Genomic DNA, 55,944 nt, shown 5'->3' on the forward strand with positions numbered 1-55,944 from the left:
GAGTTGCCTACGCGTCACGACAACAGTCCTACCGGACTCCACCCCGCGAACGGGGCAGAACCCAACAGTTGATCACGACATCACACAGGCCCTAGGTTCCGTGGGGAGATTTCGGCCCCGGGCCGGACAGCCGTACGCTTCTGCCGTACCTCTCCACCCCGCCCGCTACAAGAGCACAGGGAGTCCCCACCGTGGCCAAGCTCACGCTCGCGCAACTCGAGCGCCATCTTTTCGCGGCGGCGGACATTCTGCGTGGCACCATGGATGCCGCCGAATACAAGGACTACATCTTTGTCCTGCTGTTTCTGAAGCGGGTCAACGACGAGTTCGAAGCCACTCGCGAGCAGATCATCTCGACGGAGATCGACAAGGGAAAGACGCAGGCTGACGCCGAGAAGGAGGGCGTGAACCCGGACAAGTACGAAGTCCGGAGAGTCCTGTATGTCCCTCCGGCGGCGCGCTGGGACGTGCTGAAAAACGCGGTCGCCGATGTCGCCACACAAGCCCTTCAACCCGCTCTCGACGCGCTGGAAGCACACGAGAGCAATGGCCTGACCGGCCTCTTCCAGCACGTCAATTTCAACCGAATCGGCGGCGGCTCGGGCAGTGGCGAAGCCTCGGTAAAGCTCGCGGACCAGCGCCTGTCCGCACTGATCCAGCACTTCGACACACTGCGCCTGCGCGGGGGCGACTTCGAATTCCCCGACATGATCGGCGCCGCATACGAATACCTGATCAAGGAATTCGCGGACTCGGCAGGCAGCAAGGGCGGGGAGTTCTACACCCCCCGAGCCGTAGTGCGGATGATGGTCGAACTCGCCCGCCCGCAGGCCCCATTGAAGGTGTACGACCCATGCGTGGGATCCGGCGGCATGCTGATCCACGCCAAGGAGTACATCGAAGAGCACGGCGGCGACTCCGAGGACCTGTTCCTGGCGGGCCAGGACGCGAACAGCGGGTCATGGGTCATGGCCACGATGAACATGCTCTTCCACGGCGCGAACGACCCCGAACTGCACACCGGCGACACCCTCAGCAATCCGCTGCACACGCGACGTGACTTCGATCTGGTCCTGAGCAACCCGCCGTTCTCGATGGACTACAGCAAGGCTGCCATCGAGGACATCGAGGAGCGGATGCCGTACGGGGAGACCTCGGAGCGCGGCAAGGCCGATCTGATGTTCCTCCAGCACATGCTGTCGATGGTGCAGGGCTCCCGGCACGGCTCCGTGTTCACGGTGATGCCGCACGGCGTCCTCTTCCGCGGCAGTTCGGAGCGGGACATCCGGGCGGCGCTGATCGAGGCAGACCTGATCGAGGCCGTCATCGGCCTCGCGCCCAACCTCTTCTACGGGACAGGCATCCCTGCATGCGTACTGGTGCTTCGCACGGCAGGCACGAAGCGGGCCGACCGGGCGGGCCATGTCCTCTTCATCAACGCGGACCGGGAGTACCACTCGGAGCGCGCACAGAATGTGCTCCTGCCCGAACACGTAGAGAAGATCGTGTCCACGTTCCACGCGTCGGAGCACAAGGACGCGGCGTTCGCCCGCCTGGTCCCGAGCTCGGAGCTCGCCGAGAACGACTACAACCTCAACATTCGCCGATACGTGGACAATACGCCACCCCCGGAGCCCCAGGATGTGCGGGCCCATCTGAGCGGCGGGGTGCCGCGCGCCGAGATCGTGGCGAAGAGCGGGCTGCTCAATGCCTACGGAATCTCGGTCACCGACCTGTTCGCGGAGCGGGACGGCGATACGGCGTACGTCGACTTCCTGCCGGAGGGCGAGCGGCCGGATGCGGCGCGCCTCGGGGAGTTGGCGGCCGGGCGGGAGGCGGCACTGCGGACGGCGTTCGACGAGTGGTGGACAACGGAATCAGATCTGATTGCCGACCTGACGCCGCCACACGACGGCGACGACCGGACGGAGGGCGAGCGACGTGCGCAACTCGCCCGCCTGCGCGCCGACCTGCTCAGCTCCTTCACCAGCCGCCTCGGCAAGGTCGAGCTGCTCGACCGGTATGCCCTTGACGGTGCCGTCGCGGGCTGGTGGCACGCGGCGAAGTACGAGCTGATGGCGCTGGCCGGCAACGGCTTCGGCGGCGTGATCGACGGCTGGGTCGAGACGGTCGAGACGATGCTCGAGCCGGACCGGGATCCGCGGACGGGCGGCGCGCGCAAGCGGTCGGGGGCTGAGCGCCGGCAGGCGTACGACCACAAGGTGGTGGCGGCGATCGCCCCCGAGTTCCTGGAGAAGCTGGCGGCGGCGGACGCGCTCAAGGCGGAACTGGACGGCAAGTGGAAGGCCCACCAGGACGCGGAGGCGGCAGCGAAGTCGGCCGACGCCTCCGGCTCGGACTCCGGCGAGGACGACGCGGAGTCCGAGTCATCGCCTGCGGAGCAACTGCTCAGCGCGGACGAGGTGGCCGCGCTCAAGAAGAGCCGCACGAAGGCGAACGCGGCGGTGAAGAAGCTGGAGGACGGCTTCTGGCCGCTGGAGTCTGCGCGGCGGCCGTCGAAGCCGGTACGGGCGGCTGCCGAAGTGGAGCCAACTCCGTTGCAGGCCACGCTCCTTGACGTTCCGGTCCCGGAGGCGAGTACCGAGAAGAAGAAGCCGGAGCCTGGCCTAACCCAGGCCCGCAAGGCCGTGGCCACGGAGGCGGATGCGCGCGAGGTGGTACTCGGCATCCTGCGGGCGGATCTGGCGGCGACGCTGGAGGGGCATGTGGTGCGCCGACGACGTGAGTTGGTGTCGGCGTATCGCATGTGGGAGGACAAGTACGGGGTGTCTTTGCGGGACATTGAGGCGGCGCGGGCCGAAGCCTCGACGAAGCTGGAGAACTTCCTGAGGGAGCTTGGTTATGGAGCGTAAGCGCTGGAAGGAAGTTCCGCTCCACTCGCTCCTGGAAGGAGGCATTCGGAACGGTTTCTCACCTCTGGAGAGCCAAGATTGGACTGGCGTACAGATGCTGGGGCTCGGCTGCCTGACTGCAGACGGGTTTCAGCCGCGCCAACTGAAGAACGCTCCGAGCTCTGTATCTCCCCAGCACCCCGCGATCCTCCGCGATGGAGATCTGCTAATTAGCCGGGCCAACACCCGAAATCTCGTAGGGCTTGCAGGTATCTATCGCGATACAGGCACACCCTGCATCTACCCAGACTTGATGATGCGCCTTCGCCCATCAGGCGCATGCATTCCTGAATACTTGGAGGCCGTTCTCCGCTCGCCGACGCTTCGCCAGCAAATTACAGGTCGAGCTCAGGGTACTTCAGAAAGCATGGTTAAGATCTCTGCCGAGATGATCCGATCACTCCCAGTTCCGTTGCCATCTCTTGCTCAGCAGCAGTACATCGTCGATGCGCTTAGCGCTGTTGATGAGCACATCTCTATCGAATCACTGGCGATGCTCAAAGAGATCGCTATTTGGGATGCAGTCGCCAATGACCAGGTAGGCGATCACGCACGGCGCTTTGGGACTGTGCGCCTAAAGGATGTTTGCGAACGAGGTGGCGAGTACGGCAGCAACTCTCCAGCTGTCCCAGCAAGCGACCAGCTACCGCGGTATGTCCGCATCACCGATATTGACCAGAACGGAAATTTGTCCAAGGACTTGTCCTCCGCTGTCAGCGTGCCGTGGGAGCAAGCAAGACCCTACATTCTCCAAGATGGCGACTTGCTGATCGCACGTACCGGCTACACAACAGGAAAGTCCTACCTGTATCGGGAAGCCGACGGCCTCTGCGCCTTTGCTGGATATCTGGTGCGCTACCGACTGGACCAGTCGCGAATTCTCCCTGCCTACGCCTTCATGTGGACACGAGCCAACGCCTTCAAACAATGGGTTTCCCAGAATGTACGAGAGGTCGGCCAGCGCAACATCAGCGCTCGCGAATACAACCAACATCGCTTGGCTGTACCGCCGCTTGAGGTGCAACATGAACTGGTCAGTGCCTGGCAGGAGGCCCGAGCTGCGTTCCAACTCCGTCAGCAACAAATCGACCGGCTGCTGACGTTGAAGCAGGCTCTCGCTGACGACCTACTGCGAGGTGCAGCCCGATAGTTCGGGTAAATCGTCCCGGGAACCGATCGTCGCTCCGCACTCGACTACGCCCCGCCCGGGCGTAGCGTGGTCGAAAGACATTCTTGCGCGGGGGTGGCCATGCAGTTCCATGAAGAACCCAGCATCGGGGACCGAATTGCCCGGCTGCGGCTGCGACGGAAGCTGACGCAGGAGGGGCTCGCCGAGCGGGCAGGGCTCTCCGTTGATGTCGTACGCAAGCTAGAACAAGGTGTACGGCAGACGGCCCGGCTCACCGCGATCAACGCACTGGCCCAGGCCTTGGACGTGGAGCCGTCCATGCTGGTCGGGCAGCCCGTGACGTTCGAGGTGCGTAGCGAGGAGGACCAGCCGTCCGTCCTGGCTCTGCGGCAGGCTATCTCTCCTATTTCCGATTTGCTCGGCGAGGACCCGGACCCCGAGGATCCACCTCGCCTCACTGAGCTCCAGGATTCGTTGCGGTCCACAGAGCGGATCCGGCGAGAGGGGCGTATGGGCACGATCGGAGTCCTGCTACCTCAGTTGATCTGCGACGCCAAGGCCGTAACACGGGACCGCGATGGCCTTGTCGCTGCCGCAGCCCAGTCCGTTCTCGCCGAGGCCTACCAAGTCGCTGCGACGATGCTGGCTGCGCTCGACAAGGAGGACGCAGCTTTCACCGCTCTGGAGCGGTGAATGGACGCCGCCAAAAAGGGAGATGATCCTCGCCTGGAGATCGTCGGCATCTCAAGCCTCGCCTGGATCTTCACTAGGCATGGACGGCTCACAGAGGCTTTGCGCGCTGCCCGCGCCGTCCCGGACCTGGAGTCGCTGCCCCCTACCTGGCGCGCCCGGTTCCATGTCGACCGTACCCTCGCCCACGCGGAGTTGAACAAGGACGACCACGCACTCCAGGCACTGCTCGTCGACGAGAGAGCCGCACCGGAGTGGATGCGCTACCACGCGACGAGCCGTCACCTCGTCGCCGATCTCAGAGGGCGGGAGCGGCGCCGCACATCGCCCCTCGCAGAACTCGCCAACCGGCTCGACCTCGACAGCTAGGACACCCCGTCCTAGCTGCTCCGTACAGTGGTACGACTTGTCACTGTGCGTGCAAGGTGGCGCCCCTTAGCGTTACAGCCCCGCCAGGCACGGCGGACCCCGCAACCGCGTCCAGGCGGCCCGGGGGACATGGCCCACCTGAGGAAAGCAGGCAGACATGCCGCACTTTATCGCCCGCCTCATCGAGCCGTTGCTCAGACTCCTGCTGCCCGCCCAGGGACAGCACCGGCCCATCGCGTCGCCGCCTCGCACCGACCCCAGCTCTGCCTGGCACCAGGCCCACGTCACGGGGCTGGCCGCGCACGGGCTCCTCCGCGGCGAGGACAGCCTCCTCGTACGCCCCTACCTCCTCGCCCACGAGGCCGCCGAACAACTACTTCGGCGTCAGCCTCGCCGGGCGCTGTGGCTCGCCACCCACGGGATCGGCATCGGGCCCCGCTGAATCCACGGGACGGAGGTGGTCGCGTAATGGCGCGGCACATCGCCCCCACCCGGCTCCTGCCCTGGACCGGACCCGAGGGCAAGCCCTGCTATCTGCTCACCGACGAGGTCGGCGGCGGATACGTCTCCCGGATCGCCGACAACATCGAGGCCGTGCAACTCGGGATGGGCACCGAACTCCTCAGCCACGCAGGGGAGTTGCTCGGCGAGCCCAAGGTGGGGCCCGGAGAGTTCCACTACCTCTCCGCCCGTCTGACCGAAGCCCTCCACGACGTCCTCCGCGTCGCCGAGAGCCGCGGCGACCGGCTGTCCGCATTCGACGACCGCGACGCGGACGACAACGAGGGCGCCGAGGACGACCGGGACGAACTGGGCGCAGGCAACCTAGACGGAGACTGAACCCGGCCCCGAAGCCCCGGCCGCCACCAGCGGCTTTGGCCCGATCATGCCCATCCGCGCCACACCCGTCGCACAATGGTCGAACGAGGGGCGGTCGAGTCGGGTGAGGGGTACGGGGCGTGGCGCGGAGAGAGACCGAACTGGTCGAGGTAGAGCGGCCGTTCGTTCAGCAACTGGAGTCGATGGGCTGGACGCATGTCCGGGGTTCCGAGCTCGCCGAGAGTGATGGCCGCTCGTACACCGAGGTGATCCTGAAGAAGCGCCTCGCCCGCGCTCTGCGCCGCGTGAACCGGCTGCCCGGCAGCGATGCCGAGTGGGTCGAGGACGAGCACGCCGAGCGGGCGATCGAGAAGCTGGCGCGGGTGTCCGTCGGGCCCGGCGGCAGGGATCTGCTCGCCGCCAACTTCAAGGCCACCGAGCTGCTTCTGCACGGGGCGGGCGTGCGCGGGCATGAGGTTCACCACAAGTCGCGCGAGGACACCCCGGTCCAGTTCATCGACTGGGCCATCGAGGACGAGGAGCGGATCAAGGAGCGGAATGAGTTCCTCGTGGTCTCGCAGCTGCGCGTCCGCACCGCGAGCGGGCATGCCGGGCATGAGGAGGTGCCCGACCTCGTCCTGTTCGTGAACGGCATCCCTGTCGCCGTCGTCGAGTGCAAGAGCCCCGACCTCCAGGACCCGATCGGACTGGCCATCCGCGACCTGCGGGCGTACACAGGCAATCCGATCGAGTACGACACCAAGGAGCGAGACCAGCAGGCGATGCCGCGCGGCATTCCCGAGCTCTTCAAGACCACGCAGCTGCTCATCGCCGCCGCCGGCGAGACCGCGCACCTGGGCACCATCTCCTCGCGCGAGCGTGACTATGCGCCGTGGCGCAGCGTCGAGCCCGACTACGACCGACCTGCGGACCTGCGGGCCGTCTTGCGTGAAGTAGACGTAAAACCAAGGCTTTTGGAGGCCGGGGAGGACCCCTCAGAGCAGCAGCAGCTCATCGCCGCCGTCCTCAAGCCGGTGAATCTCCTCAACATCCTGAGGCATTACGTCTTCGGGCTGCCCGTCAAGCAGAAGAAGCGGGCTGGGGGCAGCGGACGGGCTCCGGCGCGGCACGCCGAGGAGCTACCGAAGGTCAAAGCCGTCTGCCGGCATCAGCAGTACAGGGCTGTCGAGAAGATCGTCGAGAAGCTGCGCACCGGCCGCACGCCCCTCTCCCCCGGCACCACCCACGACGAGCGCGGCGGCGTCATCTGGCACACCCAGGGGTCAGGCAAGAGCCTGACCATGGCGTTTCTGGCCCGCCGACTGCACATGAGCCAGGACCCGGCGCTGAACGCCTTCACCGTCCTCGTCGTCACCGACCGCACTCAGCTGCAAGATCAGCTGGCGGCGGCGCTGCGGACCGGGGAGCGGTCGGTGAAGGTCGCCAAGAGCCAGACCGATGTCGAGGGCATGCTGCGCGAAGGCGGTCGCCATGTCGTCTTCACGACGATCCAGAAGTACGGGATCGCGGGGCTCGGGTCCGGCGGGGACGGGGACGACCGGTCCGACGCCGACGCCTACAACGGCGTACGACGGCGGATCGAGGCCGGTGAGGATCCGGCCGAAGCCTCCGATCCCACGGACGGGAGAGCCCCTCGCTTCGCCTTGTGCACGAAGTCGGAGAAGGTCCTCGTCCTGGTCGATGAGGCGCACCGCTCGCACACCTCGCTCCTGCACGCCTGCCTGCGCGACGCCGCCCCCAATGCCGTGCGCATCGGCTTCACGGGTACGCCGATCATGCAGGGCAAACTGAACGACACCGAGCGGATCTTCGGGGACTTCATCGACAAGTACCGGATGGCGGAGGCAGAGGCCGACAAGGTCGTCGTGCCGATCCGGTACGAGGGGAGAACCGGGCCCGCCGACGTACGAGACGGGGAGGACCTCGACGCCCGGTTCGAGAACCTGATCGCTTCCCGGACCGAGGAGCAGAAGAAGGCTCTTCGCAAGAAATACAGCCAGCCCAGCGAGCGCGATGTCGTCGAGTCGGTGACGATGATCCGGGCCAAGGCGAAGGACATGCTGGAGCATTATGTTCAGCATGTCCTCACCGGGGGATTCAAGGCCCAAGTGGCCGTGGTCAGCCGCCAGTCCGCAGTCGAGTACCGGCACGCGCTGCGGGATGTGCGGGCCGAGCTCTTGGAGCGCGTAGCCGATTTCGCACCCAACGGACGCCTGCCCGAGCGGCTGAGGGGCAGAGAGGTCAAAGACTTCCAGAGCGACGACCTGCTTCTGTACTGGGCCTGGAAGTACCAGGCCGTCATCCGGCGCATGGAGTTCGTACCGGTCATCTCGGCCGGTGGCGAGAAGAAGGACGGGCTCTGGCGCGAGTGGACCGACGAGGCGCGGCAGAAGAAACACATCGAGCGGTTCCTCGACGAGTTGCCCGAGCTGCCCAGGGACAATCCGTGGGCGGTCACCCAGGTCCCCGAGCCGAATCCGCCGCGGATGGGCATGATCGCCCTGCAGCCGTGGAGCACTCCCGCGCCCACAGTCGCCAAGACCGTGGCGGATGAGGCTCCCGTCACCTTCCTCATCGTGAAGTCGATGCTGCTGACCGGCTTCGACGCCCCGGGTGAGCAAGTACTGTACCTGGACCGCCCGATCCGGGACGCCGAGCTGCTCCAGGCGGTGGCCCGTGTCAACCGTCCTGCGCCGGGCAAGGAAGGCGGCCTGGTCGTCGACTACTACGGCGTACTGGCGCCGCTCAGCGACGCACTGTCGGGGTACGGGAAGGAGGCGCCCGCCGTACGTGCCAGCCTGCGGGACGTCGAATCGGCCGTGGAGGACACCCGGGGCGCAGCCGGGCGCGTCGACGAGTTCCTGGCGAGCAAGGGCATCACCGATCTGGACACCCGTGGCGGTCGAGCCCGCGCCATGCTCACCCTGAGCGATGAGGACGACCGTGCGCTCTTCGACAAGAGGCTCGGCGAGTTCCTCGGCTCGCTGGAACGTGTGCTGCCCCACGAGAAGGCCCTCGGATTCGTCGGCGACGCCAGGCGCTGGGCGCTCCTCCAGCAGCGTGTGCGCCGGCACTACCGGGATGCTCCAGGCGGTCAGTTCAGCCTACGCGGTTACGGGCGCAAGGTGCGGGCCCTGATCGCCGAGCATCTGGAGGCTCCGGAGATCACCCAGGTCATCCCGCCCGTCTCGATCCTCTCGCCTGCCTTCGACACCGACGTACGCAGCATCGAGGACCCTCGCGAGGCGGCAGCCGAGATGGAGCACGCTCTCCGCTTCCATCTGGAGGAGCGTGTTCGCAGGGAGGACGAGGAGAAGTACAAGCAGCTGTCGAAAGCACTCGAAGAGGTGCTGAAATCCATCGATGAGCGATGGAAGCTGGACCAACTCGCCGATCTCATCGACACAGCCCGACAGGAACAGGACGACGACCCCCTGCTGGCCGGGCTCGGTCCGATGGAACGGCGGGTGCACACATGGCTGCGAAGTGGCCTCAGCATCTCGGACGCCTTCGACCTACCGGAGCCGGAGGAACTGCTGAGACTTTCCACTGGGGTGTACGAGGTCGTACGGGACCAGGTGTGCCGGGTCTCCTACCGCGGTGAGTCCCGGCACATGTCGCGGCTGACGTCGCATGTGGTCGAGCGACTGCGTGAGGACGGACTGGCAGCGAGGTCGGGGGACGTCGAAGACGTGCGGGACGTCGCCCGGCATCTGGTGAGCCTCGTCCAGGAGAACCTTCAGGGATTCCGGACCGAACGGTAGGCACAATTGCCTCTGTGACCGACGCCCCGACCGCTCTCGTGGACGGACAGCTCCTCAACGTGGGGGAGCTGCCGCTGCGCGTGCGGGTCAGCTCCCGCCGCACCCGGCTCGGTCTAACCGTCGAGCGTAACGGTACGATCACCCTTCGGGTGCCCGAGGAGTGCTCTGCCGGGCGCGCGGAGGAGTTCGTACGCGCGCACCGGTCCTGGATCGAGGAGAAGTCCCGGGTTCGGGACCGCTTCCGTCCGGCGCACCCGTCCCGGGCGCTCGTCGACGGGGCCGTCTTCCGCTATCTAGGACGCGAATACCGGCTCCTTCTGGACGACTCGGGCGGTGGGCCGGTGCGCTTGGCCGCAGGGCGGCTGAGGCTGGACCGGACGCTCGCGGCCAACGGGGCGGCGGGCCGGGACGCGATCATCGAGTGGTACCGGAACGCCGGAATGACATGGGCCGCAGGGCGGCTGCAACCGTGGGCTGCCCGGATGGCCGTACCCGAACCAGCAGTCGACGTACGAGGCCTGGGACAGCGGTGGGGTGTCTATACACCGAGTGAGGCAGGCACAGAGGGACGGATGTCCCTGCACTGGGCCGTTTTCCAGCTTCCGATACGTCTCGTGGACTACGTGATCGCTCATGAGCTGGCGCACCTGCGGGTTGCCGGGCACGGTCCCGACTACTGGCGTCTGCTGCGTCGGGCGCTCCCTGAGTGCGAGCGGCTGAAGGCGGAACTGGACGACATGGGGCGCAGGGTGTGGCTCGGCGACGGAACGGAGCTCCAAGGCTGACAAGACCCCGGCCTCCCGGGATCAGACCACGGACGAGATCCGTGTCGCATATGAGCGGGCGGGTCGAGGTCCGGGCGGATTCGGGAGTGTGAGGGAGCGCGCGGATTGGGCGGTGCGAAGGGGCGGGCGGCCTGCGCTCACGGGCGGGGGGTCTGCTCCGCCCCACCCGTCAGCCGCCCGAACGCCTCCAGGTTCCGCGTGGACTCGCCCCGCGACACCCGCCACGCGTACTCGCGCTTGATGGCGGAGGCGAACCCCAGCTCAAGCAGGGTGTTGAAGGCGCCGTCCGCCTCCTCAAGGACGACCCCGAGCAGCCGGTCGAGCTCGTCCGGGGTCACGGAGGCCAGCGGTAGCTTGCCCGCCAGGTACACGTCCCCGAGCTGGTCGACCGCGTAACCCACCCCGTACAGGCGGAGGTTGCGTTCGAGGAGCCAGCGGTGGACGGCCGGTTCGTTCTCGTCGGGGTGGCGCACCACGAAGGCGTTCACGGAGAGGGAGTGGCGACCGACCCGCAGCGAGCAGGTGGTGGAGAGCTTGCGCGTGCCCGGCAGGGTCACGACGTACGCTCCGGGCTCCGGGGACTCCCACGAGAGCTCCGCGTCCTTGAGGGTCGCCTCGATGACCTGCCGCACGTCAGCCATGACGCGAGCCTACGCGAAGCCCCCCGGCCCGGCCGGAGCCGCCTCAGCCGTGCGAGCGCACCCGCCGCCGGTGCTCCTGCACCGCCGCCGTGTACACGTCCGCCGTCGCCGCGGCGGCCGTCCCCCAGCCGAAGGACTGGGCGTGCCGGGCGGCCGCGTCGCCCATGCGCCGCACCAGCGCGGGGTCCGCCACGAAGCGGTGCAGCGCGGTCGCGTAGTCCTTGGGGTCGTGGCCCCGCACCAGGAAGCCGGTCGAGCCGTCCCGTACCGCCACCGGCAAGCCGCCGACCGACGCCGCGACCACCGGGGTTCCGGCCGCCTGCGCCTCGATGGCGACCAGCCCGAACGACTCGCTGTACGACGGCATGACCAGGACGGACGCCGCCCGGAACCAGTCCGCGAGCCGGTCCTGGCCGACGGGCGGCTTGAACCGTACGACGTCGCAGATGCCGAGCTTGGCCGCCAGCTTCTGCAACCCCTCGGGCTTGGCCAGGCCGCTCCCGGACGGCCCGCCCACGATCGGCACGATCATCCGCGTACGCAGCGAGGGGTCGCGCTCCAGGAGTTCGGCCGCCGCGCGCAGCAGGATGTCCGGCGCCTTCAGCGGCTGTATGCGGCCCGCGAAGAGCGGGATGAACGCGTCGCGGGGCAGCCCGAGCCGGTCCCGGGCGGCGGCCCTGCCGTCCGCCGGGCGGAAGCGGTCGAGGTTCACGCCGGGGTGGACGACGGCGACCTTGCCGGGGTCCGCGTCGTAGAAGCGGACGAGTTCGTCGGCCTCCTCGGCGGTGTTGGCGATCAGCCGGTCCGCCGCGTTCACGATCTGCGTCTCGCCGATGACCCGCGCGCTCGGCTCGGGGGTGTCGCCCTCGGCGAGCGCCGCGTTCTTGACCTTGGCCATGGTGTGCATGGCGTGGACGAGCGGCACCCCCCAGCGTTCGGCGGCGAGCCAGCCCACGTGGCCCGAGAGCCAGTAGTGGGAGTGGACCAGGTCGTAGTAGCCGGGCCGGTGGTGGGCCCAGGCCTGCATGACGCCGTGGGTGAAGGCACAGAGCTGGGCGGGCAGCTCCTCCTTGGCGAGCCCTTCGTAGGGCCCCGCGTCGACGTGCCGGACCAGCACCCCGGGCGCCATCTCCACGGCCGGCGCGAGGCCGCCCGTGGTGGCCCGGGTGAAGATCTCGACCTCGATGTTGATCGCGGCCAGTCGCTTGGCGAGCTCGACGATGTACACGTTCATGCCGCCCGCGTCGCCCGTCCCCGGCTGGTGCAGCGGAGACGTGTGCACGCTGAGCATGGCGACCCGGCGCGGCTTGCGGTGACCGCCGGGCAGCCGGAGCCGGGGCGGCCCCGCCAGGGTGCCGGCGAACCGGGACACGTACTGGCTCACGTCGAGGCCCTCCTCGGCTCGGGGCACTGCCTTCGGACGTGGAGCGGGCACGCGGACACACGGACACGCCCCTCCAAAGCCCCGAACACCGGAATCCGCCCTTTCATTTCCACTTTGCCAAAATGTTGCCGGATCCTTCGGCCGGGCCCTTCGCGGCGGCGCTCGTCGCCGAGGGGCGGAACGCGGCGGCGAGGCGTCGTCGCAGGCGGGCGGGGCGGGGCGGCGGGGCGTCGTCGCAGGCGGGCGGGGCGGGGCGGCCGCCCCGGCGCCTACCCTCGTCCCATGGCTCCACCCGCCCCGTCCGCGAAGCGCCCCGTCGGCACCGTCACCCGCGGCACCACCAACCCGAACCGGCTGCGCCGCATGGACCGCTGGATCGCCGACGCGCACGGGGCCGCGCTGCGCCGGGTGCCCGCCCCGGTCGCCGTCGACCTCGGGTACGGGGCCGCCCCCTGGACCGCGGTGGAGCTGCTCCAGCGCCTGCGCACCGCGGCCCCCGCCGTCTCGGTGGTCGGCATCGAGATCGAGCCGGCCCGGGTCGCCGCCGCCCGGCCGTACGAGCGCGAGGGCCTCAGCTTCCGCCACGGCGGCTTCGAGGTGCCGCTGGCCGAGCCGCCGATGCTGATCCGCGCGGCCAACGTGCTGCGCCAGTACGACGAGGCCGAGGTGGCCGCCGTCTGGGCCCGGCTGTGCGCGCGGCTCGCGCCGGGCGGGCTGCTGGTCGAGGGCACCTGCGACGAGATCGGGCGCCGCCACGTATGGGTCGCGCTCGACCGCTCGGGCCCCCGCACGGTGACCTTCGCGACCCGGCTCGGCTCCCTGGAGCGCCCCTCCGACCTGGCCGAGCGGCTGCCGAAGGCGCTGATCCACCGCAATGTGCCGGGCGAGCCGGTGCACGCCTTCCTGCGCGACTTCGACCGGGCGTGGGCGGCGGCCGCCCCGTACGCCTCGCTCGGCGCGCGACAGCGGTGGATCAGGTCCGTGCGGGATCTCTCGGCGGACTGGCCGGTGGTGGACGGCGTACGGCGCTGGCGCCAGGGCGAGATCACGCTGAACTGGGCCGCGCTCGCGCCCCGTTGACGCTCTTCTCGCGCTCTGTCGAGTCGGCTCGCATGCCCCGGTCCCCGTTCCGACCGGCGCCGGGACGGACGTTGTTCGCGTCGTCGTACGAGTGAACTGCCGTGGCTGGTGGAACGCGTGGAGCTCCGCGTTCGTCACACGAGAGGGATGCGCGGAGGAACGCGCAGGGGGATGTGCCCGCTTAGGTGCCCTTGCGCCTCTGTCGTTTTGACGGAGGCCGTGGCAGCATCGCGGACACGGTGTGATGTTACTGACGGTAAATCACATCCAGACTGACCGGTGTTCCGGTGTGGGGCCGGGGTTGGCTGGAGGGGGAGTTGACAGTGCTGAAGAAACGCCGGTTGGCGGCCGCGATCGCCTTGGTGTGCGCCTTGACGGCGCTGGCCGCGCCGGGCACGGCGTTCGCCGACCCGACGCCGAACCCGTCGGCCACGGCGCCCGCGCAGCCGCGGACGCTGGACGAGGTGGGCAAGGAGATCGACGACCTGTACCGCCAGGCGGCCGCGGCCACCGACGCGTACAACCTCGCCGAGGAGCAGACCAAGCAGCAGTCCGCGCAGATCGTCCAGCTGGCCCAGGAGATCGTGAAGGGCCAGGAGAAGATCAAGCGCCTGAAGGACCAGGCGGGCGCGACCGCGCGGATGCAGTACCGCAACGGCGGTCTGCCGCCCGGCGCGCAGATGATGCTCAGCGGCGACCCCGAGACCTTTTTCGACGGGGCCGACGCGCTGCGCCAGGGCCAGCAGGCGGCCCAGGGTCTGCTGGGCGGGCTGAACCGCACCCAGGCCGACCTGGCGGCGTACAGCAAGGACGCCACCGCCCAGTGGAAGAACCTGGAGGACAACCGGGTCAAGAAGGAAGCCGCGAAGAAGGACATCACCGAGAAGATCGCGGCGGCCGAGAAGCTCCAGTCCCAGCTCAAGGAGCAGGAGAAGCAGCGCCTGGCCGAGCTGGAGCGGAAGAAGGAGTCCGACTCCCAGACGGCCTGGCTGAGCACGGGGATACTGAAGGAGATCAACACCGGCGCGAGCGACCAGGGCAAGAAGGCCGTCAAGTTCGCGACCGACCAGATCGGCAAGGCGTACGTCTGGGGAGCCGCAGGTCCCGACACCTTCGACTGCTCGGGGCTCACCTCGCAGGCCTGGCTCGCGGCCGGGCATCCGATCCCGCGGACCTCGCAGGAACAGTGGGCGCAGCTGCCGCACGTCTCGATCAAGGACATGCGCCCCGGCGACCTCATCATCTACTTCGCGGACGCGACCCACGTCGGGATGTACATCGGCGACGGGGCGATCGTGCACTCCCCCCGGCCCGGCCGGAACGTGACGATCACGGGAGCGGGCACCATGCCGATCCTCGGCGTCGTACGCCCCGACAAGTAGGCGCCCCATAGCGGGGTGATCCGGGCGCCCGCGTCCCCGTGCAGGCCGCCACCGCTCCCCGCGCGGGCCGCTCCCGCCCGGGCCCCGCGCCGTCGGCCGGTCCGTCCGGCGCGTTCGGGCGGGCAGTTCCGGGGCGACCGGGCGGGCAGTTCCGTACCGGTGGTACGGGCAGCCCGCAACTTCCTGGGGCCCTGACAAATAAGGCATGAGGCATATGCCAACCGGCCTCCGCCGATCACGTGTCGAACGCCATTCCGTCCCGCCCCCGGATGACGCTAGGGTCCCGGCTGGTGGGGCGCCGACCGGCGCTCCCCGCGCCCTCGGGGGGAGGGAAGGATTCCGGAACCGACGATGCCCGCATCCCAGCACGTACCCGTACCGCACCAGCGAGCCGCACCGGAGGCCCCCACGAGCAGCGCGGTCGACGCCTCGCTCAACCTGCTGGTCATCGAGGACGACCCGACGGGCACCTTCACCGTGCACGAGCTCCTCGACTCGGCGGGCACCCGGGTCCGCATCCGCACCGCCCGCAACCTCACCGAGGCCGAGCGGCTGCTCACCGACGACATCCACTGCATCCTGCTCGACCTGGCGCTGCCCGGCCGCGACCCCGACGACGAGCTCGCCGCCCTGCGCCATCTGCTCCTCCTCGCCCCGCGCCACGCCGTGCTGGCCCTCACCCCGTCCACCCACGCGGAACGGGCGGCGGAGGCGGTCCGGGTCGGGGCGCAGGACTACCTGTTCCGCGACGAGCTGGACGGCAGGCTGCTCAGCCGCGCCATCCGGTACGCGGTGGAGCGCAAGCGCGCGGACACCGCCCAGTACAAGCTGGCCGAGTCGCGGCTGCGCGCCCAGGAGAACGCCCGCCTGGAGCGCGGGCTGCTCCCCACCCCGCTGCTCGACGGCTCGGACCTGCGCTTCGCGGCCCGCTATCGCCCCGGACGCTCCCGGGCGCTGCTCGGCGGCGACTTCTACGACACGGTGCGCACGCCCGACGGAACCGTCCACGCGATGATCGGCGACGTCTGCGGCCACGGCCCCGACGAGGCGGCGCTCGGTGTCGAACTGCGCATCGCCTGGCGGGCGTTGACGCTCGCGGGCCTGTGCGGCGACGAGCTGCTCTCGACGCTTCAGGAGGTCCTGGAGCACGAGCGCGACAGCGAGGAGATATTCGCGACGCTGTGCACCGTCGACATCGCCCCCGACGGCCGCAGCGCGGGCCTGTGCCTGGCCGGGCACCCCTCGCCGCTGATCGCGCTCGACGGCCGGGCACAGCTGCTCCCGTACGAGAACGGCGGCCCGGCCCTCGGTCTGCTGCCGCGCGCCCGCTGGCCGCGCCGCCAGGTCGAACTCGGCCGGGAATGGGGCCTGTTGATGTACACGGACGGCCTCATCGAGGGCCGCACCGGCGAGGGCAGCCAACGGCTGGGGCAGGACGGCATGCTGGAGATGATCAACGGCCAGCTGGCGTCCGGGCTGCGCGGCGAGTCACTGCTCGAAGCGGCGGTGACCCGGGCCCGCGAGCTCAACGGCGGCGAGCTGACGGACGACGTGGCGGTGGTCCTGCTGGAGCGCAAGCGCGCCGACCGGGCCGGGCGCCGCGCCTGAGCGGCTAGCGCCCGCCGTTGTAGGGCCCGTACGGACCGTCGCTGCTGGAGCCGCCACCGCGCCGGCCGCCCCGGCCACCGCCGGAGACCTGCCGGAGCGCGGGCCGCACGTCGACCATGAACACGATCGACGCGACGAGCCCGGCGAGCTGCAGGAACAGCACCGGCACGACCAGGTTCACCACGACCGTGATGCCGAGGATGATCAGCCAGAACGGCTTGGTCTGCTTGTCGGCCGCGCGGTACGCGTCCTCACGGGCCACGACGGCGAAGACCAGCGCCACCACGGCGATGACGAGCATCGCGAGATAGAGCAGCGAGGTGAGAAGGCTGAATCCCGTGAGCAACATGCCGTGCACCGCCTAGTGAGTCCTGAAGGTCCTGAAGGGCCTGATGAGGGCGGAGAGCGCCTCGCGGCCAAGGTACTAGTCCAACGAGGCGGCCACCTTGAAGGTGCCCGCCTCGCGACATGGTGGGAAAGCCGGGGTGCGAAGCGCGCTACTCCGCGGACTTGGCGGCGGTCTTCTTCGCCGGGGCCCTGCGCGGGGCGACCTTCTTCGCGGCGGGCTTGTCCGCGGCGTCGGCGTCGGCCGCGGCGGGCTCGCCCTGAGCGGGCGCGTCCGACTTGTCCTCGCCCTTGGGCTCCACGGCACCGGCGATCTCGACGATCTCGTCGGCGGCCTCGCCGCGCCACTGCTTGACGACCTCCTGGCCGTGCTCGGCGACCGAGTCGTAGCCCTCGCGCGCCTTGACGGCGTACTCCGCGAGCACGCCCACGCCGCGCAGCGCCAGGTCCTGGGCGCCCTCGCCCAGCTTCTTGAAGTCGCCGTCGAGGGCGGCGAACAGGTCGTTCGCGCGGGTGGTGACGGCGGCCTGGACCTCCTTGACGCGGGCGGTGGCCTTCTCCTGCACGGCCTTGGGGTCGGTGCGGCGCACGGCCTCGATGCGCTCGGGCGCCTCGGTCTGGATCTTCTCGATCAGCGCCGGAACCTTCTTGGCCTGCTGCCCTGCGTAGTCCGCCGTGCCGGCGAGGAAGTAGAGGGGGGTGGGGTCGGTGAGGGTCTTGCGCAGGTCATCGGTGATGGCCATGACTGTCCTCCCGGATCAGTGCTCAGTTGCTCGCTTGAGGGTGGTCGGCATCACTGCCGTCGGCGGCGCTGTCAGTGTCCGTGCCGGCGTCGAGCCCGTTCTCCTTGCGGAAGGACTCGTAGATCTGGAGCAGAACCTGCTTCTGGCGCTCGCTGAGCGAGGGGTCGGCCAGAATGACGCTCCGCGTGCCGGCGGCCTCGGGGGACCGCTCGTCGAGAATCCCGGCCTGCACGTACAGCGTCTCGGCGGAGATCCGCAGCGCCTTCGCGAGCTGCTGCAGAATGTCCGCGCTCGGCTTGCGCAGCCCGCGCTCGATCTGACTCAGATACGGATTGGACACCCCGGCGGCATCGGCGAGCTGCCGCAGCGACAGCTGCGCGTTGCGCCGCTGCTCACGCAGATACTCGCCGAGATTGCCGACGTTGAGCGATGCCATACCCCGATGGTGCACCCATCCTGCTAACTATTGCAAGCAGACGCTTGCAAAAGTGCGCTGCGCCACGTCGGCGACCGCCCCGCCACCGGGACGCGAACCATTCCGGCGCGCACCCCCGGCACCGCCCTCCTTCCCCCGACCCCCTCGCTAATCCCCCTGGTTCACCCCGTACGCCCCCGCCCTGGCGGCCGCGGCGGCGGCCAGGGCCGCGCGGGTCGCCGAGGTGTCGTCCAGGGGGTCGCCGCTCACCAGGAAGCGGTAGTAGAGCGGGGCCGAGACCGAGCGGATCACTTCCGCCGGGTCGGTGCCGGGCGGGAGTTCGCCGCGGTCGGCGGCCCGGGTCACACAGGGCGCCCACTCCTCGATGCGGGTGGCGTAGAAGCGGCGCAGGGCGCGGGCCGCGCGCTCGTCGCAGGTGGCCGCGGCGATGACCGCCCTGAACAGGGCGCCCTGCCGGGGGTCGGTCAGCGTGCCGACGACGAGGCGGGCGTTCGCCAGCAGGTCGCCGTCGAGCGAGCCGGTGTCCGCCCGGGGCGAGGACCGCTCGGCCATGTCGTCCAGGAGGTCGGCGACCAGGCCCGCGGGGGTGGACCACCGGCGGTAGACGGTCGTCTTGCCGACCTCCGCCCGGCGCGCGACGTCGGCCAGGTCGAGGCGGTCGAAGCCGTGCTCCACCAGTGCGTCCCCGGCCGCCCGGAGCACGGCCGCCCGCACCCGCGCGGTCCGCCCGCCCGGCCGCACCGTCCCCGGTTCCACGCCCGCCACCGCGACTCCTGTTCCTCGCCCGATCCGCCGCCCTCACCCTAAGGGAATCCCGGCACCGTTAGTGCGGCCCGCGCGAGATCACCCTTGACCTCAAGTCCGGTCGAGGTTGAAGACTCGCCGTACGGACCGCGCACCGGCGCGGACAACGGGTGGGAGTGGTCGACATGCGGGTGGCACAGGTCAGGGAGTTCGGCGGGCCCGAGGTACTGGTCGCCGTGGAGGTGCCGGATCCGGTCGCCGGGGCGAGCGAGGTGGTCGTGGAGGTCGACCACGTCGACACCCTCTTCGTGCAGACCCAGATCCGCGCGGGCGACTTCGGCCAGTACTTCGACGTCACCCCGCCCTATGTGCCCTCCGGCGGCGTGTCCGGCACCGTCACCGCCACCGGTCCCGGCGCGGACCCGGCCTGGCTGGGCCGCCGGGTGGCCGTGTCCGGCCGGGCCGACAGCTACGCCGAGCTCCTGGCGGTCCCCGCCGACCACCTCTCCCCCGTCCCGGACGGCGTAGGAGCGCGCGAGGCGGCCGCCCTCGTCCACGACGGGGTGACCGCCCTCGCGCTGCTCGACCTCACCGCGCTCAAGCCGGGCGAGACCGTCCTGATCACCGGCGCGTCCGGCGGCATGGGCACCCTGCTCGTCCAGTTCGCCCGCGCGCTGGGCGCCCGGGTGGTGGGGGTGGCACGCGGGCCCGAAAAGACCGCGCTGGTAAGGGAGTTGGGCGCCGACGAGGTCATCGACGCGGCGGACCCGGAGTGGGGGCAGCGCGCCAGGGCCGCACTGGGCGAGGGCGGCGCCGATCTCGTGCTGGACGGCGTGGGGGGCCGACTCGGCCTGACCGCCTTCTCGTTGACCGCCGACGGCGGCCGCTTCTCCGCGCACGGCGCCCCCACCGGAACGGGCTTCGCGGCCGCGGACCCGGACGAGGCCCGGCGGCGCGGCGTCACCCTGCTCGGCATCCGCGACGTACAGCTGACGCCCCGGCGCCGTACCGAACTGCTCGGCCGGGTGCTGGCGGACGCGGCGGCCGGGCGGCTGCGGCCGGTGATCGGCGCGGTGTTCCCGCTGGAGCGCGCGGCCGAGGCGCACGCCGCGATCGAAGGGCGCGGCCTGGTCGGAAAGGTGCTGCTCAAGCCCTGACCCGGGAGTTCAAGCCCTGACCCGGGGGTTCAAGCCCCGACCCGGGGGTTCAAGCCCTGAACCGGGGGCGGGGCCTGCTCACGTCGGCCCCGCCGGGCGGCCCCGGGCTCAGAAGGTCGCGCGGATCTCCCCGACCTCGGCGGCCCCGCCGAACAGCGGCGCCCGGCCGATCCGGGTCACCACCGGGCCGTCCACGCCCAGGAGTTGGAGCGCGCGGGCCAGGATCGGGCCGAGCGAACGGGTCGCGCCGTCGTCGACCTTGAAGGCGAGCGCGCGGCCGTCGGCGAGCGCCACCGCCTGCACGGCCTCCGCGCCCATCTTCGACAGGGTCCCGGGCACCTCGCGCATCAGCCAGGTGTCGGGCCGCCGGGTGCCGGCCACGTACTCGGGGTGCGTGCGCATCGCCTCGGCGACCCGGCCCTCGACCGAGTCGGCCTCAGCCGTCGCGAAGGTACGGAAGGCGCGCGCGAGGCCGGTCAGGCTGATCGCCATGAGCGGCGCCCCGCAGCCGTCGGTGCCGACCGAGGCGACCCGTTCGCCGGCGGCCGCCTCCACGGACTCCAGGACCAGCTGCTGGAGCGGGTGCGCCGGGTCGAGGTAGCCGCGCGCGTCCCAGCCGTTCAGCTTGCAGGCCGCGAGCATGGCCGCGTGCTTGCCCGAGCAGTTCATGGTGAGCCGCTCGCGCACGTGGCCCGCCGCCAGGTACGTCTCGGCCTCGGCCGGGTCCAGCGGCAGGTCGGGCGGCGTCTGGAGGTCGTCCGGGGTCAGGCCGTGCTCGGCCAGCATCTTGCGTACGAGATCGAGGTGGAAGCCCTCGCCCGAGTGGCTGGCGGCGGCGATGGCCAGGCGCTCGCCGGACAGCTCCAGGCCCGCCCGCAGCACGGCGGCCGCCTGCATCGGCTTGTTGGACGAGCGCGGGAAGACGGGCGCGGACGGGTCGCCGAGCGCGAACTCGACACTGCCGTCGGCCGCCAGCACCACCAGCGAGCCCCGATGATGGCCCTCGACGAATCCGGAACGGACGACTTCGGCGAGGACCGGGGGTATCGGGGACGTCGGGGACACGGCGGTCATGGGGGTGCGGCCTTCCGGACAGGTGACCTGCCCCGGAGGGGTCGCTTCCGATGCGGGCGGGTCAGGTGAGCAGATCGTCTACTTGCGCTTCACCATCACGGTACCTGCGGGCGATCTCGGCACTGCAATCGTCGGCGGTGCGCTGGAGCTGCTGACGGCGCCGCGAGACCTGCTGCTCGTAGCGGATCAGGCGCCCGGTGGCGGTGTGCAGCTCTTCGTCCGTACGGGCGGCGAGATCGGACAGCTCGACCTCGGCGTCCATCTCCGCCGCCAGCATGCGGTACTCCTCGCTGCGCGGCGCGGACAGCGTGACGTGCCGGGCCGAGGCGCGGTGCGAGGACGGGGCGTCGGTGAGGATCTCGGCGAGCCGCTCCACCACCGGCGCCTGCGGCCCGGTGCGCCGGGCCAGCTCGGCCCGCAGGATGTCGATCCGGCCGTGCAGCAGCCGCCGCACATAGCTGAGGTCGGCCTCGTCGCGCTGCGACTGCCGTCGCAGGGTGCGCAGCTCGGCGAGCCGGAGCGAGGCCAGGTCGTGGTCGCGCTGGGGCGGCAGGCTGCCACCGGCCCGCTGCACGGGCGGTCGCACGGCGGTACGCGGGTTGGTCCGGGTCAGCGATACGGGACCGGGCGACTGCCCGGCGCCTGGTGTGGTCATGCGTCTTTCCGTCCCCTCGACCGGTGCATGGGGTCTCCCCGGGCCCGAAGGGCCGAGGGGAAGCACCGCCTGTACGCATCGTGCCACTCCGGGTACGGCACGTGCAGGTGCACTGCACCCGTTCAGCCGCTCGGAAATCGGACGGGGCCGTGTCATAGGTTGGGGCGCATGCGAGCGGTGGTGCAGAGGGTCGACGGCGCGAAGGTCGTCGTGGACGGTGAGACGGTCGGCGAGATCGCGGGCGAGGGGCTGTGTGTCCTGGTCGGAGTCACCCACGGGGACAATCCGGACAAGGCGGCGCAGCTCGCCCGCAAGCTGTGGTCGGTTCGCATCCTTGAGGGCGAGAAGTCCTGCTCGGACGTGAATGCGCCCTTGCTGGTGATTTCGCAGTTCACTCTCTACGGGGACGCCCGCAAGGGCCGCCGCCCCACCTGGAACGCGGCGGCCCCCGGCGAGGTGGCCGAGCCCCTGGTCGACGAGGTCGTGGCCCGGCTGCGGGCGCTGGGGGCGCGCGTGGAGACGGGCCGCTTCGGCGCGGACATGCGGGTGTCCCTCACCAACCACGGCCCGTTCACGATCGTCGTCGACGTCTGAGCCCTACGGCTCGACCACGACCTCCTGGGCCGCCGCCGTGTTGCCCGCGAGCAGCTCCGCGTCCACCGGGACGTTCCGCTTGACCAGGGCCAGCGCGATCGGGCCCAGCTCGTGGTGGCGGGCCGAGGTCGTGATGAAGCCGAGCTGGCGGCCCTCGGGTCCGTCGGCCGCGAGCCGGACCGGCGTGCCGGACCCGGGCAGGAGCACCTCGCTGCCGTCCAGGTGCAGGAAGACCAGGCGGCGCGGGGGCTTGCCCAGGTTGTGGACGCGCGCGACGGTCTCCTGGCCCCGGTAGCAGCCCTTCTGGAGGTGGACGGCCGAGCCGATCCAGCCCACCTCGTGCGGGATCGTCCGGTGGTCGGTCTCGAAGCCGAGCCGGGGCCGGTGCGCCTCCACCCGGAGCGCCTCGTACGCCAGGATCCCGACCAGGGGGCCCGCCTCGGCGGCGTACTTCTCCAGGTCGGCGCGGGGCAGGAACAGATCGCGGCCGTACGCCGTCTCGCGCACGACCACCCCGTCCGGCACCTCGGCGATGGACCCGGCGGGCAGGTGGACGACCGCGAACTCCCCGGTGCGGTCGGCTACTTCGACCCGGTAGAAGAACTTCATCGACTCCAGGTAGGCGATCAGCTCGCCCTCGGTGCCGGGCTCGACGTGGATCCACACCGTGCCGCCGTCGTCGACGAGGTACAGGGCGTGCTCGACGTGGCCGTGCGCGGACAGCACGAGCGCTTCGGTGGCCTGCCCGGCGGGCAGCTCGCTGACGTGCTGGGTGAGCAGCAGGTGCAACCAGCTCAGCCGGTCGTCGCCGGTGACGGTGACGACACCGCGGTGCGAGAGGTCGACGAGACCGGTGCCGCCGGCGAGCGCGCGCTGCTCGCGGAACAGGTCGCCGTAGTGCGCCGCGACTCCTTCGTCGCGCCCTTCGGCGGGGACGGCGCCGGGCTGGGACAGCAGGGGGCTCTTCATGCGGGCAAGCCTACGACTCGGTGGTCGAAGCCTTCCGGGCGCAGCTGTCGCAGCGCCCGAAAATCGCGAAGTGCTTCATGTCCGTCTCGAAGCCGAAGTCGCGCCTGAGCTTCGCGGTGAAGTCGGCGGCCACCTCGACGTCGGCCTCGATCACCCCGGTGCAGTCGCGGCACACCAGGTGGAGGTGGTGGTGGCGGTCGGCCAGGTGGTACGTCGGGGCGCCGTGCCCGAGGTGGGCGTGCGAGACCAGGCCCAGCTCCTCCAGGAGCTCCAGCGTCCGGTACACGGTGGAGATGTTCACGCCGCCCGCCGTCTTGCGCACCTCGGTGAGGATGTCGTCGGGCGTGGCGTGTTCGAGCACGTCGACGGCCTCCAGGACGAGCTGTCGCTGGGGGGTCAGGCGGTACCCGCGCCTGCGGAGGTCGCTCTGCCAGTCGGTGGTCACCACGCTCCCAGTGTAGGAGCGAACGCGCCGGGCGGGAGGGCGAGTGCGCCGGGTGCGCGCCGGTGGGGGCGGCCGCGCCCCTCGGGGCGCGGCACCGCACCGGCTCACCCGGCCGGGACCTCGGCCTACTTGAAGAAGGCGATGCCGTCGTCCGGCAGGTCGCCCAGGCCCCGCGCCATCTCCGCGACCTCTTCCGGCGTGACGACCTTCTTCAGGTGCGCCGACATGTAGGGGCGGAGCTCGACGTCGGGGGTCGCCTTCTCGCCGACCCACATCAGGTCGCTCTTGACGTAGCCGTACAGGCGCTTGCCGCCGGTGTACGGGCCGGAGGCCGCGGTGCGGGCGACGGCGTCGGTGACCAGGTCGATCTGCGGCTTCTGGTGGGCGAGCTCGCCGTACCAGACCTCGACGATGCCCTGGTCGCGGACCATGACGACCTCGACCTTGCGGTCCTTGTCGATGCGCCAGTAGCCCGACTCGGACTCCAGCGGCTTCACCTTGTTGCCCTCGGCGTCCAGGATCCAGGAGTGCGAGACGTACTCCAGGAAGTCACGGCCGTCGTGGGAGAAGGTCACGGACTGCCCGAAGTTCGCCTTCTCGGCGCCCGGGAAGTCGGTCACGCCGGCGCCCTCCCACGTACCGAGGAGGAAGACGAGGGGCACGAGGTCGGGGTGCAGGTCGGACGGAATCTCGATCATGAGGGCTGCGATCTCTTCGTTGCGGTCGAGGCGAGCGTCGGGGTCAGCGCTGGCCCTGGTAGAGCTTCTTGACGGTCAGCCCGGCGAACGCGAGGACGCCGACGCAGACCAGGACAAGGAGGGTGGAGAAAACAGCCTCAAGCACGGGGGCTCCTCGCATGAGCGGGTGTAGGGGCGGACAGGGCCGACCCCCAGCCTAATGGGTGGGGGCCCGGCCCTCTCTGTGAGGTACGCCGCCGGTGGCGCGCCCCGTCGAACGGCGCGGCTCCTCGGCCGAGCCGCGCGGATCAGCCGAGGAGCTGCTCCTGGAGGACCGTGGTCTGGTGGAAGGGGACCGCGGCGGTGGAGCCCTTCCTCGACTGGACGACCAGCGCCACGATGTCACCGGCCGCGATGTAGGCGTGCCGGACCTGCACGGGCCCGCTCGGCGCCGCCTCGACGTACACGTCGTGCCGCACGTGCGGGATGCCGTTGCCGGAGATGTAGCCCTCGTCGAGCGAGGACTCGCCCTCGACGTCCTTCAGGAGCCGCGGGGCGCTGCCCACGTTGGAGAAGTACAGCGTGGTGAACGCGTTCTGGTACCCGGAGCTGTGGAAGCGCACCAGGTAGACGCGGGTGGCGGTGCCGTCGGGCATGGTCCAGCCGCGGGCCGCGATCTGCCGCAGCCCGCCCTGGGCGAGGTCCTGGCGCATGCTCGACACCCGGTTGTCGGCGCCGAACTCCTGGAGGAACCGGTCGGCGGTGATCCGGCTCCGGTCGCCCTTGAGCGTGGGATCGGGGGTGGACCCGGCCGGAGCGGGCAGCAGCAGCTGCTCCAGGTCGGCGTAGTGGATCATGCCGGGGTTGTCGGCGGCGTACGGCAGCGCGGCGCCCGCCGGAAGCGCGGGCTTCACCAGCTTCGGGAAGTCCCAGCGTCCGTCGTCCTTGGTGGAGAGCCCCGGCACGTCGGTGCGCTCCTGCGCCGCGATGCCGTACGCGACGCCGCTGCCGAGCACCCCGAACACGGCCACGGCCGCGGTCCAGCGCGCCACCGCGCGCAGCACCCGGCGCTCCTTGCGCGCGGCGGGCACGGGCGGGGCCTCGGCGGGGCTCTGTCCGGCGGGGGCCGTCGGGTCGGTCAGGTCGCTCACACGGACTCCCCGGGGGACTTGATGAGGTCGAGCTGCTTGCGCAGCAGCCCGGCCGCGGCGCCGGTGTTCAGCGGGGCGGGGGCGTAGGTGTAGGTGCTGACCATGACGTCGCCCTCGTAGGCGTTGCAGAACATCGCGTCGAGCCCCAGCTTGTCGTCCTTGGGCAACAGGAAGCACACGGCGTTGGCGTGCCCGTCGATCTTCGGGCCCGCGCGGAGCGCCTTGAGGGCGCGGGAGAGCTCGCCCTGGAAGGCGTTCAGCTTCTTGATCGCCTCGGTGTTCTCCATCCGGGAGAGCCGCGTCTCGGTGACGAAGGTGCCGTCGGTGTAGCTGCGCAGGGCGACGCCCTGGACCTTCAGGCCGTCGACCGCCTTGTCGTTCTTCTCGCGCTCGTCGGCGGGCAGCCCGCGGGCGCCCTCCTTCAGGAGCGCGGCGGCCTGCTGGGCACCGAGAACCGCGTCGTTGCCGAACTCGCCGATGTCCGGGCCGAGTCGGTAGCCGGGCGGCAGCGGAAGCAGCTTGCCGCCGAGCCCGGCGCGCGCGGCGGCCCCGGCCTTGGGCGTGGCCGCGGGCGATCCGCTGGGCTCCGCCCAGACGACGGTCGGTGAGCTGCGGTCCGCGTCCGCCAGCGCCCCGAGCCCCCAGACGGCGCCCCCGGCCACGGCGAGGAGCGCCACGGCGCCGAGGACGAGGGGGACGACACGGCGGCCGCGGCCGGACGGGGCTCCGGCCGCCGCCGCCTCGGGCTCGGCCACGCCGACCGGGGCCTGGGCGGCCTGCGCGTCGGCGGGTTCCACGGGCTCGTTCACAGGCGCTCCAACTGCTGCTTGGCCAGGGCCTGGAGGGCCGCTTCCGAGACCGGGCCCGAGTTGTCGTTGTACTGGATCTCCATGAAGATCCCGTTGCGCCAGGCCAGCGCCCGGCCCTCGTAGAGCGGCTCGTACCCGGCCTCGGTGTGCGGCTTGTCGAACACGTAGGTGCGCCCGTTGTCGCTGCCCGGGATCGGCTTGCCGTAGTTGCCCGCGAACGCCTCCTCGGGCAGGTACTTCTGCTGCTGCCGGGCGAAGTCCTTGGACTTGACCGCGGTGTCGTCGCGGAACTGGGTCAGTATCACGTTGACGTAGACCTTGCCGTCCTGCGACCAGGTGGTCGTCGCGCTGCGCCGGAACCCGTCGTCCAGGAAGTGGGCGAAGGCGCCGTCGGGATGGTCGTAGTCGGCCGACGCGCGCAGCAGGTCCTGCCAGGCGGGCTTCGTCTCGGTCTTCGCCGCGTCCGGCTTGGCGAGGAGGAGGCGGCGCAGATCGCCGTCGGACTTCTCGTCCCAGCGGTTGACCGAGACGCTGCGGGCCGTCGTGTTCCGGTCCGCCGGGGCGGTTCGCGACTCCGCGAGTCCCTGCTGCGCGAGCGGGCCGAGCGGGGTCGGCCCGCGCTGGTACTGGACGGCGTACCCGGCGACCGTCCCCGCCAGCACCCCGAGCACGGCCGCGCCCGCGACGATCAGGGCAGTGCGGTGGCGGGGGCGTACGGGGACGGAGGGTTCGAAGGCCGGGTTCCCGGCCTCCGGCACGGGATCGACCGGAGCCGGCGGGCCCTGCGCGACCGGCGATTCGGGGCCGGGCCCGGACGTGCCGGGCGGCTCTGTCGTTGAACTCACGTGTCCCCCCACAGGACTTGAAGCGCGGATTCCGTCATCCGCGGCACACAGCAGACCCACAGGGGCGGGGGGAGGTTGTGGCGCGGCGGATTACAGTTCGGCATATGCCGAACAAGAAGCTCGTGATCAAGGTGACCGCCGGTGCCGACGCGCCCGAGCGGTGCTCGCAGGCGTTCACCGTCGCGGCCGTGGCGGCGGCCAGCGGGGTGGAGGTCTCTCTGTGGCTGACGGGCGAATCGTCCTGGTTCGCCCTGCCGGGCCGGGCGGCCGAGTTCTCGCTCCCGCACGCCGCGCCGCTGCCCGACCTCATCGAGTCGATCCAGGCGGCCGGACGGATCACGCTGTGCACGCAGTGCGCGACCCGCCGGGAGATCACGGAGAGGGACGTGCTGGACGGCGTACGGATCGCGGGCGCGCAGGTCTTCGTGCAGGAGGTCATGGCCGACGGCGTACAGGCGCTCGTCTACTAGCCGCGTACGAGTCCGGCGGAACCGGGCGGGGACGCTCCCCGCCCCCCCCCCGGCGAGGTTCAGTGGCTCAGGGGCGGCGCTTCTTGCCGTCCAGCTCGTCCCACCACTCGTCCGACTTCGGGTCGCCCGAGGGGTCGTCCCACCAGCGGTCGTCGGGGCCGCGCCGGTTGGCGACCATCGCGGCGACGGGCGGGATCACCATGGCGACCACGCACATGCCCACCGCCACCGGGACCGACCACAGGCGCACGAAACCCCAGGCGGACACGAAGAGCAGGATGCAGCCGCCCATCATCCAGAAGTAGCCACGCCGACGCCGGGCCAACATAGATCCAGCGTACGACCGCCGGGCCGACCCGGAAACGGTACGAGGCCGAGCGGGCGGGACGTTTTGCCCCCCCCGCGGACGGCGCGGAGGGCCGCACCCCATTCCAAGGCGTCCAACCCCCGGGGTGCGGCCCTCCGGCCGGTCCTGCGTGCCGCCGTCGGTCAGACGGCGATGGCGACCTCGGCGAGACCACCGGTCTGGGCGACGACCGTACGGTCCGCGCTGCCGCCCGGCACCAGGGCGCGCACGGTCCACGTGCCCTCGGCCGCGTAGAAGCGGAACTGTCCGGTGGCCGAGGTCGGGACCTCGGCGGTGAACTCGCCGGTCGAGTCGAGCAGGCGCACGTAACCGGTGACGGGCTCGCCGTCGCGGGTCACCTGGCCCTGGATGGTGGTCTCACCGGGCTTGATCGTCGAGGCGTCGGGGCCGCCGGCCTTCGCTCCACACATGGGCTCTTCCTTACGGTCTACGGTCGGGTACGGCTGGGGGCTGTGCGGATTACTTGTTGGCGCCGAGCTCGATCGGCACGCCGACGAGGGAGCCGTACTCGGTCCACGAACCGTCGTAGTTCTTGACGTTGGTCTGGCCGAGCAGCTCGTGCAGCACGAACCAGGTCAGGGCCGAGCGCTCACCGATGCGGCAGTACGCGATGGTGTCCTTCGCGAGGTCGACCTGCTCGGCCTCGTAGAGGGCCTTGAGCTCCTCGTCCGACTTGAAGGTGCCGTCGTCGTTGGCGTTCTTCGACCACGGGATGTTGCGGGCGGACGGGACGTGGCCCGGGCGCTGCGACTGCTCCTGCGGGAGGTGGGCCGGGGCGAGCAGCTTGCCGGAGAACTCGTCGGGCGAGCGCACGTCGACGAGGTTCTTGGTGCCGATCGCGTTCACGACGTCGTCGCGGAAGGCGCGGATGGAGGCGTCCTGCGGCTTGGCCTTGTACTGGGTGGCCGGGCGGCTGGGAACCTGGTCGCCGTCCACGAGGTCGCGGGAGTCGAGCTCCCACTTCTTGCGGCCGCCGTCGAGGAGCTTCACGTCCTGGTGGCCGTAGAGCTTGAAGTACCAGAAGGCGTACGAGGCGAACCAGTTGTTGTTGCCGCCGTAGAGGACGACGGTGGTGTCGTTGGCGATGCCCTTGGCCGAGAGGAGCTTCTCGAAGCCCTCCTGGTCGATGAAGTCGCGGCGGACCGGGTCCTGGAGGTCCTTGGTCCAGTCGATCCGGATCGCGTTCTTGATGTGGTTCTTCTCGTAGGCCGAGGTGTCCTCGTCGACCTCGACGATGGCGACCTTCGGGTCGTCGATGTGGGCCTCGACCCAGTCGGCGTCTACCAGGACGTCGCTGCGGCTCATGTTCTTCTCCTCCGGGGCAGTCTGCGGGGGCGGTGCAGGTGTGCAGGTACGCGGCTGCGGCGCGCGTACGCGGCACGGGGTGGGCCTGGGCGGCCTGAGGGTGGCCAAGTGGCCCGGGGAATGCGGGAGTTGAGCGTCCCGCTCAGAAGGGGCGACAGAGCATGGCGGCGACGCGGCACAGGTCTACTGCCCGCCGCTTCGTGAGGTCCGCCTGTCGCTTCATGCGTCCGATCGTAGGGACGCATACCGGGGCGTGTCACCGGTGTGTCGCATGCTGAGACTCGATCATCCGCATGCTGGTACGCGGGCGTTCTCCGGGCCCCGCGGGCCCCTCCGGGTCCCCGCCCCCCGGGCCCGGCCTCCTGCCCTGCGGACACCCGCGTCTCACTATGCGGCTCCCCCACCCCCGGCACGAGACCGCACCCCCTTGCGCGCAGTTCCCCCCGCCCCTGAACCCCCTTCGGCCTGCGGACCGTGCCCGCTTGCTCGCGCAGTTCCCCGCGCCCCTGGGTGGTCTTCGGGCTGCGGACCGTGCGTGGTTGCTCGCGCAGTTCACCGCGCCCCTGGGTATGTCGGGCCTCGTGGAGTGCCGAGGCGCGCTCCCCGGACCCTTCGGTCTGCGGACCGTGCTCGCTTCTCGCGCAGTTCCCCGCGCCCCTAGCAGGGGCGTGCTGGTCGGGATGGGCATCTTTAGCCCGTCCGGCGATTGAGGACGAGCGCCGTTCAGGCGCGAACGGGGGTCTGGGGGCGGAGCCCCCAGGGTCCTTCAACCCCCGGAGGGTCTCGGGAAGGGGCGGGGTGGGGGAAAGCTCAGCCCGCCAGGCGGACCTCCGTGCCCTCTCCCGAGAAGCGGAGCCCGACCTCCGTGGCCGTGACCTTGTTCAGCTTGATGCTCGACGGCATCCCGTCGATCTTCAGGTCGTAGTCGACCGCCTTGCGCAACCGCTGCTCGAACCCCGGCACGGGCAGCGTCGGCAGAGCCTCCGCCCGCAACTGCACCGACCCCGACCCGTTCAGACTCACCGTGCTGTACGCCGACACCGTCCGCCCCTGGAGCAGCGCCTTGACCGGGGCGGGCAGCGACACGCCCTGGCCCTCCAGGAGGTCGGTGAGCGGACCGGTCACCTTGACCTGGCCCTTGGCCGCCCGGTCGGCACCGGCGTAACCGACCGTCGCCCCCTTGGGCGCGGCCTTGGACAGGTCCGCGTACGAGATCTGCGCCGCCCCCTGTGCCCGCCCCGCCACCGCGGACGAGAAGGTGCTGTCGATCTTCACGGCGTGCAGCTCGGCCGTCACCTCGGTGACGTTGACCGAGTGGCCCCCGGCGGTCGCCGTGACCCCGGACAGCGAGACGTCGACCTCGTCCAGCTCCTTGGCGAGCACCTGGGTCAGGAAGGGGAAGCCCTTGATGTCGACCTCGGGCGTCGAGCTGAGCCGCTGGCTGCTCTTGATCTTGTCGGCCGTCTTGGACTCGGCGATGTTCACCGCGATGCGGTCCGCGGCGACGAAGATGCCGCCGAGAACGATCGCGATGATCAGAAGTATTCGCAGTGCGCGCATTGCCTACGTGTCCCCCACCGGTCGGCCGTCGACCCTCGATGTCGTCGATCAATGTCTTCGAAGCCGAAGATCCGGAGGATCGGCCTTCAGTGATCGGTCCTCCGGAATGACGATCTCGACCCTAACCGCGGTTCCCTACGCCACGGCGCGACCGATGAGATACAGCACAGGGACGGCCGCGGTGAGCGGCAGCGCGACGCCCGCCGTCATGTGGACGAACCGGGACGGGTAGTCGTACGACGCCACCCGCAGCCCGATCAGCGCGCAGCCACCGGCCGCGAGGCCGAGCAGGGCTCCGCTCGCGCCGATGCCGACGAGGCCTCCCACCGCGATGCCCACGCCCGCCGCCGCGAGGAGCGCGACCAGGACCGAGGCGGCCGACGGCAGCGGCAGCGCCCGCGCGAGGGCGGCGACGGCCACCGCGGCGGCCCCGACGGACACCGCGTGCGGCGGCGCCGCGAGGTACCCGCCGGCCAGGATCGCGAGGGCCGCCGAGGCGACGGTCGCCATCAGGCCGTACATCCGCTCGTCCGGGTCGGCGTGCGAGCGCAGCTGGAGGACCAGCGTGAGCAGCACCCAGACCCCCAGCGTGCCCAGGATCGCGGCGGGCGCGTCCTGGCGGCCGAGCGCCAGCAGGGCGACGTCCGCGACGAGGCCGCCCGCGAAGGCGAGCGCGATGCCCTGGCGGGCCGGCCACATGCCGTTGAGCCGGAACCAGCCCGCGGCCGTCACGGCCTGGAGAAGGACGAGCGGCACGGCGAGCGCGTAGGAGCCCAGCGGCGCGGCCACCGCGAGCAGCAGGCCCAGCACGGCGGTGAGCGCGGCGGGCCGCATTCCGGGCGCGATGATCGGCGACCGGCCCTCGGCACGGGCGCGCTGGGCGTCGGTGACGCGGGTGTTGCCGACGGTGGTGGGCGAGCTGTACGCCGGGCCGTCGGCGGCCGCGGGGGCCGGTTCGTACACCGGGGCCGGTGCGGCGGCGGGCGCGGGCGCCATCGGGACCTCCGGCGGCAGCGGCACCGAGGCGGTGCCCGGGCCGTGCCGCGGGGCGTTCTGCGGCGGCAGGTAGGCCGTGTCGGCCGCGTACGCCGCGTCGGACGCGCTCTCCTGCCAGGGCTGGTCGGGCGCGGGCTGCGCGTGGCGCCCCCGGCGCGGCGCGGGCTCCACCGGCTGCTGCACGGGCGGGATCGTGGGCTGGTACTGGGTGTCCCAGGTCTGCCCCTCCCAGGTCTGCGTGTACTGCTGCTGGTCCTGGTACGGCTCGTACGGGAACGGCGGCTGGGGCTGCACGGGCTGCCCGTACTGGTCGTACTGGGGCTGCTGCTGATACGGGTACTGCTCGCTCATGACGTGGGGGTCACCCTCCTGCGAACGGCGGGAGCACCTCGACCGTGCCGCCCTCGGCAAGGCGTACGGTCTCATGGTTCCGCTTCCCGACGGGGTCACCGTCGACCAGGAACGAACACCTCTGGAGTACGCGCGTGAGCTCTCCGGGGTGCCGTTCGCGCACCGCGTCGAGGGCTTCGGCCAGCGTCCCGGCGGCGTACGGCTCCTCGGCGACACCGGCGGCGGACTTGGCCGCGGCCCAGAAGCGGATGGTTCCCGCTGCCATGGTGTGGCTCCTTTCGTCGCCCTCCATGATGGGCTACGCGGCGGGCCGCGCGGCGATGAGCCAGCTGGCGATCCGCCCGAGCAGTGCGTCGCCGGCCGCGTTCTCGGCGTGCCCCATGCCCGGCTCCAGCCACAACTGCGCAGGTCCGGCCGCCGCCAGCATCCGCGGGTGGTCCACCGGGAAGTACGGGTCGCGGTCGCCGTGCACGATGAGCAGCGGGGTGGGCGCGATCAGCGGGACCGCCTCGACGGGCGAGAGCGGCACCGGGTCCCAGTCCTCGGTGTGGATGCGGGTCGCGAAGCCGAAGCGGCCCACGAGCCGCCCGGCGGGCCGGGTCACCAGCCAGTGCACCCGCCGCATCGGGGCCGTGCCCCGGTAGTACCAGCGGGCGGGCGCGCTGACCGCCGCCACTGCTTCGGTGCGCCCCCGTGCTCCCCCCGGATGGCTCGCCGCGTGCCGCAGCACCACGGAGCCGCCCATCGAGAAGCCGACGGTCACCACCCGCGCGTACCCGAGTGATCTCGCCCACTCCACGGCCGCCGCGAGGTCGAGCACCTCGCGGTCGCCGACCGTCGAGCGCCCGCCGGACCGTCCGTGCCCGCGGAACGAGAAGGTGATCACGGCCGCGTACTGCGCGAACACCCCCGCGGCGCGGCGTACGGCGGGCCGGTCGGCCGCTCCGGTGAACCCGTGCGCGACCACGATCGCGGTCTCGGCGGCGCCCCGCGCGCAGGGCTCGTAAACCGCCTCGATCCGGACACCGTCCGACGTACGCAGGGTTGCGCGCCGGGGTCCGGGAGTGATCGAGGAAACAGCTGAAGTGTGAAATCGATCCTCTGCCCCGGCATTCATGTGGGCTATTCTCCTAGGCAGAGGATCCGGGCACCGTAGCCCCCGGGTCCTTTTGTGTTTCCCGGTCGTTGTTACGGACGGGTGAACAAACGCTCACAAAGGGATCCCCAACCGGGTCCTGACAGGTACGAAGCAGTTCCGCGACGCCCCCGAGCTCTCCACGAGCAGGGGGAACCCCCTCCGCAGGGACCGAGGAGGAACCGACGTTATGGGCGAGCGAACCGAGCAGGATCCGAAACGGACGACCCGGGCATGGGTGCACCCCGTGCCCGGACGAAGCCGAGAGGTGGGGGGCGGGACGCGATGAGCTCTCTGCTGCTCCTGACCAACGCACTCCAGCCGTCGACGGAGGTGCTCCCCGCGCTCGGCCTGCTCCTGCACACCGTCCGGGTGGCGCCCGCCGAGGGGCCCGCGCTCGTCGACACCCCGGGTGCCGACGTCATCCTGATCGACGGCCGCCGCGACCTGCCGCACGTGCGGTCCCTGTGCCAGCTGCTCCGCTCCACCGGTCCCGGCTGCCCGCTGGTCCTGGTGGTGACCGAGGGCGGCCTGGCCGCCGTCACCGCCGACTGGGGCATCGACGACGTCCTGCTCGACACCGCGGGTCCGGCCGAGGTCGAGGCGCGGCTGCGGCTCGCCACCGGCCGGGCGCAGGCCACCTCGGACGACTCCCCCATGGAGATCCGCAACGGCGACCTCTCCGTGGACGAGGCCACCTACAGCGCGAAGCTGAAGGGGCGGGTCCTCGACCTGACCTTCAAGGAGTTCGAACTGCTCAAGTACCTCGCCCAGCACCCGGGCCGGGTCTTCACCCGCGCCCAGCTGTTGCAGGAGGTCTGGGGCTACGACTACTTCGGCGGCACCCGCACCGTCGATGTGCACGTACGGCGGCTGCGGGCCAAGCTCGGCCCCGAGCACGAGTCGCTGATCGGCACCGTCCGCAATGTCGGCTACCGCTTCGTGACGCCCGAGAAGCCGGAGCGCTCGGCCGAGGACGCCAAGGCGAAGGCGGTCGTGGACGCGGCCACCGCCGAGGCGAAGGAAGCCGCCGCCCGCTCCTCCAAGCGGTAGCGCGGCCGTCACCCGGACGGTAGATCACGCCTGGGGTACGACCTGCGATACGGCCTGCCCAGAGGGGGGTCACCCCGCGTAGACTGCCGCGCGTGGCCAAGGTGACGCGGGACGACGTGGCACGACTTGCGGGTACTTCGACCGCCGTCGTCAGTTACGTCATCAACAACGGACCCCGGCCGGTCGCCCCGGCCACGCGCGAGCGTGTCCTCGCCGCGATCAAGGAGCTGGGGTACCGGCCCGACCGGGTCGCCCAGGCGATGGCCTCGCGCCGCACCGACCTCATAGGAATGATCGTCCCGGACGCCCGCCAGCCGTTCTTCGCGGAGATGGCGCACGCGGTCGAGCAGGCCGCGTCCGAGCGCGGAAAAATGGTCCTGGTCGGCAACTCCGACTACATCGACGACCGCGAGGTCCACTATCTGCGGGCCTTCCTCGGCATGCGGGTCGCCGGGCTGATCCTGGTCAGCCAGGGTCCCAGCGAACGGGCCGCGGCCGAGATCGACGCCTGGGACGCCCGCGTGGTGCTGCTGCACGAGCGGCCCGAGGCGATCGACGACGTGGCGGTGGTGACCGACGACATCGGCGGCGCCCAGCTCGCCACCCGCCACCTGCTCGAACACGGCCACGACTACGTCGCCTGCCTCGGCGGCATCGAGTCGACCCCGGCGGTCGGCGACCCGGTCGCCGACCACGTCGAGGGCTGGCGCCGGGCCATGCTGGAGTCCGGCCGCTCCCTGGAGGGCCGCCTCTTCCAGGCCCCGTACAACCGGTACGACGCCTACAAGGTGGCGCTGGAGATCCTCGCCGGGCCCCAGCGGCCGCCGGCCATCTTCTGCGCGACCGACGACCAGGCGATCGGCGTGCTGCGGGCCGCCCGCGAGCTGCGCATCGACGTGCCGGGCGAGCTCGCCGTGGCGGGCTTCGACGACGTGAAGGAGGCGGCCCTGACCGATCCGCCGCTCACCACGATCGCCTCCGACCGGCCCGCGATGGCGCGGGCCGCGGTGGACCTGGTCCTGGACGACGGGCTGCGGGTGGCGGGTTCGCGCCGCGAACGTCTCAAGCAGTTCCCCTCGCGGCTCGTCGTGCGCCGGTCCTGCGGCTGCGGCTGAGCCGTCCGCCGGGCGCCGCGCGAGGCGCCTTTATTTCGGGCAAACACGGTTCTGCCGGGCTTCTTAAGCGGTCCTCAGACTGCTCTCATGAAGGCTCGCGAAGGTCATAGACATGACCGAGAGCCCCCGCCACAGCGGCGAGTACCCCGAGCAGCAGCCTCAGCACTCCGCCTCCGCGGACGAGTCCTGGCAGCGAGCCAAGGACGACGCGCGGCGAGAGGCCGAGGCCTACGCGGCCGCCTATCCGCCGCCGCCCCCGTACCGGCCGACCACCCCGGTGACCACCGGCCCCGGCACCACCGTGTGGCCCGGCGCCCCGGCCGCCCACGCCGAGCCCGGTGTCGCCGGGTTCCACGGCGGCGGCGACGGCGGCGGGACCGCCCACCTCGACGGCGGTGAGGCGGGCGCCCCCCGCCCCCGGCGCGCCAAGCGCTCCGTCGGTCTCCTCGCGGCCGTCGCCATCATCGCGGCGGCGATAGGCGGCGGCACCGCGAGCCTCGTCGAGCACTACGTGTCCGACAACGGCAGCAGCGTCAGCGCCGGGGTGAGCGGCACCAACGCCTCCAACAGCACCAACGGCACGGTCTCCGGCGTCGCCAAGGCCGTCATGCCGAGCATCGTCGAGATCAACGCGACCTCCGGCTCGGGCGAGTCGACCGGCGCGGGCGTGATCATCACGTCCAAGGGCGAGATCATCACCAACAACCACGTCATCTCGGGGGCGACCTCGGTCAAGGTGAAGCTCAGCAACGGCAAGAGCTACACCGCGAAGGTCGTCGGCACCGACCCCGACAAGGACCTCGCCCTGATCAAGCTGGACGGGGCGAGCGGCCTCAAGCCCGCCAGCCTCGGCGACTCCGGCAAGATCGCGGTCGGCGACCAGGTCGTCGCCATCGGCTCCCCCGAGGGCCTCACCGGCACCGTCACCTCCGGCATCATCTCCGCGCTCGACCGTGACGTGACCGTCGCCAAGGAGCAGGGCAACCAGGGCCAGGGCCAAGGGCAGGGCCAGGGCGGGCGCGGCCAGGGCGGCTGGCCGTTCGAGTTCGGCGGGCAGCAGTTCAACGGCGACACCGGCTCGTCGAAGACCACGTACAAGGCGCTCCAGACCGACGCCTCGCTCAACCCCGGCAACTCCGGCGGCGCGCTCATCGACATGAACGGCAACATCATCGGCATCAACTCCGCGATGTACTCGCCGAGTTCGAGCGGCCAGGGCGGTTCCACGGCGGGCAGCGTCGGGCTCGGCTTCGCCATCCCGATCAACACCGTCAAGTCCGACCTCGCCAGCCTGCGGGGCGGCGGCAGCGGCGGCGCGAACACCGGCGGCGGCGACAACAGCCAGGGCGGCGGCAACAGCGGCGGCTTCGGCGGCAGCTACTGAGCCGCCGCTGATCCGCGCGGGGCAGCGAGCCGCCCCGCGCGGCACCGTCCGCATGCGAGGCTGATGTTCACCGAGCCGCACGAAGCAGAAGAAGGAACACGCTCATGAGCCCCGCCGAGGACGAACCGCAGCGCATCCTGATCGTCGACGACGAGCCCGCGGTCCGCGAGGCGCTGCAACGCAGTCTCGCCTTCGAGGGATACGGCACCGAGGTCGCCGTCGACGGTCTCGACGCCCTCGCCAAGGCGGAGGCCTACCGGCCCGAGCTCATCGTGCTCGACATCCAGATGCCGAGGATGGACGGGCTCACCGCGGCCCGCCGCCTTCGCGCGGCCGGCTCCACCACGCCCATCCTGATGCTGACGGCGCGCGACACGGTCGGCGACCGCGTCACCGGGCTCGACGCGGGCGCCGACGACTACCTGGTCAAACCGTTCGAGCTGGACGAACTCTTCGCCCGCATCCGGGCGTTGCTGCGCCGCAGCTCGTACGCCGTCGACGCGGGGGCGGCCGGTCAGGACGCCGGGAACGTCCTCAGCTTCGGGGACCTCAGGATGGACCTCTCCACACGCGAGGTCACCCGCGGCGACCGCGTCGTGGAGCTGACCCGCACCGAGTTCACCCTCCTTGAGATGTTCCTGACCCACCCCCGTCAGGTCCTCACCCGTGAGCAGATCCTCAAGGCGGTCTGGGGCTTCGACTTCGAGCCGTCGTCCAACTCGCTCGACGTATACGTCATGTACCTGCGCCGCAAGACGGAGGCGGGCGGCGAGCCCCGCCTCGTGCACACGGTGCGGGGCGTGGGGTACGCGCTCCGGCCGGGCGGCGCGGAGTGAACCGTCTGGTCCGCCGCTACCGCGCGATGCCGCTGCGCTCCCGCCTCGCGATGCTGGTCGCCACGGCGGTGGCGGTGGCGGTCGCGGCGGTCGCCGTCACCTGCTGGCTGCTGACCCGGGCCCAGTTGCGCGCCGAACTCGACACCACGCTGCGCAACACCAGCGCGCCCGCCAGCCTGGTGCTGACCGCGCTCCAGACCTGCAACTCGCAGGGCAGCCTGCCCCCGGGGCAGAAGCCGTTCGCCTACATCCAGGTGATCCTGCCGGACGGCACCCGCTGCGTGGCCCCGGACTCCCCGCCCGTACGGGTCAGGCCCCAGGACATCGCGGTCGCCCGCGCCCGCAACCTCAAGGCCGAGACCCTGCACAGCAGTACCACCGAGGGCGGCATGGACGTACGGGTGCACACCCAGTTCCAGGAGTTCGACGGCAGGTGGGTCACCGTCTCGCTGTCCCGCCCGCTCACGGAGGTCGACTCCGCCCTCAACCGGCTGGCCCTGCTGCTGACCGGTCTCGCCGGCATCGGCGTGATCGCGGCCGGAGCCGCCGGGCTCTGGGTCGCGCGGACCGGGCTGAGGCCCGTGGACAAGCTGACCGGGGCCGTCGAGCACGTGGCGCGGACCGAGGACCTCACCGTCCGCATCCCCGTCGAGGGCGAGGACGAGATCGCGCGCCTGTCCCGCTCGTTCAACGCGATGACCGCCGCGCTCGCCTCCTCCCGGGATCGGCAGGCGCAGCTCATCGCGGACGCCGGGCACGAGCTGCGTACGCCGCTCACCTCACTGCGTACGAACATCGAGCTGCTCGCCCGCAGCGACGAGACGGGGCGGGCCATCCCGCCCGCCGACCGCAAGGCGCTGATGACGTCCGTGACGGCGCAGATGTCCGAACTGGCTTCCCTCATCGGGGACTTGCAGGAGCTGTCCCGGCCGGACGCGGTGCGCGAGGGGCCGCTGGAGGTCGTCGGCCTGCACGACATCACCCGGGTCGCGCTCGACCGGGCGCGGCTGCGCGGGCCCGAGCTGACGATCACGGCGCAGCTCGCGCCCTGGTACGTACGGGCCGAGCCGGCCGCGTTGCAGCGGGCGGTGGTCAACGTCCTCGACAACGCGGTGAAGTTCAGCCCGCCGCGGGGGACGGTCACGGTCGCCCTGGACCGGGGCGTCCTGACCGTGCGGGACCACGGGCCCGGCATCCCCGCCGAGGACCTGCCGCACGTCTTCGAGCGGTTCTGGCGCTCCCCCACGGCGCGGGCCCTGCCGGGCTCGGGGCTCGGGCTCTCGATCGTGGCCCGTACGGTCCGCCACGCGGGCGGCGAGGTGTCGCTCGCTCCGGCGCCGGGCGGCGGCACCCTGGCCACGATCACCCTGCCAGGAGCCCCGACCCCACCCCCGGACACCCCCTGACCCCCTCCCGGGCCCCCGCCCCGGACCCCGTTCGCGCCTGAACGGCGCTCGTCCTCAATCGCCGGACGGGCTAAAGATGCCATGCCGACCAGCACGACCCCGCTAGGGGCGCGGGGAACTGCGCGAGAAGCACGCACGGTCCGCAGACGAAAGCGGGTTCAGGGGCGCGGGGAACTGCGCGAACGGCCACGCACGGCCCGCGGACGGCTCAGGTCCCAGACGCGGGGGGCGACGGGGGTTCGCAAACCCCCGCCGGCCTCAAGGACGCCCAGCAACCGGAACCGCCCCGGCTACCTCCGCACCGAGATCCGCCCCGGAACCGGCGGAGCCATCGGCGCGGAGGCCGACGAGTTCGCCGCCAGGTACGCGTCGAAGACGTCCAGGTCCGACGCCCCCACCAGCTTGTTCGTGCCGACCAGCGCCGGGAAGCCGTCCCCGCCCCCGGCGAGGAACTCGTTCATGGCGACGCGGTACGTCTTCGCGGGGTCCAGCGGCACCCCGTTCAGCTTCACCGTGTCGGTCAGCACCCGGTCCGCCCCCGACTTCGTCATGTCCAGGGTGTAGGTCAGGCCCTTCGAGATCTGGAGGATCTTCGGGTCGGCCTGGTTCGGGCCGCTGACCTGCTGCTGGAGGGCGGAGATGATCTTCGCTCCGGTCAGGTCGACCACGTTCATCATGTTGGTGAAGGGCTGGACCGTGAAGGCCTCGCCGTACGTCACGACCCCGTCGCCCTCACTGCCGGACGCCTTGTACACGAGGTCGGAGCGGATGCCGCCCGGGTTCATGAAGGCGATCTGCGCACCGCCCTTGTCCGGCGCGGAGAGACCGGCCAGCTGGGCGTCGGCGATCAGGTCGCCGAGCGGCTTCTCGGGGGCGTCGGAGCCGCGGCCGTTGATGTCGGCGGAGATGTAGCCCTGCGGCCGGTTGGCCACCGGCGCCGCCAACTTGCCCCAGCGGGCGATCAGTTCGGACATGTCCGCGGCCTTGGGCTGGTTCCGGCTGACGATGTGGTTCGCGGACTTCGGCAGCTGCTGGGGCTTCACCGCCGTGCGCACGATGTCGTTGGTGCGCCGGTCGTAGGTGAGCGTCGTGTCGGTGTACAGCTTGCCGAAGGACGCCGCCGAGGTGACCATGCGCGGGTTGCCCGCCGGGTCCGGGATGGTGCACACGTACGCCTGGTGGGTGTGGCCGGTGATCAGCGCGTCCACCTTGGGCGAGACGCCCTTGGCTATGTCGACGATGGGCCCGGAGATGCCGCTGCCGGGACCCTGGCTGTCGCAGCTGTCGTTGTACGCGTTGGTGGACGGCATGCCGCCCTCGTGGATCAGCGCGACGATCGACTTGACGCCCTGGCGGTCCAGTTCCTTGGCGTACTTGTTGATCGTCTCGATCTCGTCCGCGAACTTGAGCCCCTTGACGCCGGCCGCGGTCACGACGTTCGGGGTGCCCTTCAGGGTCACGCCGATGAAGCCGATCTTGACGCCGTTCTTCTGCCACACCGTGTACGGCTTGAGGATCGGCCTGCCGGTCTTCTCGCTCGTCACGTTGGCCGCGAGGTAGGGGAAGTCCGCGCCGCGGAACTTCTTGCCCTTCTCGTAGCAGCCCTCGGTCGGATGGCAGCCGCCGTGCTGCATCCGGGCGAGCTCGGTGGCGCCCTCGTCGAACTCGTGGTTGCCCACGGCCGTGACGTCCAGCTTCAGCTTGTTGAGGGCCTCGATGGTCGGCTCGTCGTGGAAGAGCCCGGACAGCAGGGGGCTCGCGCCGATCATGTCGCCGCCGGCCGCGGTGATCGAGTACGGGTGGCCCTGGCGGGCCGTGCGCAGCGAGCTGGCGAGGTACTCCATGCCGCCCGCCGGAACGGACTTGGTGCTCCCGTCCGCCTGACGCTCCGTCACCGCGCCTGCCGATCCGGCCGGGGGCTCCAGGTTGCCGTGCAGGTCGTTGAAGGACAGCAGCTGTACGTCGACGGTGCGGTCCGGCTTCGGGCGGTGCCCGTGGTCGTGCGCGTCGGCCGGCATCGCGGCGACGAGGGCTCCGACGGTGGCAAGTCCGGCGGCCCCCGCCCACATTCGTGTGGCGGCACGCTTCATGTGGGGTTTCGCTGGCATGTGGTCTTTGAGTCCCCTGTGAGTGTCCGGTGAATTCCCGGCGCAGCCTATGGTCAACGCGCGTAGCGCAACAGGGGGTGGCGGGTCACGAGCTGGTTGCCGTTGATCACGGACGGAGGGGAGGGGCCGGGGCGGTGCGCCCACCCACGGGCGTACGGCGCCGCGCCGCGCCGCTCCGGCGGCACCCCGGGCCGCCCGCTCGCGGACGTACGGCCGCCCCGTGGTGCCGATCCGGACGCTTGCCCCGCCCCGGTCGCGAGGACCTCCGCCGTACTCTCGTAGGCATGACAGACGCAGCCGTCCCCGCCCCGTCCACCCGTGAGATCCAGACGCTCGACGAGCTCAGTCACTCCCAGGCTCAGGCCGTCCTCGACCTCCTCGCCGAAGCCGCCCGCGGCGACGGGCAGCAGGCCGTTTCCGAGCAGGGGCGGCTCCAGTTGCGCGGGGGCCGGCGCGAGGGCGTGCGGCACTTCCTGCTGACGGTGGGCGACGTGCTCGCCGGGTACGCCCAGCTGGAGGACACCGACCCGGTGGAGGCGCCCGCCGCCGAGCTCGTGGTGCACCCCGCGTACCGGGGCCACGGGCACGGCCGCGCCCTCGGCAGCGCCCTGCTCGGCGCGACCGGCAAGCGGCTGCGGGTGTGGGCGCACGGCGGCCACTCGGCGGCCCGCCACCTCGCCCAGGTCCTGGGACTGACCCTGTTCCGTGAACTGCGCCAGCTGCGGCGCCCGTTGAGCCCGCTCGACATCGCGGAGCCGGTCTGGCCCGAGGGCGTCACCGTGCGCACGTTCACGCCGGGCGAGGACGACGCGGCCTGGCTCGCGGTGAACGCGGCGGCCTTCGCGCACCACCCCGAGCAGGGCTCGCTGACCCAGCGCGACCTCGACGACCGCAAGGCCGAGCCGTGGTTCGACCCGAAGGGCTTCTTCCTCGCGGAGAAGGACGGCGAACTCGTCGGCTTCCACTGGACGAAGGTGCACGCCGAGGAGCGGCTCGGCGAGGTGTACGTCGTCGGGATCCGGCCCGACGCGCAGGGCGGCGGCCTCGGCAAGGCGCTGACCGCGACGGGCCTGCGCCACCTCGCCGCCGAGGGCCTGCCCACCGCGATGCTGTACGTCGACGCCGACAACACGGCGGCCGTCACGGTGTACGAGCGCCTCGGCTTCACCACGCACGAGGTCGACCTGATGTACCGCGCGGAGTCCTGACCCGCCCCTTGCCCCGGCCCGGCCGGCCGCCGCATCCTGGTGGCCGCGCCCCGCGGACCGGCCCCCGGGCGACGCCCGGGGGCCGGGGTTCGCTTGCCCTTACGTCATGTCCTCGTAACCAGCCATTCAGACACGCTTGCGACGCTCGCGTAATGAAGCCGCCGGCGCCCGCCACCCGGAACGGAACAGTTCCCCCCACGAGAACCCCCCGGGCCCTGACCCCCGCCCTCTCCGACGCGCTGGACAGCCCCGACGCGCGGAACAATGGGGACATGAGCCAGCAGCCCAGCGCCGAGGTCCCGCTCCAGCCCGCCCAGCCGTCCGTCGGCTCCATAGCCGCGCACCGGCCGCACACGCTCGCGGCCGCCGTCTCCGACCTGGAGCCGGACATCGACGCGGACCTGGACGCCTACGAGGACGAGAGCGAGGGCGACGAGCTGCCCTCGGGCCGTTTCCTGGACCGTGAACGCAGCTGGCTCGCGTTCAACGAGCGCGTCCTGGAGCTCGCCGAGGACCCGGCGACCCCGCTCCTCGAACGGGCGAACTTCCTGGCGATCTTCGCCTCGAACCTGGACGAGTTCTTCATGGTCCGGGTGGCCGGGCTCAAGCGCCGCATCGCCACCGGCGTCGCCACCCGCTCCGCCTCCGGCCTCCAGCCGCGCGAGGTCCTCGACCTGATCTGGACGCGCTCGCGCGAACTCATGGCCCGGCACGCCGCCTGCTACCAGCAGGACGTGGCGCCCGCGCTGGCCGACGACGGCATCCACCTGATCCGCTGGCCCGAGCTCACCGAGAAGGAGCAGGCCCGCCTCTTCACGCTGTTCCGCCAGCAGATCTTCCCGGTCCTGACCCCGCTGGCCGTGGACCCCGCGCACCCCTTCCCGTACATCTCGGGGCTCTCGCTCAACCTCGCCGTGGTGGTGCGCAACCCGGTCTCGGGCCACCGCCACTTCGCGCGTGTGAAGGTCCCGCCGCTGCTCTCCCGCTTCCTGGAGGCCTCGCCGCAGCGCTACGTGCCCCTTGAGGACGTCATCGCGGCGCACCTGGAGGAGCTCTTCCCCGGCATGGAGGTGCTCGCGCACCACATGTTCCGGGTGACGCGCAACGAGGACCTCGAAGTCGAGGAGGACGACGCCGAGAACCTGCTCCAGGCCCTGGAGAAGGAGCTCATGCGGCGCCGCTTCGGGCCGCCGGTGCGCCTGGAGGTCGAGGAGTCCATCGACCCGTACGTACTCGACCTGCTCGTACGGGAGTTGAAGATCTCGGACGCCGAGGTCTACCCGCTGCCCGGACCGCTCGATCTGACCGGCCTGTTCGGGATCTCCGCGCTCGACCGGCCGGAGCTGAAGTTCCCCAAGTTCGTCGCGGGCACCCACCGCGACCTCGCCGAGGTCGAGTCCGCCTCCGCGCCCGACATCTTCGCCGCCGTCCGCGAACGCGACGTCCTGCTGCACCACCCGTACGACTCGTTCTCCACCTCGGTACAGGCCTTCCTGGAACAGGCCGCGTCCGACCCGGACGTGCTGGCCATCAAGCAGACGTTGTACCGGACTTCGGGCGACTCGCCGATCGTGGACGCGCTGATAGACGCGGCCGAGTCGGGCAAGCAGGTGCTCGTCCTCGTCGAGATCAAGGCCCGCTTCGACGAGCAGGCCAACATCAAGTGGGCGCGCAAGCTGGAGGAGTCCGGCTGCCACGTGGTCTACGGGCTCGTCGGCCTCAAGACGCACTGCAAGCTGTCCCTGGTGGTGCGCCAGGAGGGCGACACGCTGCGCCGCTACTCGCACGTGGGGACCGGCAACTACCACCCCAAGACGGCCCGCCTCTACGAGGACCTGGGCCTGCTGACCGCCGACCCGCAGGTCGGCGCCGACCTCTCGGACCTCTTCAACCGGCTGTCCGGTTACTCCCGCCGGGAGACCTACCGGCGCCTGCTCGTCGCCCCCAAGTCCCTGCGGGACGGCCTGGTCTCGCGGATCAACAAGGAGATCGCCCACCAGCACGCCGGGCGGCCCGCCTACGTCCGCATCAAGGTCAACTCGATGGTCGACGAGGCCGTCATCGACGCCTGCTACCGGGCCTCCCAGGCGGGCGTGCCCGTCGACATCTGGGTGCGCGGCATCTGTGCCGTACGCCCGGGGGTGACCGGTCTCTCGGAGAACATCCGGGTCCGGTCGATCCTCGGCCGCTTCCTGGAGCACTCGCGGGTCTTCGCCTTCGGCAACGGCGGCGAGCCCGAAGTCTGGTTCGGCAGCGCCGACATGATGCACCGCAACCTCGACCGACGCATCGAGGCACTGGTCCGGGTCGCCGACCCGGCCCACCGCGCGGCCCTGAGCCGGCTCCTGGAGACCGGGATGTCGGACACGACCTCGTCCTGGCACCTGGGCGCCGACGGGAACTGGACCCGGCACTCGACCGACGCCGAGGGACAGCCGCTGCGGAACGTACAGGAGATGCTGATAGACGCCCGGAGGCGCCGGCGTGCAACGCCCTGAGAACATCGCCGGACAGGAGCTGGCGGGCGAGGTCCTGGCCCCCTACCTCCACGCGCAGGCGGGGGAATTCCTGCGCAGTCTCCGCCTCCACCGCGAGGCGGGGCCCGACAACCACACCAGCGAGGAGGCCGCCCGCGCGCTGCGCGCGGCCGCCCGCCGCATCAGCGGCACCCTGCACACCTTCCGCCCGCTGCTCGACACCGCGTGGGCCGACCCGCTGCGCACCGAACTGGCGTGGCTGTCCGGCACGTTGGCGGGCGAGCACGCCACCGCCGCCCGGCTCACCCGGCTCCTGGACGCCCTGCACCGGCTGTCCGGCAGCCAGGTGCCGCCGCAGCGCGGGGACGCGGGCGGCCTCACGGTGGGCGCCGCCCGGGCCGGCGCGCTGCTCGACCGGCAGCTGACGCTGGCCCGCACCCGGGCCCACTCGGCGGCGCTCCAGGCGCTCGGCTCGTCCCGGTTCCACGCCGTGGCGGACGCGGTCGCGCTGCTGGCCAGCGAGGTGCCGCTGGCGTCCGCGGCCGCCGCCCGCGCCTGCGAGGTGCTCACGCCCGCGGCCCTGGACGCCGAGGACCGCCTGGAGCGGGCGGTGGCCGCGCTGCCGCTGGCCCGCGCCGCCCGCCCGTACAACGCGGAGGCCCTGGTCCAGGAGAGCGAGAGCCAGGACAGCCCCTGGCACCAGGTCCGGCTGCTCCTGCGGCTGCACCGGTACGCCCAGGAGGTGCTGCGCCACGGGCCCGGCGACGCGGCTCCCTGCGAGCGCCTGCTCGCCGCCGGGCGCGCCCTGGACCGGCACCGGGACGCCGCCGAGGCCGCGGCCGCCGCGTCCGCCGCGGCCCGCACCCCGCGGATCGCCCCGGCCACCGCGTACGCGCTCGGCGTGCTCCACGCCGACCAGCGGCACGACGTGGAGGCGGCCCGCTTCGCCTTCCAGCGGGTCTGGCAGCCTGTGGCGGTGAGCACCGCACCCCCGGCCACGACGGCCGCCCCATGAGCACCGCACCCGACAAAACCGTCCTCGCCGCGGGATGCGTCCTGTGGCGCCGCTCCCCCTGGGGGGACGGCGGGCTGGAGATCTGCCTCGTCCACCGGCCCAAGTACGACGACTGGTCCCATCCCAAGGGCAAGCTGAAGCGGGGCGAGGACGCGCTCGCGGGCGCGCTGCGCGAGGTGTACGAGGAGACCGGGTACCCGTGCACGCCCGGCGCCGCACTGCCCACCGTCCACTACACCGACCGCCAGGGCCGCCCCAAGCGGGTGGACTACTGGGCCGCCGAGGCGGGCGAGGGCCGCTTCCGCGCGAACTCCGAGGTCGACCGGCTGCTCTGGCTGCCCCCGGCGGCCGCCCACCACCGCCTCACCGCGCCCCGCGACCGCCAGCTGGTCCTCGCGCTCCTCGACGCGCTCCACTCCGCCTGACCCCGCGGCGCCACCGGAATCCGGGCGCCGCGGGGCGCTTCCCCCGTGCGGAACCGTTTCCGTATGCCAACTGAACACGAACCGGTAACGGTCGGCACCGCACTGCCCGCCACGGTTCACCTTCCGTTAACTCTCCCCCGTCGACCGCTTCACCTGTTCTGCCTAATTTCGGCCTTACACGGTGCACGGCGTCCCGCCCTCACCGCCTCACCACGCACGCCGCCGTACAACGAACGGAAACCGGCGGCTCCCGGAAGGAACACCCGAAAGTGAAGCTTCAGCGCAAGAACCGGCTCCGCGCCACCGCCCTCGGCGTCATCGCCGTGTCCAGCGCCCTGGCCCTCACGGCGTGCGGCAGCGACAACAACAGCGGCGGCGGGAGCACGGGCGGCAGCGGCGACAAGACCACCGGGGCCGCCTCGAACGTGAAGTGCGACGGCGCCAAGGGCCAGCTCCTGGCCTCCGGCTCCTCCGCGCAGAAGAACGCCATGGACCTGTGGGTCAAGAACTACATGGCGGCCTGCAAGGACGCGCAGATCAACTACAAGTCCTCGTCCTCCGGCGAAGGCATCGTCGCCTTCACCCAGGGCACGGTCGGCTTCGCCGGCTCCGACTCCCCGCTCAACGCCCAGCAGGTGGAGGACTCCAAGAAGGTCTGCACCGGCGGCGGCCAGGGCATCAACCTGCCCATGGTCGGCGGCCCGATCGCGATCGGCTTCCACGTGGAGGGCGTCGACAACCTCGTCCTGGACGCCTCGACGCTCGCGAAGATCTTCAACGGCAAGATCACCAAGTGGAACGACGAGGCCATCGCCAAGCTGAACCCGAGCGCCAAGCTCCCCGACCTGGCGATCCAGGCCTTCCACCGCTCCGAGGACTCCGGCACCACCGAGAACCTCACCAAGTACCTCAGCGCCACGGCCAAGGCCGACTGGACGTACGCGCCCGCCAAGAAGTGGGCCGCCCCCGGCGGCCAGGCCGCGTCCGGCTCGGCCGGCGTCGCCGCCCAGGTCAAGCAGACCAACGGCGCGATCGGCTACTTCGAGCTCTCGTACGCCTCCTCGCAGTCGATCAAGACCGTCGACATCAACACCGGCGCGTCCGCCCCGGTCAAGGCCAGCTCCGCCAACGCCTCCACCGCCATCGCCGCCGCGAAGATCGCCGGCACCGGCAAGGACCTGGCCCTGAAGCTGGACTACACGACCAAGGCCGACAACGCCTACCCGATCGTCCTCGTGACGTACGAGGTCGTCTGCGACAAGGGCAACAAGCCGGCCACCCTCGGCACGGTCAAGTCCTTCCTCTCCTACGCCGCCGGCGCCGACGGGCAGAAGCTGCTCACCGACGCCAGCTACGCGCCCATCCCGGCCGAGATCAACTCCAAGGTCGTCTCGACCATCAACGAGCTCCAGTAGCCGACCAGTTGAGCCGCCGGGCCGAAGACCCGGCGGCTCGCGTGGGACGGGGGCCCCGATCCGGCCCCCGCCGCACACCTCCGGTGCACCGCCGCCAGGGGCCCCTCGGGCCCCGCCCACAGACCGGAAAGATCATGGCTTCTTCCATAGCAACGGACACCCCACCACCTCCCGCTCCCGCCCCGGCAGCGCGCCGCAAGCAGTCCACCGGCCGCGCGGGCGACAAGATCTTCCTCGGACTCTCGCGGGGCTCGGGCATCTTCCTGCTCGTCGTCATGGCGGCCATCGCCGTCTTCCTCAGCGTCCGGGCCGGCATCGCGATCTCGAAGGACCAGGGCAACTTCCTGACGACCTTCGACTGGAACCCGGCCGGCAGCCCGCCCGCGTTCGGCATCGCGGTCCTGCTCTTCGGCACCGTCGTCAGCTCGGTCGTCGCGATGGCCATCGCGGTCCCGATCGCCGTCGGCATCGCCCTGTTCATCTCGCACTACGCGCCGCGCAAGCTGGCCGCGCCGCTCGCGTACGTCGTCGACCTGCTCGCCGCCGTCCCGTCGATCGTCTACGGCATCTGGGGCGCCCTGTTCCTCGTGCCCTACCTCGGCGGCTTCAACGAGTGGCTCGACACCTACCTGGGCTGGACCTACCTCTTCGAGAAGACCGAGGTCGGCGTCGCCCGCTCCATCTTCACCGTCGGCATCCTGCTCGCGATCATGATCCTGCCGATCGTGACCAGCGTCAGCCGCGAGGTCTTCCTCCAGGTCCCGCGCATGAACGAGGAGGCCGCCCTGGCCCTCGGCGCGACCCGCTGGGAGGTCATCCGGCTCTCGGTACTGCCCTTCGGCCGCTCGGGCGTGATCTCCGCCTCGATGCTGGGCCTGGGCCGCGCGCTCGGCGAGACGATGGCCGTCGCCACGGTCCTCTCCCCGAGCTACATCATCTCGCTGCACCTGCTCAACCCGGGCGGCGGCACCTTCGCGCAGAACATCGCCGCGAAGTTCGACGAGTCCAACCAGCTCGGCCGGGACGCGCTGATCGCCTCCGGCCTGGTCCTCTTCGTGCTCACCCTGCTGGTCAATGGCGCCGCACGCATGATCATCGCGCGCCGCAAGGAGTACTCGGGAGCCAACGCATGAGCGCCGTGCCGTCCCGCAGCCTCCGTACCGCAGCCCCCGAAGGGAGCCTCGCATGAGCCACGCAGCCGTTCAGGACGCCCGGCCGGCCGCACCGGCCCCCGGCAAGGGCAGCCTCAGCCACCGCGCCCTGCCCCGCTGGGCAGGCGCCGCCTTCGCGCTCGTCGCGATCGCCCTCGCCGTGGGCATCGGCCTCGTCTTCGACCTGTCGAGCAAGGTCCAGTGGGGCCTGATCGCGGCCCTGCTCTTCGTCCTCGTCTCGTACGCGGTCACCTCGGCCGTCGAGAACAAGCGGCAGGCCAAGGACCGGGTGGCGACCTCCCTGGTCTGGGTCTGCTTCGTCCTCGCGGTGATCCCGCTGTTCTCGCTGCTGTGGACGACCATCAGCCGCGGCACCCGGGTGCTCAACGGATACTTCCTCTCCCACTCGATGGCCGGTGTCCCCGGCTTCGAGCAGGGCGGCGGCGTCTACCACGCGCTGATCGGCACCCTGGAGCAGGTGGGCCTGGCCACCCTGATCTCCGCGCCGCTCGGCCTGCTCACCGCGGTCTACCTGGTGGAGTACGGCAAGGGCGCCCTCGCCCGGGCCGTCACCTTCTTCGTCGACGTCATGACGGGCATCCCGTCCATCGTCGCCGGCCTCTTCATCCTGACCCTGATGCTGATGTTCGACCTCCAGCCCTCCGGGTTCATGGGCTCGCTCGCCCTCGCGATCCTGATGATGCCGGTCGTGGTCCGCTCCACCGAGGAGATGCTCAAGCTCGTCCCGAACGAGCTGCGCGAGGCCTCCCTCGCCCTGGGCGTGCCGAAGTGGCGCACCATCCTGAAGGTGGTCATCCCGACCGCGATCGGCGGCATCACCACGGGCGTCATGCTCGCCATCGCCCGCATCGCCGGTGAGACCGCCCCGATCATGCTGCTCGTCTTCGGCAGCCAGCTGATCAACACCAACCCCTTCGCGGGTGCTCAGTCCTCGCTCCCCTTCTACATCTGGGAGCAGTACCGGGTCGGCAGCGACGCGTCGTACGACCGCGCCTGGGCCGCCGCCCTGGTCCTGATCGCCTTCGTCATGATCCTCAACCTGGTGGCTCGCGGCATCGCCCGCTGGAAGGCCCCCAAGCACGGTCGCTGACGCGGCCATCTCAGCGACCCCTTCTCGCACGCCCGAAAGAAGCAGTGATTGTTATGGCCAAGCGAATCGACGTATCGGGCCTCTCCGCCTACTACGGCGCCCACAAGGCGATCGACGACATCTCGATGACGGTCGAGCCGCGCTCGGTGACCGCCTTCATCGGCCCGTCCGGCTGCGGCAAGTCCACGTTCCTGCGCACCCTGAACCGCATGCACGAGGTGACCCCCGGCGGCCGGGTCGAGGGCAAGGTGCTCCTGGACGACGAGAACCTGTACGGCTCCGCGGTCGACCCGGTGGCCGTGCGCCGTACGGTCGGCATGGTCTTCCAGCGCCCCAACCCGTTCCCCACGATGTCGATCTTCGACAACGTGGCGGCGGGGCTGCGTCTGAACGGCAAGTACAAGAAGAACGAACTGGCCGACGTCGTCGAGAAGTCGCTCAAGGGCGCGAACCTCTGGAACGAGGTCAAGGACCGCCTCAACAAGCCCGGTTCGGGGCTCTCCGGCGGCCAGCAGCAGCGTCTGTGCATCGCGCGGGCCATCGCCGTGGAGCCGGACGTCCTGCTGATGGACGAGCCGTGCTCCGCCCTCGACCCGATCTCCACCCTCGCGATCGAGGACCTGATCGGCGAGCTCAAGGAGCGCTTCACGATCGTCATCGTGACGCACAACATGCAGCAGGCCGCGCGCGTCTCGGACCGTACGGCCTTCTTCAACCTCGCGGCGGTCGGCCAGCCCGGCAAGCTCATCGAGATCGACGAGACCGAGCGGATCTTCTCCAACCCGTCCGTCCAGGCCACGGAGGACTACATCTCGGGCCGCTTCGGCTAGGCCCCGCCTCCCCCAGACGTCTGCGGTGCTGCATGGCGGTGCCACCGCAAGACGACGGGCCCGCCCCCTGAGACCCAGGGGGCGGGCCCACTTTTCGGTACGCCGCGCTGGGTTCGCCCGACCGCCCGTGCGGCGGGGTTGGCTCTGGGGCTGCGCCCCAAACCCCGGGGGGCCGCTTGCCCACCCGCCCGCCCGGTGCGCGGGGTTGGATGGTTCCGCCCCTGGGGCTCCGCCCCAGACCCCAGGGGGTTTGCCCACCCGCCCGCCCGTTGCGCAGGGTTGGATGTGCTGAGCCCTGGGGCTGCGCCCCAGACCCCCTTGAGGGGCTCCGCCCCTCGAACCCCGGCGGGGGCTCCGCCCCCACACCCCCGCTCGCGCCTGAACGGCGCTCGTCCTCAAACGCCGGACAGGCTGAAGACACCAGCACCGGCCCGCCCCACTACCGCCAGGGGCGCAAGGAACTGCGCGAGAAGCGACCACGGCCCGCACACGACCGAGGGGTTAGGGGCGCGAGGAACTGCGCGAACAACCACGCACGGCGCAAGGCCGACGTCGTGTGCAGGGGCGCGGGGAACTGCGCGAGAAGTGGGCACGGTCCGCAGGCGAAGGCGGGTCAAGGGGCGCGAGGAACTGCGCAAAGCAAACGCCCGGCAGGCGCGCGGATGCAGGCGGGTTCGAGGGGGCGCGGGGAACTGCGCGAGAAGCGAGCACGGTCCGCAGATCGAAGGCGGGTCGAGGGGCGCGGGGAACTGCGCGAGCCGGCCGGGGGCGGCCGAGTGCACGGCGTTCGGAAACGGCGACGCCCCCTCCCGCCCCCGGAGGGGTTGGGGAAGGGGCGGGGTGGGGTGGAGAACCCGGCCGGGCGGCGCGGCTAGCCGAAGAACAGCCGGACCACCAGGTAGCTCCCCGCCGCGACCAGCGCAGCCGCGGGCATCGTGATGAACCACCCCAGGATGATGTTCTTCGCGACCCCCCACCGCACCGCGTTGACCCGCTTGGTCGCCCCCACACCCATGATCGCCGAGGTGATCACATGCGTCGTGGAGATGGGCGCCTGGAAGAGGAACGAGGACCCGAACATGATCGAGGCACCCGTCGCCTCGGCGGCGAACCCCTGCGGCGGGTCCAGCTCGATGATCTTCCGCCCCAGCGTCCGCATGATCCGCCAGCCACCCGCGTACGTACCGAGCGACAGCATCGCCGCGCACGCGATCTTGACCCAGATCGGGATCTCGTCGCCCGCGGACTGCACATCGGCGATGGTCAGCGCCATCACCACGACGCCCATGGTCTTCTGCGCGTCCTGAAGGCCGTGGCCGAGCGCCATGCCGGCCGCCGAGACGGTCTGGGCGATGCGGAACCCGCGCTTGGCCTTGTGCGGGTTGGCCTTGCGGAACAGCCACAGGATCACGCACATCACGAGGTAACCGGCGAGGAGGCCGACCACCGGCGAGACGAACATCGGAATGACGATCTTGTCGAGCACGCCGGACCAGTACACGGTGGTCCCGCCCGCGAGCGCGGCGCCGACCATGCCGCCGAACAGGGCGTGCGACGAGGACGAGGGCAGCCCGAAGTACCAGGTGACCAGGTTCCAGATGATCGCGCCGACCAGCGCCGCGAACAGGATGCCCATCCCCTTGTTGCCCTCGGGCGTGGAGATGAGCCCCTCGCTCACGGTCTTGGCCACGCCGCTGCCGAGGAAGGCACCGGCGAGGTTCATCACCGCGGCCATGGCGAGCGCGGCCCGCGGGGTCAGCGCCCGCGTCGAGACCGACGTGGCGATGGCGTTCGCCGAGTCGTGAAAGCCGTTCGTATACGTGAATCCGAGCGCGACGCCAATGGTCACGATCAACGCGAAGGTGTCCATGACTGGGTCAGGACTCCTTGACGGCGATGGTCTCCACCGTGTTCGCCACGTGCTCGAACGCGTCCGCCGCCTCTTCGAGTACGTCCACGATCTGCTTGAGCTTGAGCACCTCGATGGCGTCGTACTTGCCGTTGAAGAGGTGGGCGAGCAGCTTGCGGTGGATCTGGTCGGCCTGGTTCTCCAGGCGGTTGACCTCGATCCAGTACTCGGTCAGATTGGACATCGTCCGCAGGTTCGGCATCGCCTCGGCGGTCAGCACGGCCGCCCGGTTGAGCACCTCGATCTGCTGCTCGACGCCCTTGGGCAGTTCCTCCACGTTGTAGAGGACGACCAGGTCGACGGCCTCCTCCATGAAGTCCATGATGTCGTCGAGCGACGAGGCGAGGGTGTAGATGTCCTCGCGGTCGAACGGCGTGATGAAGGAGGAGTTCAGCTGGTGGAAGATCGCGTGGGTGGCATCGTCCCCCGCGTGCTCCGCTGCCCGCATGCGCTCCGCGATCTCGGCCCGGGACGCGGAATCCGCTCCGAGCAGTTCCATGAGGAGCTTCGAGCCCGTGACGATGTTGTCCGCGGATGCGGAGAACATGTCGTAGAAGCTCGTCTCCCTGGGGGTCAGACGAAAGCGCACGTGGGGTCCTCGGAGTGCTTGGGATTCGGTCAGGCTGATGCTAGGCGCATCATCCGGCCACGGCTAACCGGCGTTCTTCAGTGTCGCCCATCAGGCACAGTGATCAGCACGGGCCCCCGCCGGGGGAGCCGGAAATTCGTTACCATATACCCATGAGGGGTATCGAACCCCTTGCCTCACACGGCAGGCCACCAGGCACATGGCAGACAACGGGAGGACGCGATGACGACCACCGAGGCAGCCGGTCCCCCGGTCGAGACCCCTGTGACCGACCACGACCACGGCGTGCACGGCTACCACAAGCAGAAGGACGAGCACCTCAAGCGGCTGCGCCGCATCGAGGGCCAGATCCGCGGCCTGCAACGGATGGTCGACGAGGACGTCTACTGCATCGACATACTCACCCAGGTCTCCGCGTCCACGAAGGCCCTGCAGTCCTTCGCGCTCCAGCTGCTCGAGGAGCACCTGCGGCACTGCGTGGCGGACGCGGCGGTCAAGGGCGGCGACGAGATCGACGCCAAGGTGGAGGAAGCCACCAAGGCGATCGCCCGCATGATGCGTACGTGAGACAGCCCGTGTGATGCGTACGTGAGACAGGTCCCGCGCCTCCCGGCCCCGCCGCTCCGAACGTACGGATCCGGCCACGGAGTGCCCCGGACAGCCGCACCCACAAGGGCCTTCCGGCACGGGCGTGTCGCGGCGTGCGCGACGGACGCGGGCGGGGCGCGGCGGTGGAGGAGACCCGCCGCGCCCCGCACCCTCGATCCCCGGCTAGCCCCAGGCGTCGTCGCGGCCGGTCCAGGTGGCGGACCGTTCCGGCGGCTGGGCGGGGCCGGGCTGCCCCACGTTCAGCACCTCGTCGATGAGGTCCGGGCTGAGCCGGTCCCCCTCCGCGGCGGAGGCCGCGATCATCAGGTCACCGCACAGCTCGATCTCGACGAGGGCCACGTGGTCCTGGACGGTCGCACCGCGAAGCGAAGCCACGCACATCACCTCTTCCTCGACCTCTTCCCGCCGTCGTTGGCCGGGTCGGTTCGCCCGGCCCGGACTGTTCGCTCGGTCTGTTCGCCATCGTCGGCTTCCTAGCGTAGGGAGGGGGACACGGACCGCGCATGGCACGGACGGACCATTTCCGCCACCACAGCCCCGCCCGAGGGGGCCATTTCTGGCTGATTACGGCTGGATCTTCCCGGCGAAGATGTCCCGCGCGTCCGGCAGCCGGACGTCCACGGGCGCCCCGAACCCGTACAGCAGCGTCGTCGAGGCGACCGCCACGGGCCGGCCGCGGTTGACGTAGCTGAACTGCTGGCGGACCTTGCACAGTCGCCCCGCTTCGTCGAGGTACGCGTCGAAGGGAACCGCCCCCGTGGAGAACCCTTTCGCCACCTTCGCGGGCAGTGCGGCACTCCCCCGGTAGTGGCGCACCTTCACCCCGGCGAGTTCCTCCTCGCCGACGTAGTTCACGCCGTGCGCGCCGCGCAGGAGTTCGGCGGCCGTGTACGGGTCGGTGACGCCGCCCGTGACCAGGTTGCCGTCGGCGAGGGTGGCGGTGTCGACCCGGACCCACTTGTCGGCGGGCACGCCCGCGCCCCGGTTCTTCATGTAGAGCGCGCCGGGCGCGAGGAGCTCGGTGATCGGGCGGCGCTCGTCCGCTCCGGCCGCGTCCTTGGGCAGCACCACCGTCAACTGCCCCGTCCTGCGCCGGAAGTCGTACGTGCCCTCGCCGCGGATCGTCACCCGGGTGCCCCCGGTGGCCATCTCCATGGAGGTGGTGGCCTGCGAAGTCCCCGCCGCGACCAGCCGGTCGGCCGCCGTCCGCACCATCGCCGCCGGGTCGGACCGGGCGCCGCCCGCGACCTCCACGTCGTCCGCGCCGCATCCGGCGACGGTCGCGATCACCCCGCCCACCAGCGCGGCGGCCGCGATCGCACCCGCTCGTCCGGCTCCGTGCCGTTGCACCACCATCGCCGCCAAACCCCCAACGCCCACTGGCCTAGCCCGCACTCCTAACGACTCCGGTACGGCCCCCGTCACGCCCGCAGTACGGTGGTGAGGTGCCCCACCAGACCACCATCACGGAACGCGGCAGCTTCGCGATCGCCCGTTGCTCCTGCGGCTGGACGGGACCGGCCCGCCGCAGCCGTGACAGGGCCCGCACCGACGCCCGGGCCCACCACCCCCAGCCCTCGATCGACCCCGCCGACTGAACTCCCGGGCGCGGCTCCCGGTTCGGGGGCGGCCGGGACGGGGAAGAGCCAGCGCAGCACCCCACACGCCCCCCGGGAGCCCCTCATGCGCCGCCGCACCCTCCTGACCGCGGCCGCCACCGCGTTCACCGCGACCGCGTGCGACGGCGGCCGGAAGCACGCGCCCCAACCCAGCGCCACCCCCTCCCGCCCCTCCGCGTCCGCGCCCGCGGACTGGAACGCGCTGGCCGGCTCCCTGGAGGGCGGGCTGGTGCGCCCCGGGGACGCCGACTACGCCGCCGCCCGCCAGCTCT

Annotated in this window: 57 protein-coding genes (1 of these 57 only partly in view); 30 read left to right on the forward strand and 27 right to left on the reverse strand. The window is 71.1% G+C overall.

Features of this window, described 5'->3' with window-relative positions:
• Positions 1–191: 191 nt before the first annotated feature.
• From AC07F3_RS38715 to AC07F3_RS38750, 8 genes are all read left to right on the forward strand, one after another.
• A complete protein-coding gene (locus AC07F3_RS38715) occupies positions 192–2,873 on the forward strand; it encodes a type I restriction-modification system subunit M (protein ID WP_479119578.1) in 2,682 nt (893 codons plus the stop codon).
• A complete protein-coding gene (locus AC07F3_RS38720) occupies positions 2,863–4,062 on the forward strand; it encodes a restriction endonuclease subunit S (protein WP_479119580.1) in 1,200 nt (399 codons plus the stop codon). The genes AC07F3_RS38715 and AC07F3_RS38720 overlap by 11 nt, the downstream gene beginning before the upstream one ends.
• A gap of 99 nt (positions 4,063–4,161) precedes the next feature.
• Positions 4,162–4,734: a helix-turn-helix domain-containing protein gene (locus tag AC07F3_RS38725; RefSeq protein ID WP_479119581.1), complete on the forward strand. Its 573-nt coding sequence runs from the start codon at positions 4,162–4,164 to the stop codon at positions 4,732–4,734.
• Between the two features lie 99 nt (positions 4,735–4,833).
• On the forward strand, positions 4,834–5,100 hold the full coding sequence (locus AC07F3_RS38730) for a hypothetical protein (RefSeq protein ID WP_479119583.1): 267 nt from the start codon (positions 4,834–4,836) through the stop codon (positions 5,098–5,100).
• 157 nt (positions 5,101–5,257) lie between these two features.
• A complete protein-coding gene (locus AC07F3_RS38735) occupies positions 5,258–5,542 on the forward strand; it encodes a hypothetical protein (RefSeq protein ID WP_479119585.1) in 285 nt (94 codons plus the stop codon).
• Between the two features lie 26 nt (positions 5,543–5,568).
• A complete protein-coding gene (locus AC07F3_RS38740) occupies positions 5,569–5,940 on the forward strand; it encodes a hypothetical protein (protein ID WP_479119586.1) in 372 nt (123 codons plus the stop codon).
• Between the two features lie 119 nt (positions 5,941–6,059).
• Positions 6,060–9,704, forward strand: coding sequence for a type I restriction endonuclease subunit R (locus tag AC07F3_RS38745; RefSeq protein ID WP_479119587.1), 3,645 nt, complete (start codon positions 6,060–6,062; stop codon positions 9,702–9,704).
• A gap of 14 nt (positions 9,705–9,718) precedes the next feature.
• Positions 9,719–10,489, forward strand: a complete 771-nt coding sequence (locus AC07F3_RS38750) for a M48 family metallopeptidase (RefSeq protein ID WP_479119589.1) — start codon at positions 9,719–9,721, stop codon at positions 10,487–10,489.
• A gap of 137 nt (positions 10,490–10,626) precedes the next feature.
• Here the strand turns inward: AC07F3_RS38750 and AC07F3_RS38755 are convergent, their stop codons facing one another.
• Together AC07F3_RS38755 and mshA are read right to left on the reverse strand one after the other, a co-directional pair.
• Positions 10,627–11,130: a type III secretion system chaperone family protein gene (locus AC07F3_RS38755; RefSeq protein WP_479119590.1), complete on the reverse strand. Its 504-nt coding sequence runs from the start codon at positions 11,128–11,130 to the stop codon at positions 10,627–10,629.
• Between the two features lie 43 nt (positions 11,131–11,173).
• Positions 11,174–12,514, reverse strand: coding sequence for a D-inositol-3-phosphate glycosyltransferase (gene mshA, locus AC07F3_RS38760; protein ID WP_479119591.1), 1,341 nt, complete (start codon positions 12,512–12,514; stop codon positions 11,174–11,176).
• Positions 12,515–12,796: 282 nt separating this feature from the next.
• Between mshA and AC07F3_RS38765 the strand changes: the two genes are divergently transcribed.
• The 3 genes from AC07F3_RS38765 to AC07F3_RS38775 all read left to right on the forward strand — a co-directional run bounded on the left by AC07F3_RS38765 (position 12,797) and on the right by AC07F3_RS38775 (position 16,584).
• Positions 12,797–13,594 (forward strand): class I SAM-dependent methyltransferase, encoded by a 798-nt coding sequence (locus AC07F3_RS38765; protein WP_479119592.1) that lies wholly within the window; start codon positions 12,797–12,799, stop codon positions 13,592–13,594.
• A gap of 317 nt (positions 13,595–13,911) precedes the next feature.
• Entirely contained in the window at positions 13,912–14,976 is a 1,065-nt protein-coding gene (locus AC07F3_RS38770; protein WP_479119593.1) for a C40 family peptidase, read from the forward strand.
• A gap of 351 nt (positions 14,977–15,327) precedes the next feature.
• Positions 15,328–16,584, forward strand: a complete 1,257-nt coding sequence (locus tag AC07F3_RS38775) for a PP2C family protein-serine/threonine phosphatase (RefSeq protein WP_479119594.1) — start codon at positions 15,328–15,330, stop codon at positions 16,582–16,584.
• A gap of 4 nt (positions 16,585–16,588) precedes the next feature.
• Here the strand turns inward: AC07F3_RS38775 and AC07F3_RS38780 are convergent, their stop codons facing one another.
• The 4 genes from AC07F3_RS38780 to AC07F3_RS38795 form a co-directional block, all read right to left on the reverse strand.
• A complete protein-coding gene (locus AC07F3_RS38780; protein WP_114039187.1) occupies positions 16,589–16,933 on the reverse strand; it encodes a DUF2516 family protein in 345 nt (114 codons plus the stop codon).
• A gap of 148 nt (positions 16,934–17,081) precedes the next feature.
• On the reverse strand, positions 17,082–17,672 hold the full coding sequence (locus AC07F3_RS38785; RefSeq protein ID WP_479119595.1) for a hypothetical protein: 591 nt from the start codon (positions 17,670–17,672) through the stop codon (positions 17,082–17,084).
• Positions 17,673–17,694: 22 nt separating this feature from the next.
• The gene (locus AC07F3_RS38790; RefSeq protein WP_479119596.1) at positions 17,695–18,108 is read right to left on the reverse strand and encodes a helix-turn-helix domain-containing protein; all 414 of its coding nucleotides are present in this window, start codon (positions 18,106–18,108) and stop codon (positions 17,695–17,697) included.
• A 147-nt stretch (positions 18,109–18,255) separates the two neighbouring features.
• A complete protein-coding gene (locus tag AC07F3_RS38795) occupies positions 18,256–18,864 on the reverse strand; it encodes a TetR/AcrR family transcriptional regulator (RefSeq protein WP_479119652.1) in 609 nt (202 codons plus the stop codon).
• A 173-nt stretch (positions 18,865–19,037) separates the two neighbouring features.
• On the opposite strand from AC07F3_RS38795, the gene AC07F3_RS38800 reads away from it, so the two are divergent.
• Positions 19,038–20,009, forward strand: a complete 972-nt coding sequence (locus AC07F3_RS38800) for a zinc-binding dehydrogenase (protein ID WP_479119598.1) — start codon at positions 19,038–19,040, stop codon at positions 20,007–20,009.
• A 108-nt stretch (positions 20,010–20,117) separates the two neighbouring features.
• Here AC07F3_RS38800 and AC07F3_RS38805 read toward each other — a convergent pair whose 3' ends face one another.
• Together AC07F3_RS38805 and AC07F3_RS38810 are read right to left on the reverse strand one after the other, a co-directional pair.
• On the reverse strand, positions 20,118–21,083 hold the full coding sequence (locus AC07F3_RS38805; RefSeq protein ID WP_479119599.1) for an asparaginase: 966 nt from the start codon (positions 21,081–21,083) through the stop codon (positions 20,118–20,120).
• A gap of 61 nt (positions 21,084–21,144) precedes the next feature.
• A complete protein-coding gene (locus AC07F3_RS38810) occupies positions 21,145–21,738 on the reverse strand; it encodes an RsiG family protein (RefSeq protein WP_479119600.1) in 594 nt (197 codons plus the stop codon).
• Between the two features lie 168 nt (positions 21,739–21,906).
• On the opposite strand from AC07F3_RS38810, the gene dtd reads away from it, so the two are divergent.
• Positions 21,907–22,332: a D-aminoacyl-tRNA deacylase gene (gene dtd, locus AC07F3_RS38815; RefSeq protein WP_450894828.1), complete on the forward strand. Its 426-nt coding sequence runs from the start codon at positions 21,907–21,909 to the stop codon at positions 22,330–22,332.
• A 3-nt stretch (positions 22,333–22,335) separates the two neighbouring features.
• Here dtd and ygfZ read toward each other — a convergent pair whose 3' ends face one another.
• The 6 genes from ygfZ to AC07F3_RS38845 all read right to left on the reverse strand — a co-directional run bounded on the left by ygfZ (position 22,336) and on the right by AC07F3_RS38845 (position 27,228).
• Positions 22,336–23,301, reverse strand: a complete 966-nt coding sequence (gene ygfZ / locus AC07F3_RS38820; RefSeq protein ID WP_479119601.1) for a CAF17-like 4Fe-4S cluster assembly/insertion protein YgfZ — start codon at positions 23,299–23,301, stop codon at positions 22,336–22,338.
• A 10-nt stretch (positions 23,302–23,311) separates the two neighbouring features.
• The gene (locus tag AC07F3_RS38825) at positions 23,312–23,749 is read right to left on the reverse strand and encodes a Fur family transcriptional regulator (RefSeq protein WP_479119603.1); all 438 of its coding nucleotides are present in this window, start codon (positions 23,747–23,749) and stop codon (positions 23,312–23,314) included.
• 122 nt (positions 23,750–23,871) lie between these two features.
• Complete coding sequence (locus AC07F3_RS38830) at positions 23,872–24,444, reverse strand: heme-binding beta-barrel domain-containing protein (RefSeq protein WP_114039033.1); 573 nt, start codon at positions 24,442–24,444, stop codon at positions 23,872–23,874.
• A gap of 287 nt (positions 24,445–24,731) precedes the next feature.
• A complete protein-coding gene (locus AC07F3_RS38835) occupies positions 24,732–25,574 on the reverse strand; it encodes a hypothetical protein (protein WP_479119605.1) in 843 nt (280 codons plus the stop codon).
• Complete coding sequence (locus tag AC07F3_RS38840; RefSeq protein WP_479119606.1) at positions 25,571–26,383, reverse strand: hypothetical protein; 813 nt, start codon at positions 26,381–26,383, stop codon at positions 25,571–25,573. The genes AC07F3_RS38835 and AC07F3_RS38840 overlap by 4 nt, the downstream gene beginning before the upstream one ends.
• Positions 26,380–27,228, reverse strand: a complete 849-nt coding sequence (locus AC07F3_RS38845; protein ID WP_479119608.1) for a hypothetical protein — start codon at positions 27,226–27,228, stop codon at positions 26,380–26,382. Before AC07F3_RS38845 ends, AC07F3_RS38840 begins: the two co-directional genes overlap by 4 nt.
• A 104-nt stretch (positions 27,229–27,332) precedes the next feature.
• Here AC07F3_RS38845 and AC07F3_RS38850 point away from each other — a divergent pair, with 104 nt between their 5' ends.
• A complete protein-coding gene (locus AC07F3_RS38850; protein WP_479119609.1) occupies positions 27,333–27,698 on the forward strand; it encodes a DsrE family protein in 366 nt (121 codons plus the stop codon).
• A 67-nt stretch (positions 27,699–27,765) separates the two neighbouring features.
• On the opposite strand, the gene AC07F3_RS38855 is transcribed toward AC07F3_RS38850, so the two are convergent.
• The 8 genes from AC07F3_RS38855 to AC07F3_RS38890 form a co-directional block, all read right to left on the reverse strand.
• Positions 27,766–28,128: a DUF3099 domain-containing protein gene (locus AC07F3_RS38855; protein ID WP_479119610.1), complete on the reverse strand. Its 363-nt coding sequence runs from the start codon at positions 28,126–28,128 to the stop codon at positions 27,766–27,768.
• A gap of 59 nt (positions 28,129–28,187) precedes the next feature.
• Complete coding sequence (locus AC07F3_RS38860) at positions 28,188–28,475, reverse strand: DUF1416 domain-containing protein (RefSeq protein WP_030362227.1); 288 nt, start codon at positions 28,473–28,475, stop codon at positions 28,188–28,190.
• A 49-nt stretch (positions 28,476–28,524) separates the two neighbouring features.
• Positions 28,525–29,370, reverse strand: a complete 846-nt coding sequence (locus tag AC07F3_RS38865) for a sulfurtransferase (protein WP_114039028.1) — start codon at positions 29,368–29,370, stop codon at positions 28,525–28,527.
• 142 nt (positions 29,371–29,512) lie between these two features.
• The gene (locus tag AC07F3_RS38870; protein WP_350751515.1) at positions 29,513–29,593 is read right to left on the reverse strand and encodes an Ms5788A family Cys-rich leader peptide; all 81 of its coding nucleotides are present in this window, start codon (positions 29,591–29,593) and stop codon (positions 29,513–29,515) included.
• Between the two features lie 587 nt (positions 29,594–30,180).
• Entirely contained in the window at positions 30,181–30,930 is a 750-nt protein-coding gene (locus AC07F3_RS38875) for an LmeA family phospholipid-binding protein (RefSeq protein ID WP_479119613.1), read from the reverse strand.
• Between the two features lie 135 nt (positions 30,931–31,065).
• Positions 31,066–32,277 (reverse strand): hypothetical protein, encoded by a 1,212-nt coding sequence (locus AC07F3_RS38880; RefSeq protein WP_479119614.1) that lies wholly within the window; start codon positions 32,275–32,277, stop codon positions 31,066–31,068.
• 10 nt (positions 32,278–32,287) lie between these two features.
• Positions 32,288–32,542, reverse strand: a complete 255-nt coding sequence (locus AC07F3_RS38885) for a MoaD/ThiS family protein (protein ID WP_359002968.1) — start codon at positions 32,540–32,542, stop codon at positions 32,288–32,290.
• Between the two features lie 33 nt (positions 32,543–32,575).
• Positions 32,576–33,394 carry an alpha/beta hydrolase gene (locus AC07F3_RS38890; RefSeq protein WP_479119615.1) on the reverse strand — a complete coding sequence of 273 codons (819 nt, stop codon included), beginning with the start codon at positions 33,392–33,394 and terminating at the stop codon, positions 32,576–32,578.
• A 303-nt stretch (positions 33,395–33,697) separates the two neighbouring features.
• Between AC07F3_RS38890 and AC07F3_RS38895 the strand changes: the two genes are divergently transcribed.
• The 5 genes from AC07F3_RS38895 (at position 33,698) to AC07F3_RS38915 (ending at position 39,206) form a co-directional block, all read left to right on the forward strand.
• The gene (locus AC07F3_RS38895) at positions 33,698–34,465 is read left to right on the forward strand and encodes a response regulator transcription factor (protein WP_479119616.1); all 768 of its coding nucleotides are present in this window, start codon (positions 33,698–33,700) and stop codon (positions 34,463–34,465) included.
• 92 nt (positions 34,466–34,557) lie between these two features.
• Entirely contained in the window at positions 34,558–35,580 is a 1,023-nt protein-coding gene (locus AC07F3_RS38900) for a LacI family DNA-binding transcriptional regulator (RefSeq protein WP_479119617.1), read from the forward strand.
• A 112-nt stretch (positions 35,581–35,692) separates the two neighbouring features.
• A complete protein-coding gene (locus AC07F3_RS38905; RefSeq protein ID WP_479119619.1) occupies positions 35,693–36,964 on the forward strand; it encodes a S1C family serine protease in 1,272 nt (423 codons plus the stop codon).
• 104 nt (positions 36,965–37,068) lie between these two features.
• Entirely contained in the window at positions 37,069–37,800 is a 732-nt protein-coding gene (locus tag AC07F3_RS38910) for a response regulator transcription factor (protein ID WP_479119620.1), read from the forward strand.
• Between the two features lie 5 nt (positions 37,801–37,805).
• On the forward strand, positions 37,806–39,206 hold the full coding sequence (locus AC07F3_RS38915; protein WP_479119654.1) for a sensor histidine kinase: 1,401 nt from the start codon (positions 37,806–37,808) through the stop codon (positions 39,204–39,206).
• A gap of 290 nt (positions 39,207–39,496) precedes the next feature.
• On the opposite strand, the gene AC07F3_RS38920 is transcribed toward AC07F3_RS38915, so the two are convergent.
• Complete coding sequence (locus AC07F3_RS38920) at positions 39,497–41,314, reverse strand: bifunctional metallophosphatase/5'-nucleotidase (RefSeq protein ID WP_479119622.1); 1,818 nt, start codon at positions 41,312–41,314, stop codon at positions 39,497–39,499.
• Between the two features lie 284 nt (positions 41,315–41,598).
• Here AC07F3_RS38920 and mshD point away from each other — a divergent pair, with 284 nt between their 5' ends.
• The 8 genes from mshD (at position 41,599) to pstB (ending at position 50,946) form a co-directional block, all read left to right on the forward strand.
• On the forward strand, positions 41,599–42,522 hold the full coding sequence (gene mshD, locus AC07F3_RS38925) for a mycothiol synthase (RefSeq protein ID WP_479119623.1): 924 nt from the start codon (positions 41,599–41,601) through the stop codon (positions 42,520–42,522).
• A 272-nt stretch (positions 42,523–42,794) separates the two neighbouring features.
• Positions 42,795–45,020: an RNA degradosome polyphosphate kinase gene (locus tag AC07F3_RS38930; RefSeq protein WP_469841363.1), complete on the forward strand. Its 2,226-nt coding sequence runs from the start codon at positions 42,795–42,797 to the stop codon at positions 45,018–45,020.
• Complete coding sequence (locus AC07F3_RS38935) at positions 45,007–46,014, forward strand: CHAD domain-containing protein (protein ID WP_479119625.1); 1,008 nt, start codon at positions 45,007–45,009, stop codon at positions 46,012–46,014. The genes AC07F3_RS38930 and AC07F3_RS38935 overlap by 14 nt, the downstream gene beginning before the upstream one ends.
• The gene (locus AC07F3_RS38940; RefSeq protein WP_479119626.1) at positions 46,011–46,439 is read left to right on the forward strand and encodes an NUDIX hydrolase; all 429 of its coding nucleotides are present in this window, start codon (positions 46,011–46,013) and stop codon (positions 46,437–46,439) included. Before AC07F3_RS38935 ends, AC07F3_RS38940 begins: the two co-directional genes overlap by 4 nt.
• A gap of 269 nt (positions 46,440–46,708) precedes the next feature.
• Positions 46,709–47,854, forward strand: coding sequence for a phosphate ABC transporter substrate-binding protein PstS (pstS, locus tag AC07F3_RS38945; RefSeq protein ID WP_479119627.1), 1,146 nt, complete (start codon positions 46,709–46,711; stop codon positions 47,852–47,854).
• 134 nt (positions 47,855–47,988) lie between these two features.
• Positions 47,989–48,987 carry a phosphate ABC transporter permease subunit PstC gene (pstC, locus tag AC07F3_RS38950; protein WP_479119629.1) on the forward strand — a complete coding sequence of 333 codons (999 nt, stop codon included), beginning with the start codon at positions 47,989–47,991 and terminating at the stop codon, positions 48,985–48,987.
• 52 nt (positions 48,988–49,039) lie between these two features.
• On the forward strand, positions 49,040–50,116 hold the full coding sequence (gene pstA, locus AC07F3_RS38955; protein ID WP_479119631.1) for a phosphate ABC transporter permease PstA: 1,077 nt from the start codon (positions 49,040–49,042) through the stop codon (positions 50,114–50,116).
• Positions 50,117–50,169: 53 nt separating this feature from the next.
• Positions 50,170–50,946, forward strand: coding sequence for a phosphate ABC transporter ATP-binding protein PstB (pstB, locus tag AC07F3_RS38960; protein ID WP_479119633.1), 777 nt, complete (start codon positions 50,170–50,172; stop codon positions 50,944–50,946).
• An 871-nt stretch (positions 50,947–51,817) separates the two neighbouring features.
• Here the strand turns inward: pstB and AC07F3_RS38965 are convergent.
• Together AC07F3_RS38965 and AC07F3_RS38970 are read right to left on the reverse strand one after the other, a co-directional pair.
• Positions 51,818–52,816, reverse strand: a complete 999-nt coding sequence (locus tag AC07F3_RS38965; RefSeq protein ID WP_479119634.1) for an inorganic phosphate transporter — start codon at positions 52,814–52,816, stop codon at positions 51,818–51,820.
• Positions 52,817–52,823: 7 nt separating this feature from the next.
• Positions 52,824–53,444 carry a DUF47 domain-containing protein gene (locus tag AC07F3_RS38970; RefSeq protein ID WP_469841371.1) on the reverse strand — a complete coding sequence of 207 codons (621 nt, stop codon included), beginning with the start codon at positions 53,442–53,444 and terminating at the stop codon, positions 52,824–52,826.
• A 222-nt stretch (positions 53,445–53,666) separates the two neighbouring features.
• Between AC07F3_RS38970 and AC07F3_RS38975 the strand changes: the two genes are divergently transcribed.
• Entirely contained in the window at positions 53,667–54,011 is a 345-nt protein-coding gene (locus AC07F3_RS38975) for a metal-sensitive transcriptional regulator (protein ID WP_053729023.1), read from the forward strand.
• A 204-nt stretch (positions 54,012–54,215) separates the two neighbouring features.
• Here AC07F3_RS38975 and AC07F3_RS38980 read toward each other — a convergent pair whose 3' ends face one another.
• Together AC07F3_RS38980 and AC07F3_RS38985 are read right to left on the reverse strand one after the other, a co-directional pair.
• A complete protein-coding gene (locus AC07F3_RS38980; RefSeq protein ID WP_479119635.1) occupies positions 54,216–54,434 on the reverse strand; it encodes a hypothetical protein in 219 nt (72 codons plus the stop codon).
• A 183-nt stretch (positions 54,435–54,617) separates the two neighbouring features.
• The gene (locus AC07F3_RS38985) at positions 54,618–55,409 is read right to left on the reverse strand and encodes an SCO4651 family lipoprotein (protein ID WP_479119636.1); all 792 of its coding nucleotides are present in this window, start codon (positions 55,407–55,409) and stop codon (positions 54,618–54,620) included.
• Positions 55,410–55,498: 89 nt separating this feature from the next.
• Between AC07F3_RS38985 and AC07F3_RS38990 the strand changes: the two genes are divergently transcribed.
• Together AC07F3_RS38990 and AC07F3_RS38995 are read left to right on the forward strand one after the other, a co-directional pair.
• Positions 55,499–55,651 (forward strand): hypothetical protein, encoded by a 153-nt coding sequence (locus tag AC07F3_RS38990; protein WP_479119638.1) that lies wholly within the window; start codon positions 55,499–55,501, stop codon positions 55,649–55,651.
• A gap of 85 nt (positions 55,652–55,736) precedes the next feature.
• Positions 55,737–55,944, forward strand: the 5' end (the start) of a protein-coding gene (locus AC07F3_RS38995; RefSeq protein ID WP_479119640.1) for an FAD-binding oxidoreductase. Its footprint extends 1,331 nt past the window's final position; the window shows 208 of its 1,539 coding nt (coding positions 1–208); it begins with the start codon at positions 55,737–55,739; the stop codon falls past the right edge of the window.

Source organism: Streptomyces sp. NPDC045846 (assembly GCF_056431605.1).

Coding starts and splice junctions, on each gene's coding strand:
- AC07F3_RS38720 (WP_479119580.1), top strand. CDS start 2,863: ATGGAGCGTAAGCGCTGGAAGGAAGTTCCGCTCCACTCGCTCCTGGAA.
- AC07F3_RS38725 (WP_479119581.1), top strand. CDS start 4,162: ATGCAGTTCCATGAAGAACCCAGCATCGGGGACCGAATTGCCCGGCTG.
- AC07F3_RS38735 (WP_479119585.1), top strand. CDS start 5,258: ATGCCGCACTTTATCGCCCGCCTCATCGAGCCGTTGCTCAGACTCCTG.
- AC07F3_RS38740 (WP_479119586.1), top strand. CDS start 5,569: ATGGCGCGGCACATCGCCCCCACCCGGCTCCTGCCCTGGACCGGACCC.
- AC07F3_RS38755 (WP_479119590.1), bottom strand. CDS start 11,130: ATGGCTGACGTGCGGCAGGTCATCGAGGCGACCCTCAAGGACGCGGAG.
- AC07F3_RS38765 (WP_479119592.1), top strand. CDS start 12,797: ATGGCTCCACCCGCCCCGTCCGCGAAGCGCCCCGTCGGCACCGTCACC.
- AC07F3_RS38775 (WP_479119594.1), top strand. CDS start 15,328: ATGCCCGCATCCCAGCACGTACCCGTACCGCACCAGCGAGCCGCACCG.
- AC07F3_RS38780 (WP_114039187.1), bottom strand. CDS start 16,933: ATGTTGCTCACGGGATTCAGCCTTCTCACCTCGCTGCTCTATCTCGCG.
- AC07F3_RS38785 (WP_479119595.1), bottom strand. CDS start 17,672: ATGGCCATCACCGATGACCTGCGCAAGACCCTCACCGACCCCACCCCC.
- AC07F3_RS38790 (WP_479119596.1), bottom strand. CDS start 18,108: ATGGCATCGCTCAACGTCGGCAATCTCGGCGAGTATCTGCGTGAGCAG.
- AC07F3_RS38800 (WP_479119598.1), top strand. CDS start 19,038: ATGCGGGTGGCACAGGTCAGGGAGTTCGGCGGGCCCGAGGTACTGGTC.
- AC07F3_RS38805 (WP_479119599.1), bottom strand. CDS start 21,083: ATGACCGCCGTGTCCCCGACGTCCCCGATACCCCCGGTCCTCGCCGAA.
- AC07F3_RS38810 (WP_479119600.1), bottom strand. CDS start 21,738: ATGACCACACCAGGCGCCGGGCAGTCGCCCGGTCCCGTATCGCTGACC.
- dtd (WP_450894828.1), top strand. CDS start 21,907: ATGCGAGCGGTGGTGCAGAGGGTCGACGGCGCGAAGGTCGTCGTGGAC.
- ygfZ (WP_479119601.1), bottom strand. CDS start 23,301: ATGAAGAGCCCCCTGCTGTCCCAGCCCGGCGCCGTCCCCGCCGAAGGG.
- AC07F3_RS38830 (WP_114039033.1), bottom strand. CDS start 24,444: ATGATCGAGATTCCGTCCGACCTGCACCCCGACCTCGTGCCCCTCGTC.
- AC07F3_RS38850 (WP_479119609.1), top strand. CDS start 27,333: ATGCCGAACAAGAAGCTCGTGATCAAGGTGACCGCCGGTGCCGACGCG.
- AC07F3_RS38855 (WP_479119610.1), bottom strand. CDS start 28,128: ATGGGGTGCGGCCCTCCGCGCCGTCCGCGGGGGGGGCAAAACGTCCCG.
- AC07F3_RS38860 (WP_030362227.1), bottom strand. CDS start 28,475: ATGTGTGGAGCGAAGGCCGGCGGCCCCGACGCCTCGACGATCAAGCCC.
- AC07F3_RS38865 (WP_114039028.1), bottom strand. CDS start 29,370: ATGAGCCGCAGCGACGTCCTGGTAGACGCCGACTGGGTCGAGGCCCAC.
- AC07F3_RS38870 (WP_350751515.1), bottom strand. CDS start 29,593: ATGAAGCGACAGGCGGACCTCACGAAGCGGCGGGCAGTAGACCTGTGC.
- AC07F3_RS38875 (WP_479119613.1), bottom strand. CDS start 30,930: ATGCGCGCACTGCGAATACTTCTGATCATCGCGATCGTTCTCGGCGGC.
- AC07F3_RS38880 (WP_479119614.1), bottom strand. CDS start 32,277: ATGAGCGAGCAGTACCCGTATCAGCAGCAGCCCCAGTACGACCAGTAC.
- AC07F3_RS38885 (WP_359002968.1), bottom strand. CDS start 32,542: ATGGCAGCGGGAACCATCCGCTTCTGGGCCGCGGCCAAGTCCGCCGCC.
- AC07F3_RS38890 (WP_479119615.1), bottom strand. CDS start 33,394: ATGAATGCCGGGGCAGAGGATCGATTTCACACTTCAGCTGTTTCCTCG.
- AC07F3_RS38895 (WP_479119616.1), top strand. CDS start 33,698: ATGAGCTCTCTGCTGCTCCTGACCAACGCACTCCAGCCGTCGACGGAG.
- AC07F3_RS38905 (WP_479119619.1), top strand. CDS start 35,693: ATGACCGAGAGCCCCCGCCACAGCGGCGAGTACCCCGAGCAGCAGCCT.
- AC07F3_RS38910 (WP_479119620.1), top strand. CDS start 37,069: ATGAGCCCCGCCGAGGACGAACCGCAGCGCATCCTGATCGTCGACGAC.
- AC07F3_RS38920 (WP_479119622.1), bottom strand. CDS start 41,314: ATGCCAGCGAAACCCCACATGAAGCGTGCCGCCACACGAATGTGGGCG.
- mshD (WP_479119623.1), top strand. CDS start 41,599: ATGACAGACGCAGCCGTCCCCGCCCCGTCCACCCGTGAGATCCAGACG.
- AC07F3_RS38930 (WP_469841363.1), top strand. CDS start 42,795: ATGAGCCAGCAGCCCAGCGCCGAGGTCCCGCTCCAGCCCGCCCAGCCG.
- AC07F3_RS38940 (WP_479119626.1), top strand. CDS start 46,011: ATGAGCACCGCACCCGACAAAACCGTCCTCGCCGCGGGATGCGTCCTG.
- pstC (WP_479119629.1), top strand. CDS start 47,989: ATGGCTTCTTCCATAGCAACGGACACCCCACCACCTCCCGCTCCCGCC.
- pstA (WP_479119631.1), top strand. CDS start 49,040: ATGAGCCACGCAGCCGTTCAGGACGCCCGGCCGGCCGCACCGGCCCCC.
- pstB (WP_479119633.1), top strand. CDS start 50,170: ATGGCCAAGCGAATCGACGTATCGGGCCTCTCCGCCTACTACGGCGCC.
- AC07F3_RS38965 (WP_479119634.1), bottom strand. CDS start 52,816: ATGGACACCTTCGCGTTGATCGTGACCATTGGCGTCGCGCTCGGATTC.
- AC07F3_RS38975 (WP_053729023.1), top strand. CDS start 53,667: ATGACGACCACCGAGGCAGCCGGTCCCCCGGTCGAGACCCCTGTGACC.
- AC07F3_RS38980 (WP_479119635.1), bottom strand. CDS start 54,434: ATGTGCGTGGCTTCGCTTCGCGGTGCGACCGTCCAGGACCACGTGGCC.
- AC07F3_RS38985 (WP_479119636.1), bottom strand. CDS start 55,409: ATGGTGGTGCAACGGCACGGAGCCGGACGAGCGGGTGCGATCGCGGCC.